Origin of the sequence: Pelotomaculum isophthalicicum JI, assembly GCF_029478095.1 — a bacterium.
GTDB lineage: Bacteria > Bacillota > Desulfotomaculia > Desulfotomaculales > Pelotomaculaceae > Pelotomaculum_D > Pelotomaculum_D isophthalicicum.
Genome location: NZ_JAKOAV010000026.1, coordinates 1 through 49,393 on the forward strand (window position 1 = coordinate 1; position 49,393 = coordinate 49,393).

At 48.8% G+C, this 49,393-nt stretch carries 51 protein-coding genes and 1 rRNA gene; 48 read left to right on the forward strand and 4 right to left on the reverse strand.

Annotated elements, in window-relative coordinates:
- From L7E55_RS12715 to L7E55_RS12745, 7 genes are all read left to right on the forward strand, one after another.
- A partial coding sequence (locus L7E55_RS12715; protein ID WP_277444652.1) for a hypothetical protein occupies nt 1-201 on the forward strand: 201 nt, incomplete at its 5' end.
- Between the two features lie 28 nt (nt 202-229).
- Nucleotides 230-415, forward strand: coding sequence for a LytTR family transcriptional regulator DNA-binding domain-containing protein (locus tag L7E55_RS12720; RefSeq protein WP_277444706.1), 186 nt, complete (start codon nt 230-232; stop codon nt 413-415).
- A gap of 433 nt (nt 416-848) precedes the next feature.
- Nucleotides 849-1,172, forward strand: a complete 324-nt coding sequence (locus L7E55_RS12725) for a hypothetical protein (RefSeq protein WP_277444653.1) — start codon at nt 849-851, stop codon at nt 1,170-1,172.
- Complete coding sequence (locus L7E55_RS12730) at nt 1,106-1,894, forward strand: transposase (protein ID WP_277444707.1); 789 nt, start codon at nt 1,106-1,108, stop codon at nt 1,892-1,894. The genes L7E55_RS12725 and L7E55_RS12730 overlap by 67 nt, the downstream gene beginning before the upstream one ends.
- A complete protein-coding gene (locus tag L7E55_RS12735) occupies nt 1,891-2,301 on the forward strand; it encodes a transposase (RefSeq protein ID WP_277444654.1) in 411 nt (136 codons plus the stop codon). The genes L7E55_RS12730 and L7E55_RS12735 overlap by 4 nt, the downstream gene beginning before the upstream one ends.
- Before the next feature lie 341 nt (nt 2,302-2,642).
- Complete coding sequence (locus L7E55_RS12740) at nt 2,643-3,188, forward strand: hypothetical protein (RefSeq protein ID WP_277444655.1); 546 nt, start codon at nt 2,643-2,645, stop codon at nt 3,186-3,188.
- A gap of 10 nt (nt 3,189-3,198) precedes the next feature.
- Nucleotides 3,199-3,456, forward strand: coding sequence for a hypothetical protein (locus L7E55_RS12745; RefSeq protein WP_277444656.1), 258 nt, complete (start codon nt 3,199-3,201; stop codon nt 3,454-3,456).
- A gap of 518 nt (nt 3,457-3,974) precedes the next feature.
- Here the strand turns inward: L7E55_RS12745 and L7E55_RS12750 are convergent.
- The 3 genes from L7E55_RS12750 to L7E55_RS12760 all read right to left on the reverse strand — a co-directional run bounded on the left by L7E55_RS12750 (nt 3,975) and on the right by L7E55_RS12760 (nt 7,505).
- Nucleotides 3,975-4,895, reverse strand: a complete 921-nt coding sequence (locus L7E55_RS12750; RefSeq protein ID WP_277444657.1) for a radical SAM protein — start codon at nt 4,893-4,895, stop codon at nt 3,975-3,977.
- A gap of 22 nt (nt 4,896-4,917) precedes the next feature.
- A complete protein-coding gene (locus L7E55_RS12755; protein ID WP_277444658.1) occupies nt 4,918-6,093 on the reverse strand; it encodes a THUMP domain-containing class I SAM-dependent RNA methyltransferase in 1,176 nt (391 codons plus the stop codon).
- Between the two features lie 101 nt (nt 6,094-6,194).
- Nucleotides 6,195-7,505 carry a BaiN/RdsA family NAD(P)/FAD-dependent oxidoreductase gene (locus L7E55_RS12760; protein WP_277444659.1) on the reverse strand — a complete coding sequence of 437 codons (1,311 nt, stop codon included), beginning with the start codon at nt 7,503-7,505 and terminating at the stop codon, nt 6,195-6,197.
- A 324-nt stretch (nt 7,506-7,829) separates the two neighbouring features.
- Between L7E55_RS12760 and L7E55_RS12765 the strand changes: the two genes are divergently transcribed.
- The 9 genes from L7E55_RS12765 to yabQ all read left to right on the forward strand — a co-directional run bounded on the left by L7E55_RS12765 (nt 7,830) and on the right by yabQ (nt 15,890).
- A complete protein-coding gene (locus tag L7E55_RS12765) occupies nt 7,830-8,012 on the forward strand; it encodes a hypothetical protein (protein WP_277444660.1) in 183 nt (60 codons plus the stop codon).
- A gap of 101 nt (nt 8,013-8,113) precedes the next feature.
- Nucleotides 8,114-9,100 carry a UDP-glucose 4-epimerase GalE gene (galE, locus tag L7E55_RS12770; RefSeq protein ID WP_277444661.1) on the forward strand — a complete coding sequence of 329 codons (987 nt, stop codon included), beginning with the start codon at nt 8,114-8,116 and terminating at the stop codon, nt 9,098-9,100.
- 214 nt (nt 9,101-9,314) lie between these two features.
- Nucleotides 9,315-10,691, forward strand: coding sequence for a phosphomannomutase/phosphoglucomutase (locus L7E55_RS12775; protein ID WP_277444662.1), 1,377 nt, complete (start codon nt 9,315-9,317; stop codon nt 10,689-10,691).
- Nucleotides 10,692-10,904: 213 nt separating this feature from the next.
- On the forward strand, nt 10,905-11,348 hold the full coding sequence (locus L7E55_RS12780; protein WP_277444664.1) for a MarR family winged helix-turn-helix transcriptional regulator: 444 nt from the start codon (nt 10,905-10,907) through the stop codon (nt 11,346-11,348).
- A 61-nt stretch (nt 11,349-11,409) separates the two neighbouring features.
- Nucleotides 11,410-12,072 carry an HlyD family secretion protein gene (locus L7E55_RS12785; protein ID WP_420852047.1) on the forward strand — a complete coding sequence of 221 codons (663 nt, stop codon included), beginning with the start codon at nt 11,410-11,412 and terminating at the stop codon, nt 12,070-12,072.
- A gap of 23 nt (nt 12,073-12,095) precedes the next feature.
- Nucleotides 12,096-13,745: a DHA2 family efflux MFS transporter permease subunit gene (locus L7E55_RS12790; RefSeq protein ID WP_277444708.1), complete on the forward strand. Its 1,650-nt coding sequence runs from the start codon at nt 12,096-12,098 to the stop codon at nt 13,743-13,745.
- 48 nt (nt 13,746-13,793) lie between these two features.
- A complete protein-coding gene (locus L7E55_RS12795; RefSeq protein WP_277444666.1) occupies nt 13,794-14,756 on the forward strand; it encodes a SpoIID/LytB domain-containing protein in 963 nt (320 codons plus the stop codon).
- 160 nt (nt 14,757-14,916) lie between these two features.
- Complete coding sequence (gene yabP / locus L7E55_RS12800; protein ID WP_277444667.1) at nt 14,917-15,189, forward strand: sporulation protein YabP; 273 nt, start codon at nt 14,917-14,919, stop codon at nt 15,187-15,189.
- 143 nt (nt 15,190-15,332) lie between these two features.
- The gene (gene yabQ / locus L7E55_RS12805) at nt 15,333-15,890 is read left to right on the forward strand and encodes a spore cortex biosynthesis protein YabQ (RefSeq protein WP_277444668.1); all 558 of its coding nucleotides are present in this window, start codon (nt 15,333-15,335) and stop codon (nt 15,888-15,890) included.
- Between the two features lie 69 nt (nt 15,891-15,959).
- Here yabQ and spoIIR read toward each other — a convergent pair whose 3' ends face one another.
- Nucleotides 15,960-16,661 carry a stage II sporulation protein R gene (spoIIR, locus tag L7E55_RS12810; protein ID WP_277444669.1) on the reverse strand — a complete coding sequence of 234 codons (702 nt, stop codon included), beginning with the start codon at nt 16,659-16,661 and terminating at the stop codon, nt 15,960-15,962.
- Nucleotides 16,662-16,929: 268 nt separating this feature from the next.
- Between spoIIR and L7E55_RS12815 the strand changes: the two genes are divergently transcribed.
- From L7E55_RS12815 to L7E55_RS12970, 32 genes are all read left to right on the forward strand, one after another.
- Nucleotides 16,930-17,178 carry a helix-turn-helix transcriptional regulator gene (locus L7E55_RS12815; protein ID WP_277444671.1) on the forward strand — a complete coding sequence of 83 codons (249 nt, stop codon included), beginning with the start codon at nt 16,930-16,932 and terminating at the stop codon, nt 17,176-17,178.
- Nucleotides 17,175-17,588: an FtsB family cell division protein gene (locus tag L7E55_RS12820; RefSeq protein WP_277444672.1), complete on the forward strand. Its 414-nt coding sequence runs from the start codon at nt 17,175-17,177 to the stop codon at nt 17,586-17,588. Before L7E55_RS12815 ends, L7E55_RS12820 begins: the two co-directional genes overlap by 4 nt.
- A 226-nt stretch (nt 17,589-17,814) precedes the next feature.
- Complete coding sequence (locus tag L7E55_RS12825; protein ID WP_277444673.1) at nt 17,815-18,201, forward strand: S1 RNA-binding domain-containing protein; 387 nt, start codon at nt 17,815-17,817, stop codon at nt 18,199-18,201.
- Nucleotides 18,202-18,353: 152 nt separating this feature from the next.
- Nucleotides 18,354-19,229, forward strand: a complete 876-nt coding sequence (locus L7E55_RS12830) for a Ppx/GppA phosphatase family protein (RefSeq protein ID WP_277444674.1) — start codon at nt 18,354-18,356, stop codon at nt 19,227-19,229.
- Nucleotides 19,230-19,321: 92 nt separating this feature from the next.
- The gene (spoIIE, locus tag L7E55_RS12835; protein WP_277444675.1) at nt 19,322-21,784 is read left to right on the forward strand and encodes a stage II sporulation protein E; all 2,463 of its coding nucleotides are present in this window, start codon (nt 19,322-19,324) and stop codon (nt 21,782-21,784) included.
- A gap of 367 nt (nt 21,785-22,151) precedes the next feature.
- Entirely contained in the window at nt 22,152-23,573 is a 1,422-nt protein-coding gene (gene tilS / locus L7E55_RS12840) for a tRNA lysidine(34) synthetase TilS (protein WP_277444677.1), read from the forward strand.
- A gap of 85 nt (nt 23,574-23,658) precedes the next feature.
- Entirely contained in the window at nt 23,659-25,488 is a 1,830-nt protein-coding gene (gene ftsH / locus L7E55_RS12845; RefSeq protein ID WP_277444679.1) for an ATP-dependent zinc metalloprotease FtsH, read from the forward strand.
- 30 nt (nt 25,489-25,518) lie between these two features.
- Nucleotides 25,519-25,968 carry a nucleoside-diphosphate kinase gene (ndk, locus tag L7E55_RS12850; RefSeq protein WP_277444709.1) on the forward strand — a complete coding sequence of 150 codons (450 nt, stop codon included), beginning with the start codon at nt 25,519-25,521 and terminating at the stop codon, nt 25,966-25,968.
- A 28-nt stretch (nt 25,969-25,996) separates the two neighbouring features.
- Nucleotides 25,997-27,757, forward strand: coding sequence for a formate--tetrahydrofolate ligase (locus tag L7E55_RS12855; RefSeq protein ID WP_277444681.1), 1,761 nt, complete (start codon nt 25,997-25,999; stop codon nt 27,755-27,757).
- A gap of 95 nt (nt 27,758-27,852) precedes the next feature.
- On the forward strand, nt 27,853-28,272 hold the full coding sequence (locus L7E55_RS12860) for a universal stress protein (protein ID WP_277444683.1): 420 nt from the start codon (nt 27,853-27,855) through the stop codon (nt 28,270-28,272).
- Nucleotides 28,273-28,593: 321 nt separating this feature from the next.
- Nucleotides 28,594-29,799: a dihydropteroate synthase gene (folP, locus tag L7E55_RS12865; protein WP_277444684.1), complete on the forward strand. Its 1,206-nt coding sequence runs from the start codon at nt 28,594-28,596 to the stop codon at nt 29,797-29,799.
- Nucleotides 29,792-30,151 (forward strand): dihydroneopterin aldolase, encoded by a 360-nt coding sequence (gene folB / locus L7E55_RS12870; protein ID WP_277444685.1) that lies wholly within the window; start codon nt 29,792-29,794, stop codon nt 30,149-30,151. Before folP ends, folB begins: the two co-directional genes overlap by 8 nt.
- Entirely contained in the window at nt 30,144-30,650 is a 507-nt protein-coding gene (folK, locus tag L7E55_RS12875) for a 2-amino-4-hydroxy-6-hydroxymethyldihydropteridine diphosphokinase (protein WP_277444686.1), read from the forward strand. The genes folB and folK overlap by 8 nt, the downstream gene beginning before the upstream one ends.
- Before the next feature lie 200 nt (nt 30,651-30,850).
- The gene (locus L7E55_RS12880) at nt 30,851-31,810 is read left to right on the forward strand and encodes a Rossmann-like and DUF2520 domain-containing protein (protein ID WP_277444687.1); all 960 of its coding nucleotides are present in this window, start codon (nt 30,851-30,853) and stop codon (nt 31,808-31,810) included.
- Nucleotides 31,807-32,643: a 3-methyl-2-oxobutanoate hydroxymethyltransferase gene (gene panB / locus L7E55_RS12885; RefSeq protein ID WP_277444688.1), complete on the forward strand. Its 837-nt coding sequence runs from the start codon at nt 31,807-31,809 to the stop codon at nt 32,641-32,643. The genes L7E55_RS12880 and panB overlap by 4 nt, the downstream gene beginning before the upstream one ends.
- A 117-nt stretch (nt 32,644-32,760) precedes the next feature.
- A complete protein-coding gene (gene panC / locus L7E55_RS12890) occupies nt 32,761-33,630 on the forward strand; it encodes a pantoate--beta-alanine ligase (protein ID WP_277444689.1) in 870 nt (289 codons plus the stop codon).
- Nucleotides 33,611-33,994, forward strand: a complete 384-nt coding sequence (panD, locus tag L7E55_RS12895) for an aspartate 1-decarboxylase (RefSeq protein ID WP_277444690.1) — start codon at nt 33,611-33,613, stop codon at nt 33,992-33,994. Before panC ends, panD begins: the two co-directional genes overlap by 20 nt.
- 142 nt (nt 33,995-34,136) lie before the next feature.
- Nucleotides 34,137-35,057 carry a quinolinate synthase NadA gene (gene nadA / locus L7E55_RS12900; protein WP_277444691.1) on the forward strand — a complete coding sequence of 307 codons (921 nt, stop codon included), beginning with the start codon at nt 34,137-34,139 and terminating at the stop codon, nt 35,055-35,057.
- A gap of 28 nt (nt 35,058-35,085) precedes the next feature.
- Nucleotides 35,086-36,666 carry an L-aspartate oxidase gene (gene nadB, locus L7E55_RS12905; RefSeq protein WP_277444692.1) on the forward strand — a complete coding sequence of 527 codons (1,581 nt, stop codon included), beginning with the start codon at nt 35,086-35,088 and terminating at the stop codon, nt 36,664-36,666.
- Nucleotides 36,667-36,797: 131 nt separating this feature from the next.
- Complete coding sequence (locus L7E55_RS12910; RefSeq protein WP_277444693.1) at nt 36,798-38,567, forward strand: methyl-accepting chemotaxis protein; 1,770 nt, start codon at nt 36,798-36,800, stop codon at nt 38,565-38,567.
- 74 nt (nt 38,568-38,641) lie between these two features.
- Nucleotides 38,642-39,709 (forward strand): hypothetical protein, encoded by a 1,068-nt coding sequence (locus L7E55_RS12915; protein ID WP_277444694.1) that lies wholly within the window; start codon nt 38,642-38,644, stop codon nt 39,707-39,709.
- A 23-nt stretch (nt 39,710-39,732) separates the two neighbouring features.
- Nucleotides 39,733-40,590, forward strand: a complete 858-nt coding sequence (gene nadC, locus L7E55_RS12920) for a carboxylating nicotinate-nucleotide diphosphorylase (protein WP_277444696.1) — start codon at nt 39,733-39,735, stop codon at nt 40,588-40,590.
- Between the two features lie 58 nt (nt 40,591-40,648).
- Complete coding sequence (locus tag L7E55_RS12925; protein ID WP_277444710.1) at nt 40,649-41,629, forward strand: biotin--[acetyl-CoA-carboxylase] ligase; 981 nt, start codon at nt 40,649-40,651, stop codon at nt 41,627-41,629.
- Between the two features lie 229 nt (nt 41,630-41,858).
- Nucleotides 41,859-42,431 carry a biotin transporter BioY gene (locus L7E55_RS12930; RefSeq protein WP_277444697.1) on the forward strand — a complete coding sequence of 191 codons (573 nt, stop codon included), beginning with the start codon at nt 41,859-41,861 and terminating at the stop codon, nt 42,429-42,431.
- Between the two features lie 120 nt (nt 42,432-42,551).
- Nucleotides 42,552-42,833 carry a late competence development ComFB family protein gene (locus tag L7E55_RS12935; protein ID WP_277444698.1) on the forward strand — a complete coding sequence of 94 codons (282 nt, stop codon included), beginning with the start codon at nt 42,552-42,554 and terminating at the stop codon, nt 42,831-42,833.
- A 102-nt stretch (nt 42,834-42,935) separates the two neighbouring features.
- Nucleotides 42,936-43,706, forward strand: coding sequence for a type III pantothenate kinase (locus L7E55_RS12940; protein ID WP_277444699.1), 771 nt, complete (start codon nt 42,936-42,938; stop codon nt 43,704-43,706).
- Complete coding sequence (gene dusB, locus L7E55_RS12945; protein WP_277444700.1) at nt 43,703-44,677, forward strand: tRNA dihydrouridine synthase DusB; 975 nt, start codon at nt 43,703-43,705, stop codon at nt 44,675-44,677. The genes L7E55_RS12940 and dusB overlap by 4 nt, the downstream gene beginning before the upstream one ends.
- A 197-nt stretch (nt 44,678-44,874) precedes the next feature.
- Nucleotides 44,875-45,408 carry a transcriptional regulator gene (locus L7E55_RS12950; protein ID WP_277444701.1) on the forward strand — a complete coding sequence of 178 codons (534 nt, stop codon included), beginning with the start codon at nt 44,875-44,877 and terminating at the stop codon, nt 45,406-45,408.
- Between the two features lie 11 nt (nt 45,409-45,419).
- Nucleotides 45,420-46,538: a shikimate dehydrogenase gene (locus L7E55_RS12955; RefSeq protein ID WP_277444702.1), complete on the forward strand. Its 1,119-nt coding sequence runs from the start codon at nt 45,420-45,422 to the stop codon at nt 46,536-46,538.
- Between the two features lie 212 nt (nt 46,539-46,750).
- Entirely contained in the window at nt 46,751-47,227 is a 477-nt protein-coding gene (gene greA, locus L7E55_RS12960) for a transcription elongation factor GreA (RefSeq protein ID WP_277444703.1), read from the forward strand.
- Nucleotides 47,228-47,253: 26 nt separating this feature from the next.
- The gene (lysS, locus tag L7E55_RS12965; RefSeq protein WP_277444704.1) at nt 47,254-48,774 is read left to right on the forward strand and encodes a lysine--tRNA ligase; all 1,521 of its coding nucleotides are present in this window, start codon (nt 47,254-47,256) and stop codon (nt 48,772-48,774) included.
- A 495-nt stretch (nt 48,775-49,269) separates the two neighbouring features.
- Nucleotides 49,270-49,393: ribosomal RNA gene (locus tag L7E55_RS12970) — 16S ribosomal RNA — on the forward strand; the annotation flags it as partial.

Genomic DNA, 49,393 nt, shown 5'->3' on the forward strand with positions numbered 1-49,393 from the left:
ATTCCTAAAAAACGTTGTATCCGTCGAGGGGAGACGACGGCCCCCGGCCGCGCGCCGCGCGGTGTAGGCGGGATTTCAGTCGCCCTACGGGCTCCTTACATCCCGCCTACACCGGCAAGTCCCCATCACGAAATGTTAGTGTGGATGAAAGGTGGGGATGCCGAAAAATCAAGATATTCTGTAATACCAAGAGTTTTTTAGCCGGACAAATGTCCTAAATGTAAAACAACTGGGAGGGTACCCTTTTTTCAGGAGTCGCAAAGGGTTTATAGTAAACTTAAAGATGGTTAAAAAAATCATACCTTGTGGTAGAAGTAGCTTTGAACTTGTTATGGCTAATACAGATAAAAGACCGCTTCTGACTTGGGAAAATGCTAAAATATTAGAAAACATGACAAATTCCAAAGTCTTATAAACATTTTCAAGGGTTTTTAAACGAACCCTTTTTTTGAATCGGTATCAAGTCTTATGCAATTTTAGACAACGAATATACGAAGATAGACATGAAAATGCGGTTTATAGACATAATCCATAGACAAGTTCTTTTATAAATGCTAAATTATTATCACCAAAATATGGGTGGCGAAAATCTATACGCGGGGGTGATTCCAGTGGGCCAATATTAGTTAAATCTTTGTAAAGCAAATCATGAAAGCTGCAACTATCATACACATTTACTCTTACATCATATATTTTAATTAATTACAGTAGTTATGCACTTGCAGTAAATTAGTGCCAAAAAAATTTTTAGAAAATCTCTAAAATCTCTTGACATTTTCAAAATCGCCCAATAATCGAAATGGATGGTATTTTTTGCCATTACATTATCGATACGGGTGATACAAAAGATGAACTTGCAAAAACCGGCCTTTGAAAACAAACAACATGGTCCTGGTGGCGGTATTCCACTTCTGAAGAGTCTTTGGGAGAAATTTGACCTCTCGCTGCTCTTTTTGCAGACGGGTATTGTCAAGCATTCCGGTATTTCCGGTTGGTTGATGTCTTTTGCCTATATTTGTGGCTTGATTGCTCAAAAGCCTTCGGTAAACCAGAATGCAGATTTTACCTCGGATTCTCCCATTCTGAAGGTTTTGTTAAAAGGTGAATCCATCAGCCAGTCTGCTTTCAGCCGTTTTTTCCGAAACCCTTTGAGTGGCTCCAGTTTGCGGTAGGCCGTGTCCAAAGGCTTCAGGAACGCCCGGAATCCCGGTTATCCGAAGGGGATGTGATTGCTTTGGATGACACCAAAGTGGCCCACCCGTTTGGGAAAAAACTTCCCTTCCTATGCTGGCTATTTGATAGTTCTACCCGGAATCATGTCTGGTGTATGAACTTGATTTCCACCTATGCCGTTTTGAAAAACGGTTTGGAATACCCTCTCTTCTGGCGATTTTGGCGTAAAACCGAAAGCCGGAATGACAAACAAACCAAGCTGGAATTGGCACGGAAAATGCTCCTGGATCTCCGCAGTACCTGGCGTGAACGGCTATGGGTAGCTATGGACCGCTGGTTTATATGCAAGAATTTCTTCAACTGGCTGGCCGAACACAACTTCGACTGGGTGACCAAGGCCGGGAAAAACACCGTTTTGTATTGCAAATACTTCGATCCGGTATCCCGGAAAGAGCAATATAAGAAGGTCAACCCGAAAGAACTGCTCCGCAGCATTTATGCAAAGCTCTGCAAACTCGAAAAGGGTGGAATAATCAGCATTCCTGATGTCTACATCAAGCTTTCCTATGAAACCACCAACCGTAAAGGCGAGCCGGTGAGACGGTGGCGGTATGTCCCGATTGCAGCGGTTGCGTCTACGTACCGGAAAGAGCCGGTCACCGTGGACGGGATTCTTCAAGAGGATGATGAAAGTGCTGCCTGCCGGATGCCTACCTGTTGATCAGCAACCGGCATGACGCGCCGGAAGAAGTGGCAGCGGCTTACGTTAAACGCTGGCGGATTGAAGTGTTTTACCGCACTGCCAAACAGGAACCGGGACTCACAAATTGCCATTCGCGGTCGGAAGCTTCGCATTTTGCTCACATGGAACTGCTTTTTACCGCAGAAACCCTTCTATGCTACGCAAAATGGGAATGCAATAAAGAAGGCGCCGAAGAAGCCCTTTCCCACTGCGAAATGGTTAGATGCTTATTCAACGCCAGTCATCGGATTTGCTCTCATGAGCAACAAATCCAAGTCTATTTTGACACAACTGGCGATCGGTTTTCAAGGTTCATCGAAAAATTTTGGCCCCCACATCCATTTTTCTGGTTGTGGAATTGGTGCTATTTACCTGCAACTGCATAACTCATGTTAATTAGATTAATAACTTTATAAATTTAGGAGGAATAAATCTGAAAAGATTTCTTGCAACTCTAACTACCCTCTGTTTACTAATTATACTAGCAGCAACAATAGCTTATGCTAACCCGTCTAGTGAAAGTAATCTTAGTACCTGGGATGTCGAGCTTCAGCAGCAGAAAGCGGCTGAACAGCCATTAGCTTCGGACGAAGCAATTAAAAAGTTTAACGAAAACAAAGCAATCGCTGAACAACAAAAAGCAGAAGCGGATCAAAAAGCTATAGAAAAAATAATCCAAGGGGCGAAAACGTCAGAAGATAGCAATAAAATTTCCCCAGGCTTTGAATTGAATAAGGACAAAAGTTTAGCAACACCTGCTTCAGGATTAGTATGGTGGTATTATTTACCTAATAATGACAAATCAAAAGGTGGTTCCGGTGTAGGTTGGAGTGGTTCTTCTTGGGCGGCCTCCGATGATATCAGAAATGGTTCGAGAGCGGAACTATATGGTGCCTATTGGGCAAAAGCTTGGGGATGGAATTACTACACACCCTCTACGACAGGGAACTATTCTGTATTAACTAAGTTTTATGTTACAGGACGTATTATTAGCGGTAGTTCATTAGCGGTAAGAGTTAAAGTTACTGACACCACTACTGGTCAAACCGTAACAAGAACTATTTTTAACCCCGGTGCCGGGTATTACAATAATCAATGCGTTGAAGAAGCGGAACAATTTTACTTACAAGGTGGGCATAGATACGCGTTCACATTTGAGACGGAAACTAATTCAAGTGCTCTAGCCTCCGCAACATTTAGCGATTTCTACGAAAAGGAAATAGGAGGGGTACAGCGAAAAATCTATTTCTATAGTATGAGTTTGTCCAATTAAGAGGTGACTGATGGATTTTAGCATTATTATAGGATTGTTGCTATTTATAGCGTTAGTTTACTATTTTTATCAAGCATATACTTCACAGAAAAACAAAAAGAGGATTGTGGATTTGTTAGCAGTAGGCGTTATTCTTTGGGTAGCCCCAAAATTAAGTACTTACATTAACAAAGAACCATTCGAGGTAAGTGGAATATTGATATTCGCTTATGGATGGGGAATATTTATCATTGAGAAATTCTGGGAAGGGTTTGATGGAAAGAAGTAAAAATCACCTAAAGAAAAGGGCTGAATCAAGTGCCGCCATTCGCGCTATTTGACTTTGCCAGTGTAAATCCTCTATGTCCATCAGTATTTCGCTAAGACTCTATTTGATAGGAATCTAGGTCTCCGTGCCGAAAATGTCCAAAACTTGTATGCCACAAAATGCACCGACATAATATGAGTGCGAATCTAAACAAAAGTAACAATTCGGAATTTTTTCGCGTAAAAAGGCTCAATAATCAGCTAATACCTGACTATTGAGCCTTAACAATAGCTTGAGTAAAAACCAATAAATTTTAAAAGGTAAATTACAAATATGATTTATAACTTTTTATATCATTCTTACTTAACGGCTTTTTTTTCTCAATAGAATGCGGTGGTATCTCCTCATATTCCTTTGTATTAGAAATTTCGTCTTTGAGTGCATCTCCTTCAATGAAGTAATCAATAATAAGGCTACTTTATGCATTACACAAAGCTATGCGGCATGTCTTGGGCCTTGTGGCCGCATTCATTATCTAATCAATACCTGCTAAGGCCACTGAGGTCGAAACGAGGGACATATTCCTCCGTTGCCGCTGCTAAATCTTGCATGTAGCCGTTTTGCAGTCCGGCTTTATCGAAATATTCCAGTACGGCTTGATACTCTACCGGAGAAAGACGGCGGTTGATTTCCGGATGCCGGCGGGCTTGCCAGAGCGGCACGTATTGGCTCATGATACTGACAAAAGTTTCGGCAGGCAAATTGGAGTGTATCCATTCCAGTATGCGGCAAGCAGCGTCGCGCTGGCCGGGCAGGACCAGATGGCGGATCAGTAGACCTCGTACGGCTAAGCCTTCTTCGCTGAAAGTCAGGTTTCCCACCTGACGGTGCATCTCCAAAACGACGGCTGCGGCGACTGCGAAGTAGTTTTTTACCCCGCTGTAGCGGGAGGCTGCTTCCTCCGTGAAGTATTTCAGGTCGGGCAGGTAGATGTCCACCAGCCCATCCAGCAGTCGCAGTGCCGCCACGTTTTCGTAGGCGTTGGAGTTATACACGACAGGTATTTTCAGACCCTGGTTTTTCGCCTGGCGCAGGGCGGCGGCAATAACCGGTATGTACGGGGTGGGGGAGACCAGGTTCAGATTGTGCGCCCCGGCGGTTTGGCGCTGCAAAAATACTTCAGCCAATTCGGTTGCCGACAGGTCTTTTCCGGTGTCTCCCCAACTGATCTCGTGGTTCTGGCAGTAGACACAGCGCAGGTTGCAGCGGGAAAAAAAGACTGTGCCTGAGCCGCGGCTGCCGCTGATGCACGGTTCTTCCCCGTGGTGCTGCGCGGCTAGGGCGACTGTGGCGGCAGCCCCCGCGCCGCAAAAGCCGGTTTCGCCGCGCAGCCGGTCCGCCATGCACCGGCGCGGGCAAAGTTCGCACCGGCGTAATGCCGCCATGGCTGTTTCGGCCATCTCTTATAGTGCTCCTTTCCTATTAATCCGGTTCCGCGACTGGTTCCGGAGCAGTTATGGAATCCCGGCGCGGCGGCCGGGGGCCGAAAAACTGGTAGTAGTCGCACTGGATCCGTCCGTTGTACAGCTTGCGCTTTTTATCGGCCCGTCTGCCGAATAGCTTCTCGAATTCGTGGTGAGCGGTCAATACATAGAATGACCAGGTATCCAAGGCTTTGAAAACCTGTCCCATTTCCCGGTAGAGGCGGCTGACGGCCGGCAGGTCTTCCAAACGCTGCCCGTAAGGAGGGTTGCAGATAATGTACCCGTATTTCTGCCGTGCTCTCAATTCGGCCACCGGGGACTGCTGCCAATGGATCTGGTCTTCCACTCCCGCGAGGCGGGCATGATACCGGGCTAGACTTAAAACATCTTTGTCGATGTCTGTTCCCCGGATAATTAATTGCCGTCGGCGGTGGATTACATCTTCCGCTTCCTGACGCGCTTCCCGCCATAGCTGGGCAGGCACAACCGGCCATTTTTCAGCGTCAAACTCCCGTTTCAAGCCCGGCGCCCGGTTCAGGCCGATTAGCGCCGCTTCTATGGGGATAGTGCCCGAGCCGCACATGGGGTCAATCAGGACGCGCTCAGGTTTCCAGCGGCTTAAGCTAATCATGGCGGCGGCCAGAGTCTCCTTGAGTGGGGCGGCTCCCGTCAATTTACGGTAGCCGCGCTTGTGCAGGCCCGCGCCGCTGGTGTCAATCGTCAGGGTGGCCACGTCTTTCAATAGAGCTACTTCGATGGTATACCGGGGGCCGGTTTCTTCAAACCACTGCCTGCGGTACCGCTGCTTCATTTTTTCAACCACCGCTTTCTTGACGATGGCCTGGCAGTCGGGAACGCTGAACAGCTTGGAATTTATCGACTTGCCCTGCACGGGAAAGACGGCGTTTTCAGGAATCCAGTCCGGCCAGGGCAAGGCCTTGGTTTTTTCAAAGAGTTCATCAAACGAAAAAACCTGGAACTCGCCTATTTTGACAAGTACCCGGTCCGCGCTGCGCAGCCACAGGTTAGCCCGGCAGATAGCGCTCTCATCGGCCTTGAAGGTCACTCTGCCGTTTTCCACAACGGTCCGCTCATAGCCCAACGCACGGATTTCCCGCGCCACCACCGCTTCCAGGCCAAAAGCGGTGGTGGCGATTAATTCAACTTCGGCCATACTCGATAATCACCTGCTTGTCATCTTGATTATAAAGTTGTCGCCGTATGAAGGTAAGTGCTACGCCATACTGAGCTAACTTATATAAGTATGTTTTATATTTACTCTTGTTTATATGTTGCTGCCGGAAAGCCTGCTTTTTCCGCTGCCGACAGCCCGGCTACCCAACCGGTGGAGAAAGCTATTTGCATGTTAAACCCGCCGGTGTACGCGTCCACGTCGATCACTTCGCCGGCGAAATACAGGCCGTCAACCAGGCGCGAAGCCATGGTGCGGGGGTCAAGCTCCCGCACGCTAACCCCGCCGGCGGTGACCATCGCTTCGGCAAGCGGCCGTGTTCCCGTTATGGTGAAGGGCAGATTTTTAAACAGCCGGGCGGCTTCACGCCAGGCTCCTTTGCTTGTTTCACCGGACTTTTGGTGTTCGCTCACCTGGAGCATTCTGGCGCATATGGCCGCGAGACGGCCGGGCAGCAATTGTTTAATAATGTTGATTATAGCTTTTTGCGGCTGTTCAGAAGCCATGGAAAGCAGCAAGTCGGCCAAGCTTTCCTCGCTCATTTCCGGTAAAACATCCATCAGCAGGCATAGATCACAGACACCGGCGGCAGTTTTTTGTTTGGAAACCACCCGGCTTAACCTGAGCGCGGCCGGTCCGGAAATGCCAAAGTGGGTAAAAACAACATCACCCCGCTCAATGGCGATTGTTTTGCCTTCAGCAGTAGTTAGAGTAAGCAAGGGGTTTGTTATGGACAATCCCTGCAGCTGTCTGCATAGATGCTGTTCGGCAAGGCATAGCGGCACCAGGCCGGGATGACGCGGGGTAACCTGGTGGCCGGCTTGTCTCGCGAGCGCGTAACCGTCTCCCGTTGAGCCGGTTTGCGGATAAGAAGCCCCGCCGGTGGCGATAACAGCCGTTTTACCGGCAAATATGCGCCGCCCGGCGGCAATTACTCCCTGACAGCGGCGGTTTGCCAGTAATAATTCAGCTGCCCTGACCAGATAGATTAACCGCACGCCTGAGACCGTCAAATATTCCTCCAGGGCGTCGACCACTTTACCGGCTTGTTCGTTAACCGGAAAAACCCGGCCGCATTCCTCTTCTTTTGTAGGCACGCCCAGTTCTTTTAAAAATTTTCTGCAGTCCGCGCTGGAGAAGCGGGATAAAGCGCTGAACAGATATCTCCCGTTTCCCGGAACATTATTAATAAAATCATTCAGTGAAGCAGTATTGGTCAAATTGCCCCGCCCGCCTCCGGTGATGCTCATTTTGCGTCCCAGACGCTCATTTTTTTCCAGTAAAGTCACTTTCGCTCCCGATATTACGGCGGCCGCGGCTGCAAACATGCCTGCCGGGCCACCGCCGACCACCAGAACGTCTGACGTGTCCGGGTTGTTTTCTTGTCTGCCCATTTACTGCTCCTCATTATAATCAGATTCGTATGAATGTTTGCAAAGATAATGCATTTACAGGTAAGAGGCCGGGAATTACGATAGCAAAACTGAGCATTCTTTTAACGGGATTTTAATCTATAAAACAAAAAAACACAAGCAAAATTGCCTAATGGCTAAGGATGCTCCAAGCTTAGTAAAATTTATTGCCCATTTGATAATAATAGTGAGGAACAATAGTGAGGAACAAAAAGTTGCTGTATGTGGAAAGGAGATTGTTTCAGCCATGCCGAACTATACCTGTTGCCGACAGCTATCAATAAAACGAGGAAGGTGGTAAGACATATGTCTGAATGGTATATTATTCTCGTCATAACATCTGACGGTCAGCAGCGCGTTGCCATTTCCACGGAGCAGGACGGTCCGGTGATGGCTACTGCCGCCACGAGGGAGGAAGCGGTTGAAAGCGCAAAAAGTTTGTCCACTATGACCGGTTTACCGTTATACAACCAGGAAACCGACGAATGATTTGCTCCTTGCCGGACATGCTCCGGAAACAAATTTAAGATATAATCTGTTTAAGAAACGCGGTTGCCAGCTCAGTTGACAATCGTGAGAGAGGTGGAGCAATGAATATTCTGGTAACGGGTGGCGCCGGTTATATCGGCAGCCACACCGTCCGTGCGCTTGTCAATAAAAAACACCGGGTGGTGGTGCTGGATAACCTATCCAAAGGGCATCCGGCAGCCGTCAAAGAGATAGAGTTAGTGCGGGGGGATACATCCGACAGACAATTGTTGAAACGTCTTCTTACCGGGTGTAATATTGAAGCGGTAATGCACTTTGCCGCCAGCAGCCTGGTTGGCGAGTCTGTTCGCCTGCCGTCTGATTACTACCGTAACAACGTGGTGAACGGTTTGACGCTGCTGGATGCCGCTGTTGAAGCCGGAGTGCGCTACTTTGTGTTTTCTTCAACCGCGGCGGTCTACGGTGAGCCTATTGAAGTGCCTATAACGGAAAACCACCCGGCGACCCCTTTAAATCCTTACGGGGCGACCAAGCTGGCTTTGGAAGGCGCGATGCGCTGGTACGGGGAGGCCTACGGCTTGCGCTACACTTCCCTGCGTTATTTTAACGCAGCGGGAGCCGACCCGGCCGGAGATATCGGAGAGGATCACGAACCCGAAACCCATTTGATTCCCCTGGTGATGAAGGCGGCTCTTGGGTTGATACCGCAGCTTGAAATATTTGGGGACGATTATCCCACTCCGGACGGCACCTGTGTCAGGGACTATATTCACGTCAACGATCTGGCGGATGCTCATATTCTGGCCTTGGAGGCAATGGCGGGGGGGGCTGGTTCAAATATTTACAATCTGGGCAATGGCAACGGTTACTCTGTCCTGGAGGTAATCGAAACTGCTAAAGCTGTAACAGGCAGCTCTATTCCTGTAAAATACGCGGCGCGGCGGGCGGGTGACCCGGCGGTGCTGGTGGCGGGTTCGGAAAGAATCAAGGATGAATTGGGCTGGAGGCCAGCTTTCCCCGGCTTGCGTGAAATTATCGAGACAGCCTGGCGTTGGCACAGCAATCATCCCGGGGGATATGAAAAATAAGCTATTAACCCTACAGTGTACTTGACAGTTGGTAAAATATTTATTGGCTGTTATTTTTACTGCTTCCGGCTGGTTATTTTAGAATAGATATGAATGGTTCTAATGGAACTAGCATATATAAAGTAAGTAATGTGCAAAAGTTAAAAAATGGATAAGAAAGAGCATGCGTGTTATAATTATTACTAACTATGATTAGAGGGGGTTAGTGGAGGCTATGATCAACCCGCAGATTTTTCGTCAATATGATGTCCGGGGAGTAGCCGGGCGTGATCTTACAGACGATACTGTTGAGTTGCTGGGAAAAGCCTTCGGCACATATGTCAGGAGATCCGGCACCAACAAGGTTTTAGTGGGCAGGGACAACCGTCTCAGCTCCGAGCGGTTGCGCAACGCTATAATTAACGGGCTGCTATCTACCGGCTGTGATGTAATCGACATTGGCCTGGTAGTCACACCGATGCTATACTACGCCAGGGTTCATTACGAGATTGATGGCGGGGTAATGATTACCGGGAGTCATAATCCGCCCGATGAAAACGGGTTCAAACTTGCTCTAGGCAGTGGTACCATATATGGCGCGGATATCCAAAAGCTGCAAAGTCTGATGGACGAAAAGGATTTTATTACAGGTTCGGGCAAACTGGAGAAGCGGGACGGGGTGCTGCCTTATCTGGCCATGCTGAAGGAAAAAATACATCTTGGACCGCGCAAGCTAAAAGTAGCGGTGGATTGCGGCAACGGAACGGCCGCTTTGTTTGCCGAACAGGTTTTGCACAACTGGGGCTGTGAGGTGGTCCCTTTGTATTGCACGTCTGACGGAGCTTTTCCGAACCACCAGCCCGACCCTGTCAAGACGGCGAATTTGGCTGATCTAAGAAAAGCTGTGACAGAGCAGGGGGCGGACCTGGGAGTTGCCTTTGACGGTGACGCGGACAGGATCGGGGTTGTGGACGGGTCCGGGGGGATTATCTGGGGAGACATGCTAATGTGTCTTTACTGGCGGGAAATAATGGCTAAACATCCCGGGGCGCAAGCAATCATCGAGGTAAAATGCTCCCAGGCTCTGGTGGACGAGGTTATCCGGTTGGGCGGAAAACCTTTCTTCTATAAAACGGGACACTCTTTGATTAAGGCGAAAATGAAAGAAGTCGGGTCTGTTTTTACCGGTGAGATGTCCGGGCATATGTTTTTTGCCGATGAGTATTATGGTTTCGACGACGCTTTTTATGCCGCCGGGCGGTTATTAAGAATTTTATCCCATTCAGATGAAAAGCTTTCGCAAATGCTGGCGGGCTTGCCAAAATATTATTCCACGGCGGAAACCAGGGTTCCCTGCCCTGATCAAGATAAGTTCGAGGTGGTGCGGGGGTTGGTGGAGCAGTTCAGAAAGGAATATGAAGTGATTGACGTCGACGGCGTACGGGTGTTGTTCGGCGACGGATGGGGATTGGTGCGCGCATCCAATACTCAGCCGGTTTTAGTGGCCCGTTGCGAGGCGAAATCGAAAGAAGGCCTGCAGCGGATCTGTTCGATTATGCAGGCGGCGCTGGAGAAATTTCCGCAAGTTGAGCACTTTGAGTGGGATTATTAGAAACATTTATTTTATTAAATGACAAGAAAGAAAAGCCGATCTGTGAAAGACGGCTTTTTTTTGTGTTTAGCCGCATTGCATACCAAAGGCCGGCCAATGACGAATTTGTTCTTGTTATATTTGAAGTTAATCCTTGACAACGGTAAAAAATGAGAGATATACTTTAATTCATGAATCATTCAAAATATTAACTATTTAAACGAGGGAGTGAATATGGATTCTGAAAAACTAAACCTTTATCTGGAGCGCCTGGATGAAGTCTTTCAACACATAGCCCGGCGTTTGCATGCGGAACTGGCTCAAAATATGGTTAACGGCATAACAATGAGCCAGTTTGTCGTGTTAAAAAAGCTCAATGAAAAGGGAAGGGTCACTGTTTCTGAAGTTGCCGAGGGACTGAATGTTTCATTGAGCGCCATTACCGCCCTGGCTGACCGGCTGCATAAAGCAGGCCTGGTGGACAGGTGCCGTGATGAACAAGACCGTCGTCTGGTGTTGCTTACGTTAACCGCAGAAGGGGAAAATACTGTTTCGACCTGCCGGAAGGCCCGCTCAAAGGTGGTCGAGAAATACTTGAGCAAGTTGCCGGAAGAAGATGTTAAACATCTCGTTCAGATATACGAAAAAGTCTTGGCCTTAATGAGGGCGGAAGGCTAATAGCAAGTCTGGTATCAGTGCCGTTTGCGCGGAGCAATTATGTATTCTGTTTTTAGGGGAGATGAAGGTGAAGAAGAAGGGCCTATTTATTGGTGTGCTGGTGGCTATGGTAGTTACACTCGCGGCAGTATCGGGCTATTACTGGTACAAGAACGCGCATTATGTGGATACTGAAGACGCGAGTGTGACGGGAACGATAGTGAAAGTCAGTCCCCAAGTTACGTCAAGGTTGATTGAGATAAACGTTGGTGAAGGTGATACGGTGCGGGCGGGGGACATTATTGCCAGACAGGACGATATTTCTCTGCCGACAGCCACTAGTGTGGATTTAACTGTAATCAAGGCGCCGATAAAAGGGACTATTTTGAAGAAGGTCGGCAATGTCGGCGAGGTGGGAACGCCGGGCTCGGCAGTGGTGATGATGGCGGACCTGAGTGATCTTTACATCACTGCGAACGTGGAAGAAACCGACTTATATAAAGTAAAATTGGGCCAAAAGGTGGACTTTACCGTCGACAGTATCCCGGGCATAAATTTTTACGGAGAGGTTTACTCACTGGGGGAGGCCACTGCTTCTACTTTTTCCCTGCTGCCCGCCCAGAACACCAGCGGCAGTTTTACTAAGGTAGTGCAAAGGGTGCCGGTTAAAATAAGCATTAAGAACAACCAAGGCCAAAGATTGCTGCCGGGCATGAACGCCATAGTCAGAATCCACGTTAAATGAGGTGAGCGGCAGTGGAAAGTGATATGAACCCACCGTCTCAGATGCAAACTGCCGCTGCCGGGAAAAACGGACCGGGCGGCGGACCACCGGGGACAGGAGAAACGGTTTCAGGGAAATTCCCTTTGGCTGCCTTGCTTACTCTGGTTGTTGGCGGGTTTATGGCCATTCTTGACGGCAGTATTGTCAATGTGGCCCTGCCGAAAATGATGTCCATTTTCGGGGTGACGGCGGACGAGGTGCAGTGGGTGATGACCGCCTACCTGCTGGCATCGGGTGTCGTTGTGCCGGTAACAGGGTATCTGGGCGACCGCTTCGGAATGAAAAGCATGTACATATTTTCCCTGGTCTCATTTACGGCCGGTTCCTTAATTTGCGGATTGGCCTGGAGCAACAATTCTTTGGTCGCGGCAAGGGTGATCCAGGCGGTCGGTGGCGGCATGATTATGCCGGTGAGCATGTCCATGATTTACCTGATCGTGCCGAGGGAAAAAATAGGCATGGCCCTGGGGATCTGGGGCATCGCCGCCATGGCGGCGCCGTCCATCGGGCCGACTCTCGGCGGCTATCTGGTCGACCACTTTAGCTGGCAGTGGATATTTACAATTAATATACCGGTTGGTCTGGGGGCTACTTTCCTGGCTGTGGCGTTATTACATGAGACCCCCAGGAGAACAGACCTGAAGCCGGATATTCCAGGCATTGTTTTAAGCGCGGCTGCTTGTTTCGCCTTGCTGCTGGCGCTCAGCGAAGGACAGGACAAAGGGTGGACTTCGCTTTATATTGTCGACTTGTTTATCTTTTCCGGGTTTACGGCAATACTATTTATTATATGGGAACTGAACACGCCGGAGCCATTGGTAGATATCAGACTCTTAAAAAATACGACATTTGCGATCAGCTTGGTTTGCTTGAGCATCGTTACTGTAGGCATGTTTTCCGCGATTTTTATGATACCGCTTTTTGCCCAGAGTATTCAGGGGTATACACCGATGCAAACCGGATTGATGATGATGCCCATGGCCTTGGTTATGGGAGTGATGATGCCTATCAGCGGGCGGTTATTCGACAAACTCGGGGCTACCCCGTTATGCCTGATAGGCTTGACCATCGCCGCGATCACAACATATCACCTGCACACGATAACCTATGATATCAGTTTCCGGCAGATGCAATGGCTTTTGGTGGAAAGGTCGTTAGGATTGGGATTGTGTATGATGCCGTTGACTACGGCAGGTATGAACACTATTCCGCATTTTTTGATTGCCAGGGCTTCCGCGCTTAGTAATTTGATCAGACAGGTATCTGCTTCTTTCGGCATTGCTTTTCTCACATACGTTATGCTGCAACGCCAGCAATACCACGTTGCCTGGTTGGGGGACGCATTGAACTGGTTTTCCCCGGCAGCCGTGGGGGCGCTCCGGCAGATTCAGAATTTGCTGGCGCAGACTGGGTCGGGTGAAGCGGGCGCTATTGCCGTCTTGTATTCCATAGTGCGCCGGGAGGCTTATATATCCGGAATTGCCGACGCTTTTATCGTCAGCTCATTAATTATCTGCCTGGGAATACCACTAGTTTTTTCACTTAGCAAAAAACGTGTCGAAGCCACCAGATTAACGGAATACAAGAGATACGCCCACATGGCGCCGCAAGGTCCCCCGCCTTCCGGTACATAAATTGCTTCCCCTTCGCTCAAAATAAAAGAAAAAAGCGGAGGGGTTAATATGTTCCGGCAACCTGTAACCAGAATGTCCCTGCTTCTGCTTATTACTGCTGTACTAGCCGCGGGTTGTGCTGCCGGGCCGGCGCCCAAACCGGCGCCCAATCAGGTTTCACAAGTACCGCAGGGTGACGAGCCGACTATTTCTCTTTTTGACAACAAGACCGGCGAGCGAAAAAACATTAAGCTGGAAGATTATGTCCAAGGAGTGGTTGCGGCGGAGATGGACACCAAGTGGCCGGTTAACGCCCTCGCCGCCCAAGCGATACTGGCCCGCACTTTTACCATGGAAAATATTAAAGAAGGCCGGGTTAAGCAGATGCATGGCACAGACGCCTCCACCAGTGTGGAAGAGTTTCAGGCTTACGACCCGTCTAAGATTAACGATAATGTCCGCCAGGCGGTAGAGCGCACCAGGGGCGAAGTGGTAACTTCCGGCGGCAACTTTATCCATGCTTGGTTTTCTGCTTGTGACGGCGGAATCTCGTCCACCGCGGAAGAAGGGCTGGCTTACACAAAGGAACCTACTCCTTACGTGAAGGGAGGGTTCCAGGACGGTTGCCTGTCCATCACGGAACCTAAAAACAAGTCCTGGGAGGTCAGAATCCCCGTCAGTCAAGTCGCGGCGGCGGTGAAGAAGACAACCGGCAAGGACCCCGGACCTGTAACCTCGGCTTCGATAGCGCAAAAGGGACCTTCCGGACGGGCGGAGCGGCTCAAAATAGGCAGCGAGACAGTTGGCGGGCCCGCTCTGAGACTGGCCTTGGGCAGCGAAAAAGTACGGTCGATGCTGCTCTCGGACATCCGGGTGGAAGGCGGTGAACTGGTTCTCGCGGGGAAGGGCTTCGGACATGGAGTCGGCATGTGCCAGTGGGGGGCCAGGTTGATGGCGGAACAGGGCAAGTCCCCTGAAGATATTGTAAAATCTTATTTTAAAGACATAGATATTCAAAAACAGTGGAAGTAAGAAGAAGGCAAAACGCCTTCTTTTTTTGGTATAAATGAATTGACACAGCATATGATTGAATTAGGTTTCTCCGTCACTTTGCAAGCTGCCTGGCCGAAAGAGGGCGGCTTTAAAGGAAATGAGACCTATAAGCACGATGATTAATTAAGGAATGATGGAAATGAGCGAACAGGCTGGCCACAGTGTGGCAATAAATGGACGCAAACAATTGACCATGGAAGGCGTCCAGCACGTTGACAGCTTCAACGAGTCGGAGATAATCTTGGAAACCAACATGGGCATGGTGATTTTGAAGGGTGACGGGATGCATATTACCCAACTCAATCTGGAAACCGGCTCCATTGAAGCGGAAGGGTTTTTTGCTTCACTTCAGTATGTGGAAGGCAAGGGAAAAGGCAAAGGGAAAAGATTTCTGGGTAGAATATTAAAATAAATTCTGTGCCAAAATAGTCTCTCTTAACCCGCTAGAAAAAAGCGCCTGGGGCGCTTTTCTTCGTTGCTTGGGAAATTACGCTTTTTTTATTTTGCTTTATCGAGGAGTGGGTGAGTCCTAAGATAAGTGGGGGGAGTTTTGTCATGGAACCGCTAGTCAACCAGATATATGCTTTTGCGGCAACTTTGGTTATCGGGGCGATAGCCGGTTTTTGTTACGATTATTATCTGGTGGTCAGGGGAGTATTTAAGCTGAAAAAAGTAGGCACCTGCCTGGGAGATATTATTTTTTGGCTTTTTACTACCACCTTGGTTTTTACCTTGCTCATTTTGGGAAATTGGGGGGTTGTTCGTTTATATGTTTTTATTGGTTTGGGTCTGGGGGCCTTGCTTTATTTTCAATCCCTTAGCGTAGTTATGCGCCGGTTGGTCAGGTTTAAATTTTACCTGCTTTACGAAATCTGGAAATTAATAGTCAGAATAGCATTGTTTTTTTGGAAAATTATTATTTTCCCTGTCCGCTTGCTGTTTCTTATATTGTCTTACCCGTTAAATCTTTTGCGGGTGATTTTTAACAAAACCGGCAGCCGGCTCAAAGGGATATTCTATAACCTTCTGGGGAAACGCGTGGAGAGAGGAATTATCAGATTAAAAGCGAAACTATCCGCCCTGGCTTTTTGGAAAAAAAGAAAAGATGACTAGTCCCCTCGACATTGCCATCCTCAAAATCGGCAATTAATATTATGTTCATGAGAAAATTTTATTACCTGACTAGGAATTAATAAACTTATTAAACAAATCCAATATCCTGAAGCGAAATTCCACCTTCGTATGAATTTCGTCGGTTAACGCATTACTGCCGGGTTCTTGCGTCGCAAAATTTTCCGATACGGCGCCGGCGTTTGTAAATTCTTCCGTGAGAGAGCTGTTTGGCGCCGTTAATGATGAAGCTGAATTATAGCTTTCCGGCAGATCCACTGTCGTTCCTTTGGGCATATCCACAAAACAAAGGGGTGGAAAGAGAACGCACCACCAATTGGCTCCGCCGCCTGAACCGATAACAACCTGTACCGACTCATAGTCACCGGCCGGGAGCACAAAAGGACCGTAGTGTTTTGTCGGGAAAGTAAAGTTGTCAAGTTTTACATCTACAGAATAATCTTTCCCTTCAGCATTGATTTCCCTGGCAGCGATTTCTTTGATTTTGCCAAGGTTGGCCGCGGCGATTTCCCTGGCTGTAAAGATATTGCCAGCTTCAAGGAATTCCGGTGAAATATACCGGATTATTTCGTCGCGCACTTTTCTTTTGAGTTCCTGGTCAACAACACAGTCACTGTTTGCCACAATATGCAAACGGATTAATTGATCGGACGGATATGTTGTATCCTGAGTTTTATTATTCCAGGTGCATGCGAAGAGTAATACTGTCAGAGTTGTAAGGACTAACGGTATGAATTTATACTTGCTGTTCAAAGAGATTTACCCCATTTCGTGTCCGTAATTGTTGCAATTGAGATTAGTTCACGCCGATATTTATTGTTAGTTGGTTGCTTGTCAGACATAGGTCTAACAATATGATTGCCATTTTATGGTTATTTAATCGTGTAACGGTTGATAATTCAGCAAACTATGAAAATTTTTCATTGACTTGCAGGAGTATCATTATTAGTGTAGAAAATATGTAGTTAGTTTGTACATAATATGTGGACAATCAGGTTGAAAAGTTGCTGGGGCGGTAGTTATGAAAATTGAAATCAGGGGGGTGGAGAGACTCAGTTTCCGGGAGCGTCAGGTAGTCGCGCTAAAGGAAATGGGTTACTCTACAAACCGGATTGCCAAACAACTGGGCTTAAGCGCCAGTACAGTGAATACTCTATTTAATCGTGCGAGAACCAAGGGCTACGAGGTAGTAATAATAATTCCCGGCAGTAATCTGGGTTTATTCGGAGTTGACGATGAAAACGAGGCTGAAGGGGGGAAAGAAGTTTGAATCAATTAGCTAGAAAAGAACAGGATATGTATGTTTCAGTTCCAGAAAGACAGGCTGAACGTGTCAAAAAACAGATAACTTTCAAATTATCCCGGAGTAAGCTTCCTACTCTGGTAGTTATGTTGCTGTTAGTGTACTTGGCGTTTACCTTTGGCAGCCAGTTTAGCTCCCTTGCCTCCATGCAGAGGGATGTGGGCAATATTGAACAGCAAGTGCAGGAACTGAAACAAAAAAATGAAGATCTGCGCAATGAATTGCAACATGTTCAAAGTGATTCCTTTATTGAAAAAACAGCCCGTGAGAAACTCGGGTTGATTAAGGCAGGTGAAACCAGAGTGGTTCCTGTTCCCGAGGGAACCGAGCTAAAAAAGATTCAGTCTCCTGTTAATAATGGGGCCTTGGCTGATTAGGTGCAGCCGGTAGTGCTATGTTTGTTATTGCATAACAACTATTTTCGCAAATGTCGATTGGTTTGCGTTTAGTTGTTAAGGTGTTTTTGGCAGTTTAATTCTTGAAAAACACAGAACAAACACAGAAAAACACAGGTGCTTCTTGACACTCTTTATTTAGTTCGCATATAATTACAATAGGTTTTTGGGATCGTTTTTGGTGATTTAAGGAGGAATTTTGTTTATTATGCCGATTGAACTGGGGAGCGTCGTAGAAGGCGTTGTAACCGGAATAACCAATTTCGGCGCGTTCATCGAATTGCCCGGGGGTGAAACAGGACTGGTGCATATCTCGGAAATAGCCGAGGTTTATGTGAAGGATGTAAATGATTTTTTAAAAACAAGCGATAAAGTAATGGTAAAAGTAATTTCAGTGGATCCAAAAGGCAAAGTAGGTCTTTCAATAAAAAAAGCAAACCCTTCAGCGAATCGTATGCAAAAGAAGAAGATACAGGCTTCTTTTGAAGATAAATTGGCTAAGTTCCTTAAAGAAAGTGAAGAGCGGCAACAGGTTTTGAAACGGAGCAACGAGTCCAAAAGAGGAGGGCGCGGCTCCTCCCGGAAGATGGAATAAGGGTTTTATAAATTAACAAATAACAATTAAAATAGTGATATTATTTGGCCGTAAAGCGGCTTTTTTTATTGTTATGGTAAAACAGGGCCGAACATGTGCCGCGATATGCAGAGGTCACTAAAGGCGAATTGTTCTTATTAAGGAGGGTGCAGATGATCCGGATTGCGGCTATTGACATAGGAACCAACTCAACCAGACTGCTTGTCGCTGACGTATCTGGCGAGAGAGTGCAGACGGTAGATACAAAACTCATGACAACGCGGTTAGGTGAAGGAATCAACGAAGGGATACTGTTGCCCGCTGCAATGGAAAGAACGCTTGAGGCGATTGGCGTCTGTTATGATACATCTTTACGGTTGGGAGCGGAACGGGTAGTTGCCGCCGCCACCAGCGCGGTTCGTGACGCGGCCAACCGGCCGACGTTTTTGGAGCTTGTCAAACAACGTTTTGGCCTTGAAGTGTGGGTGCTTAGCGGAGAGGAAGAGGCAGCTTTGAGTTACCGGGGAGTTCTTTCCGGGTTGCCCGTCGATCCGCTATCGACATTAGTTGTGGATGTGGGAGGCGGCAGTACCGAACTGATTTGGAACGGAAACAGCCGGCCGAACTGTGTCAGTGTCAATGCGGGAGCAGTGAGAATGACCGGTTCCGGGTGGAATGAACAGGATATGGCGATTGTTTTAAAACCGGCGTTGAATATGCTTCGGGGATACCGGATAAGCTGTTTAGCCGGGGTCGGAGGAACTGTTACCACTTTGGCTGCGATTGATCTGGGGTTAACGGTTTATGAACCGTCGCTCGTCCACGGGCACCGCTTAACTGCCGGTACCATTCAACGTATTTATGAAATGCTGAAGTCCTTGAGCGTTGAGGAGCGTAAACGGCTGCCCGGCCTTCAGCCTGAAAGAGCGGATATCATTGTCGCCGGTGTTGCCATCGTGAAAACTCTGCTGGATATTATCGGGTTGGATAGTATAGTTGTTAGCGAGTGTGATATTCTTCACGGATTGGTTCTGGAAAAGTCGAAATAAAGTATTCTCTTACCTACTCCAAATGACAAAAATTTCCTGACCGTTGTACTATAATTAATCTATTGGTTAATTTAGTGCAAGGGGTGGTCCTGGTGCTCGAAAATGTCAAGATCTATCCTTACCAGAGGACCGGAAAAGGCGAGCATAAACGACGGGTGTTGTTTCGCTTAAAGAAGAATACAGTAAAACGTCACCTTTTCCCTGGCGTTAAACTGGGTAAATTAGCGTTAGCCGGCGAACTGTGTTTCTGTTTCGCGGGCTTTTTTCTGGGCCGGGCGGTGTTGCTAGGTGATCTGATGCCCTTTGGGATTGCCTTTGCAGTTGCCGCCATCCAGGTTTTTGGGCGGTTCGGACTAATGAGCGTGCCGGCTGTGATTGCCGGCTTAATCACTATCAGCAAGGGCATACCCCTGACCGGTTCTATTCTTGTAGTGATTTGCGCTTTACTGTTAATGAGGGTAATATCCCTCGAACCGAAAAAGCAATGGTTAATTCTGCCCGGCTTGGTTCTAGCCGTGACGATAATTGTGAAAACCTCACTCCTGGTTTTTACCAACCCGTTAGCGGCTTCTTACAGTTATTTTTGTGTGTTGTTCGAAGCGGTATTTGCGGCGTTGTTTACGCTTGTGACATTAAACGGCCTCACGGCGTTAGGGAAAAGGATCAAAAAAGGCCAAGCCTTAGCTAGTGACGAGATTTTTTGCGTATTGATCATATTTGGAGGGCTGATTGCCGGGACCGGCGATCTAGGAGGCGGATTGGCTAGTGTAAAAGGTACGTTGAGCCGATTGGCTATTTTATTGGCGTCTCTGGTGGGGGGGGCCGGGGTCGGCGCTGCGGCCGGCGCGGTTTTGGGAGTTATCCCGGGTCTTGCTTACACTGTGGTCCCGGCGCTGGCGCCTGCTTATTCTTTTGCCGGTTTTATCGCCGGCCTTTGCAGGGGTTTAGGCAAAGCCGGAGTGGCTACCGGGTTTCTTCTGGCCAATATCATCTTAACGGTCTATGTTACCGGTTATGGAAATTTAGTTTCAACCTTGGTCGAGTCCGGCCTATCTACAATGTTTTTTTTATTAGTCCCGCAGTTCATTATTAAAGAAGCAATTTCGTCAATGGGTCTGGAGGTCGCCGACGATAAGGAGCACCCGGCGGGGAAGGCACTATTAAAAGAAGCCTTTAAAGAAAAGATAAAAAATTGGGCGCTGGTTTTCCGGGAACTGTCTCAGACTTTTGAACAACTGTCAACTACCGCCGGGTCAAACGAGGAACAAAAAATACAAGGTTTGATCAATCAGGTCGGGCAGAAAGTATGCGACGGCTGCGCTTTTTACCGTACTTGCTGGGAGAGGGAGTTTTATAGAACCTACCAGTCTTTGATTGACCTCTTTGCCCAGGTGGAGGTGTATGGCAATATCACCCGGGACAATCTGCCGGATGAGATCAAGAAGCGCTGCGCAAGGACAAAGGAACTTGCCGTCGCAGTTTGCTGTCTTTATGAAACTTACCAGATTAACCGGTACTGGTCCGGCCGGCTGCTGGAAAGCAGGGAAATTGTATCGGAACAACTCAGGGGAATTGGGGAAGTAATTGCCGGACTGCCCGGTGAATTGGAATTCAATGTGGAAGTGGGAGATTCAGGTTTACACCTGCGCAAGAAGTTAAAAGACGCAGGTGTGAGAGCAGAGAGTTTATCTATCAGTTCTCAGGGGGGAGATAGGATTGAAGTTTCGCTAACCCATCCTGCTTGTGGCGGCAGGATGCGGTGCAGGAGTGTAATCGCCCCCTTCTTGTCTGCGGCGCTGGAGCGCAACTTTTCTCCGCCGGCAGTTGGCTGCGCTGTTAATGGGGAAGGTCCGGTTTGCCGGCTGAGATTCTCTAGCGACTTAAATTACCGGCTTATATTGGGCGTTTCCGGAATGGGCAAGGGTGGTAGTCTGGTTTCAGGAGATAACTATGCCTTTTTTTGCTTGAAGGGAGGGCGTTTTGGTCTGGCTTTGAGTGACGGCATGGGGGTCGGGCCAAGAGCGGCCCTGGAAAGCGGCACCACGCTCTCGCTCCTGCGCCATTTGCTGGATTTGGGATTCGGCCAGGAACTGGCGATCAAGACAGTTAACTCAATCCTGGTATTACGCTCCCCCGGAGAAAGCTTTGCCACAGTAGATCTGGTCATGGTCGACCTTTACAACGGTCAAGCGGATTTTATAAAAATCGGGGCTGTGCCCACGTATCTGCTGCGCGACGGGCAGGTAAGCCAAATCAAGGCCAGTTCCCTGCCGGTGGGGATCATTGAGGATTTTGAGATAGTATCTCAAGCCAGGTTGCTGGAGCCGGGGGACATGCTGGTGATGCTGACGGACGGCATGTTTGAAGCTTGTGACAACGGGGATGAACATGGTGAATGGATCATCAAAGTGCTGGAAGATGCGGCCGGCTTGCCGCCTCAGGAAATGGCGGAATTGCTGCTTAAGCTAGCCCAAACAGGGTCTGGCGGTGTCGCAAGAGTGCCGGACGATATGACAGTCGTTGTGGCAAGGCTGGAAAAACAAAAAAGTAAGTAAAGCAACGAACCGGGTCAAGATTGTGAGAGACTTTTGGGCGTGCGAAAGCGGTGATTTGAGGCCTAATTCAAAGAGCGAATGAACCCGAGGATCAGTGAGGGAACTGTTTGAGCGAGTGAAGCGAGTGAAGCGAGAGAGTTTGACGTAAGCCCGAGGGTGAAGGAGTTCGCGGCTGAGGAAAGGGGACACACCTCCCTAACGGGCCTATATTTATGGTCGGAGGAATGTCCCCGATTATATAGGCCGAATATGAGCCGCGTTGTGCGCCCAAAGGTCTTATTTCCTATTTTTGCAGGAAAAACTTTTATCATTGTTGAATATCAATGAACTGCTATATTAAGTAATTTTGTAGCGAGGTTGGATCCTGATGGAACTGCTCCGCAAGGTTAAAGCGAATATTCAGCGCTACCGGATGGTGGAGCGGGGTGATCGGGTGGTGGTGGCGGTTTCCGGTGGCCCCGACTCAGTTGTATTGTTGCATTTGTTGCACCGCTTAGTGCAAGATCTGGGAATCTCTCTGCATGTGGCTCACCTTAATCACATGTTCCGCGGGGCTGAATCTGAGGCTGACGCTTTGTTCGTGGCCGGGATAGCTGAGCGTTATCATTTGCCTGCCACGGTTGAAGCTGTTGATGTCCCGGCATACCGGAGCGAAAGAGGAATTCCCGCTCAAGTGGCTGCGCGGGAAGTGCGTTATCATTTTCTCGAAGAGGTAGCCAGAAAAAACGGAGCAAGTAAAATAGCGCTGGCCCACCAGGCCGATGACCAGGCTGAAACTATTTTGCTTAATTTTTTGCGGGGCGCGGGCACAGCGGGGCTGAAGGGCATCATGCCGGTGCGGGATAATTATTATATCAGGCCGCTATTGACGGTGAGGCGATCTGAGATTGAGCGCTACTGCGTGGAAATGAACCTGTCTTTTAGAAATGATTCTTCAAACTTGAAACCTGTATATTTGCGGAACAGGGTCAGAATGGAACTAATTCCTTTATTAAAAAATGAATATAACCCGGGTCTGACAGCCTCGTTGCTCAGACTGGGCGAGATTTGCCGCGAGGAGGACGGTTATCTGGAGGAGCAGGCGGTGAAAGCATACCGTTCAGCCGGGCAAAATGACGGCAACGGGGTTATTAAATTATCACTGGCACGCTTATATGAGATGCCCAAGGCAGTTCTGCGCAGAGTGGTCAGGTTGGCTTGGCGTGACTTGACCGGTTCGGAGAGGGATTTGTCTTTTACGCACACAAAAGCCGTGTTGGATTTATTGGACAATGAAATTACCGGCTTAAGAGCATCCCTACCGGCAGGAATCGTGGCAATCAGATCCTACACGACTCTTGATTTATATGTGGAGCGAAAAAAACAGGAGCTCAGCCCTTACATTTACCCGCTAAGAGTGCCCGGTTTAACCTGGATTCCTGAGCTGGGTCTTGCTGTGCGCGCTTCGTTGACAACCATCGAGGATGCTCCGGAACCTAGTTTTTTGCCGGTAACTGAAGCCTTGTTGGATTTTGATAAACTGCCGCCGCAAATATTTGTGCGGCGGCGTTTGGAAGGGGATTTTTTTTGTCCGTACGGACGGAAGTCAACAGAAAAGTTAAAAGATTTTTTGATCAAACAGAAGGTGCCCCGGGCCGAAAGAGATTATCTTCCACTGATATGCACACCGGAAGAAATAATCTGGATTGGAGGTATACGTGTGGGGGAAAAGTGGAAAATTGAAAGTGACACTGCAAAAATACTTCATTTAGAACTGGTGCGGGGCGCCCCTGGGTATCAGGAGTCATAAAATAAATCTTTAATATTTTGTGCTGCATGGTATAATTATAATTATGGGTTTTTGTGCCCTGACTTTTAGAGAGGAAGTGGCATATTTGAATAAGGTTGTAAAAAACCTTAGTATATATTTGTTAATTGTTCTTGTTATTATCGCTTTGATCAGATATACGGCGCCCAGTAAAAATGCTGCTGAGCAATTGAGTTACAGCAAGTTTTATGAGGATTTAGAAAGCGGTCAGATCAGCAATATCGTAATTCAACCGGAGAATTATACCAACATAATCACCGGAGAGAAAAAAGACGGAAGCAAGTTTGAAACCAAGGGACTCGCCGCGGATACTGATCTGTACACGCTTCTCAAAGAAAAGAAGGTGACTTGGAAGAACGAGCCGCCGGCTCAACCCGGCTGGTGGACCGGCCTGCTGTCAACGCTGCTGCCTATACTCTTGTTCGTGGTGTTGTTCTTCTTCTTGATGCAGCAGACCCAGGGGGGCGGCAACCGGGTTATGTCTTTCGGCAAGAGCCGCGCCAGGCTGCAAAGTGATGAAAAGAAAAAAGTCACTTTTACTGATGTGGCAGGCGCAGATGAAGTAAAGGAAGAACTGGAGGAAATTGTCGAATTTTTGAAAAGCCCGAGGAAGTTTCAGGAGCTTGGCGCCAAAATACCTAAAGGAGTGCTTCTTTTCGGACCCCCCGGGACCGGCAAAACCCTTCTGGCCCGGGCCGTGGCAGGTGAAGCTGGGGTTCCCTTCTTCAGTATCAGCGGGTCGGATTTTGTGGAAATGTTTGTGGGAGTGGGGGCGTCGCGGGTCCGTGATCTCTTTGAACAGGCCAAGAAAAACGCGCCATGTATCGTTTTTGTGGATGAAATTGACGCCGTGGGCCGGCAGCGGGGCGCGGGCCTTGGGGGCGGCCATGACGAGCGCGAGCAGACTCTGAACCAGCTTCTGGTGGAAATGGACGGATTTTCGCCTAATGAGGGTATCATCATTTTGGCGGCCACCAACCGTCCGGATATTCTTGACCCGGCGCTCTTAAGGCCGGGGCGTTTCGACCGTCAGGTGGTGGTCGACGCGCCGGACGTTAACGGGCGAAAAGAAATTCTCAAAGTGCATGTGCGCGGTAAGCCTTTGGATACAGCGGTAAACCTGGAAATTATCGCGCGCCGGACCCCGGGGTTCACCGGCGCCGACCTGGCCAACCTGACTAACGAAGCGGCGCTTCTGGCGGCGCGGCAAAACCGCAAAAAGGTGACGATGGCTGACCTGGAAAATTCTATTGAGAGAGTGATTGCCGGTCCCGAGAAAAAATCCAAGGTAATCAGCGAAAAAGAAAAGTGGCTGGTTTGCTACCACGAGGCCGGCCATGCCGTGATGGGCTATCTGCTGCCTAATACCGATCCGGTGCATAAGGTATCAATTATACCGAGGGGCCGTGCCGGCGGTTACACCTTGCTCCTTCCCAAAGAGGACCGTTATTATGCCACCAAATCACAACTTATAGATCAGGTTACCATGCTGCTGGGCGGGCGTGTGGCCGAGGCCGTGGTGCTGAAAGAAATCAGCACCGGCGCGCAAAACGATCTGGAGCGTTCCACCGCTATAGTTAGAAAAATGGTAATGGAATACGGGATGAGCGACCTGGGTTCGATGACCTTCGGGCATAAGCAGGATACCCCGTTCCTCGGGCGGGATTTATCCAGGGACCGCAACTACAGTGAAGAGGTGGCAAACGCCATTGACGTGCAGGTAAGGGAAATGATTGACAGTTCATATAACAAAGCGAAGCAGCTCCTGGAAGAACACCTGGAAACCCTGCATTTGGTGGCGAAAACACTTTTTGATAAGGAAACCGTCGAAGCTGAAGAATTTGCCGAGTTGATGAAACAAGCCGGCGAGGCGGAGCGTCTGGACAGAGTTAATTAAGTAAAATTACGGAGGTTATCAAAAATGGAAATGGAACGCACATATCTTATGGTTAAGCCTGATGGCGTGCAGCGTAATCTGGCGGGAGAAATCATCTCCAGGTTTGAGAAAAGAGGATTTAAAATTATCGGCCTGAAGATGTTTAAGATAACCAGGGATTTGGCGGAAAAGCACTATGGCGAACATGTCGGCAAACCCTTTTTCGAGCCACTGGTGGACTTTATCACTTCCGGGCCGGTTGTGGCCATGGTAATTGAGGGAAAAAACGCTATCAGCGCCGCCAGAGAGATGATGGGGGCGACCGACCCTTTGAAAGCCGCGCCGGGTACGATCAGAAACAGCTTCGGGATTGATATGGGGAGGAACGTAATCCACGGATCAGACTCGCCTGCCAGCGCCGCCAGGGAAATCGGCCTGTTCTTCAAAGAAGAAGAATTAGTTGTATACAACCGGGATCTTGACCGGTGGATCTACGAATAATTCGCAAATACAAGCAGGGGAACAATCTATGCCGTATGACGCGACAATGATGGCTGATTGGCAAATTGCCGAAGAAGCGGAAAAATATATGCCTACACCCGAGCAATGGCGGGACAAGCTTTATTTGGAAAAAGATGAGGTAATACCTTATGGAAGAGTCTGTAAGCTTGATTTCCTGAAGATTATAGACCGTCTGAAAAACAGGCGGGACGGCAAGTATATTGAAGTAACCGCGATCACCCCTACCCCGCTGGGTGAGGGAAAGACAACTACAACCGTGGGGCTGCTGGAAGGTTTGGGCAAAAGGCGCAAGAATGTAGGCGGCTGTGTCAGGCAACCATCGGGCGGACCCACCATGAATATCAAAGGTACGGCCGCCGGTGGCGGCAATGCCCTGCTGATTCCCATGACTGAGTTTTCCATGGGGCTTACCGGTGACATAAACGACCTCATGAATGCCCATAACCTGGCCATGGTGGCCCTTAACGCCCGGATGCAGCATGAGGCGAACTATAGTGACGCGGAACTGTCAAGCCGGAATCTAAGGCGTTTGGACATAGATCCCAAACGGGTGGAAATGAGCTGGGTCATTGATTTTTGCGCTCAGGGCCTGCGTAATATTATTATGGGTATCGGCGGCAAGATGGATGGCTTTATGATGTCGTCCAAATTCAATATCGCCGGAAGTTCCGAAATAATGGCCATTCTCGCTATTGTCCGGGATTTGCGGGATTTGAGAGAAAGACTGGGCAATATCATTGTGGCTTATGACCGGCGGGGTAATGCGGTAACCACTACTGACCTGGAAGTTGCCGGCGCCATGTGCGCCTGGATGAGCAACAGCATTAACCCGACTTTAATGTCAACGGTGGAACACCAGCCTTGCATGGTGCATGCCGGTCCTTTTGCCAATATTGCCGTGGGGCAGTCTTCCATTATCGCCGATCGCATCGGCTTGAAGATGTTCGATTATCATGTGACCGAAAGTGGTTTTGGGGCGGACATCGGTTTCGAGAAATTCTGGAACGTGAAATGCAGGTTGAGCGGGCTTATTCCCAGCGTTTCTGTTGTTACGGCTACCATCAGGGCCTTGAAGATGCACGGCGGCGGACCCCAGGTTGTCCCGGGCCGGCCGCTGGCTGAAGAATACCGGAAAGAGAACCTGAGTCTTCTGGAGAAGGGTATTCCGAACCTGCTGCATCATATAGCCACTGTTAATAAAGCGGGAATCAAGCCGGTTGTCTGCATTAACGCCTTCGACACAGATACAAAAGAGGAGATAGACATGGTGCGCCGGTACGCGGAACAGGCCGGCGCCCGTTGCGCGCTTTCCAGACAATGGCTGGCAGGCGGGGAAGGCGCTCTTGAGTTGGCTGACGCGGTTATTGACGCTTGTAATGAAGAAGTTGACTTTAAATTTCTCTATCCGCAGGAAATGCCGCTGCGGCAGAGGGTTGAAATAATAGCCAGAGAAGTATATGGGGCTGAAGGTGTCGACTGGGCTGCTGAAGCTGAAATAAAAGCCAAATTGCTGGAAGCCGATCCCGCGTTAAATGATTACGCGACTATGATGGTAAAAACACATCTGAGCTTGACTCATGACCCGGAACTTAAGGGAGTGCCCAAAGGTTGGGTTCTGCCGGTACATGATATCTTGGTTTTTGCCGGTGCAAGATTTCTTTGTCCAGTTACCGGCTCAATCAGCCTGATGCCCGGCACCAGCTCTAATCCGGCGTTTAGAAGAATTGACGTGGATGTAAATACCGGTAAAGTGACAGGTCTTTTTTAGTTGCTTTTGAAAATTTAAGGTATCTATGGATATCTGCCTCAGATAACGCTGTCAAGAACCAAAGCTACCGACAAATATTGCGGGAGGCATGTAAAATGTATAATAAGATCCTGGTACCTTTCGATAATTCCGGTCAGGCGCTTTCAGCCGCGCAGCACGCTGTTAAACTTGCCATGGTTTCCAAGGCAAATATTACGCTCTTTCATGTCGTGCAAGATATCGCTAATTATACTGAAGAACAAATTATAGCACTCAGGACAAAAGCACAGGATATGCTTGAACAGTTGAAGGAAAGCCTTAGCGGGAATGATGTGAAAATTGATACTGCCGTGGCGCTTGGCAATCCTGCCAGAGAGATACTGAAAAAAGCAAAAATAGAGAGTTATGACGTAATTATCATGGGCAGCAGGGGCTTGGGGAAAATCCCCGGCTTGCTGATGGGCAGTGTCAGCAATAAAGTATGTTCCGGGGCTTCCTGTCCGGTTATTGTTATTCACGTGACACCAAAAAGCTAAGTACGAAGTTCTTCCCAGTCAAAAGCCTTGGACTTAAGATAATAATTTCACTATTGTCGACCCGCTCAAGATGCGGGTTAAAACCATTCCACTAATTCCTTCAGCGCTCTTTTCACAATTCCCCGTCAGTAATACATGAATTGTTGAGCTCATTTAGTATTATCCTTTCATGACATTACATTTGTGATTTTTTAACAGGTTTGTGACAGCAGTCATGTTGTGTTGATTTTCTAGTTTATCAGTCTTATACTATTAATTATTCATTCACAATCTTTTGATATGAACATGCGGTCTGGCTTTAAGAAAACGGGGGTAGTGGGATTGGCGATCAGGGTTTATGGCATTGAGGTTAATAATCAGAAGCAGGCAGTGCGAATCCTGGAATCAGTCGGCGCCGATCAAGCCGGCTGCAGGTGGATGGCCCCCAAAATGGTGCACCGGTTGGTGATGCTGGAAGGGGTGCGGCCGGAACAGGCTAATATCATTAAACAGGAAATGCTCGGCAAGGGTGGGGAAGCTGCTGTCGCCCGGGGTGTTGTCAGCTGTTCGGTGGATGAAACCAAAGTGCTTCTAATGGGTACATTGAAACAATATAGCGCCTTTATGGCCAAGCTTCGCCTGCAGCCTTACGGCCTGCCCGATCTGGCCGACCGGATCGGGCAGGTTATAACCGGTCAGGCGGGGAATCTGCCAGGTAGTCTGGATTGCCGCGGCATAACTGTCCGCTTGGGTGAGAAAACGCTGATCATGGGTATCCTGAATGTTACGCCAGATTCTTTTTCGGACGGGGGAAGCTATCTTGACAGCGGTGCGGCAGTTGCCCGGGCAAAACGAATGGTAGCGGACGGGGCTGACATCATTGATCTGGGCGGCGAGTCTACCCGGCCGGGACACATGCCGGTAGACGCGGAGGAAGAACTGGCGCGGGTGATCCCAGTACTAAAAGAATTGGTTAAAGAGTTGCCGGTGCCAATTTCAATCGATACTTCGAAGTCTGCCGTAGCCCGGCTGGCTTTAGAATCAGGCGCCCATATGCTAAACGACCAATGGGCTTTGCGTGCCGATCCGGCCATGGCCGGGCTGGCTGCGGAATACGGCGTGCCGGTAGTGCTTATGCACAATCAGGAAGGAACCGGATATAGCGATTTGACCGGCGATATGATTGCGTATTTTCAAGAAAGTATTAATTTTGCTCTGGAAGCAGGAATGGACAGGGAAAAAATCATTATTGATCCGGGCTTTGGGTTTGGCAAAACAGCCGAACAAAACCTGGAAGCGCTGCGGCGGCTTAGGGAACTGCGCTGTTTGGGACTCCCGGTATTGATTGGCACTTCCCGCAAGTCTACTATCGGCAAAGTGCTCGGTCTGCCCGTGGAACAGCGGGTAGAAGGCACTGCGGCGACTGTGGCGGTGGGTATTGTCAACGGCGCGGATATTGTCCGTGTGCATGACGTGAAGGAAATGGCACGGGTGGCCAGGATGACGGATGCTATTGTACGGGAGCAAGGAGCGTTTGCCGGTGGATAAAATCATCATGAAAGGCATGGAATTTTACGGTTACCACGGGTTATACCCTCAAGAGCAGACCCTGGGGCAGAGGTTTATTGTCGATGTGGAGCTTTTTTTAGACCTCAGTCAAGCAGGCCGTGCTGACGAACCGGAACATACGGTGGACTATGCCGGTGTTTCGGAATTTGTCAGGGCAATCGTGGAAGGCCGTCCCCGCAAGTTGATCGAGTCAGTGGCGGAAAGCGTTGCGTCAGGTATACTTGTAAATTTTCCGGTGCGGGAAGTGCTGGTCCGGGTAAAAAAACCCCAGGCGCCTCTGTCCCTCAAATTCGCCTGGATGGCAGTGGAGATTAGGCGAAAAAATGAATAACCCCGCGCTTGTTGTTGCCTATGTGGGCCTAGGGAGTAATATGGGGGATAAATCAGCAAATATCAGTAAAGCATTAGTTTTATTGGATGCCGCGCCTGGTGTGCGGGTTGTCCGGGCAGCGCCCCGCTATCGAACCGCTCCTATCGGCTATACCGGACAGGACTGGTTTATCAACACCGTAGCGGAAGTCGAAACAAGTTTGCAGCCGCTGGATTTGCTTAAATTAATGCTTAACTTGGAAAACAGTCTTGGACGGGTGCGCGGCAGACGCTGGGGGCCGCGCACGATAGATCTTGATTTGCTTATTTACGGCAGAGAGATAATTAATACGCCGGAATTGGTGATTCCGCACCCGCGTATGCACGAGCGTGCTTTTGTCATGGTGCCCCTGGCCGACCTGGCGCCTGAATTGGAACTGCCGGGGTGGGGAAATACAGCGGAATTAGCTTTGTCGCTGGCAAAGGTCCAGTTAATCGAGCCAATGGAAAATAATATATAAGTAGTCGCAAATTACTAAATATTTTGTTAAAAATAGATTGCCTGTTTGCTAAGGCTGTGTTAAAATGGTAGCGGATAAGGGTGTCATCCATTTTGGAGACATACCTGGCGCAGTTAACGTATTATAAACAATTTATGATCAAATATCTTGCTAATAAATGACAACTTATCGCTTGGAGCCGGATGGACCGAGACGGGAGGTTGAGTTTTTACGAAGTCTTTCGGGGTCCCCGGAAGGCTTTTATTATTTTAAGGTCGCCTAAGGGGATGATACCCTTTACTAAACCGTCGATAGCAGTGGTGGGAGCGGGTAAAGTAGGGTCTGCGCTGGCGTTGCTCTTGAGCCGGCGGGGTTATATAGTGACGGGAGTAGCCGATCAGAGCATCTCATCGGCCAAGCGTCTGGCTGGAGAGTTAAAGGTGCCTGCCACCGGCAACCCGGAGGAAATTACCGGCAGCGCGGATATAGTTTTTATTGCGACTCCCGACCGCGTAATAACCCGGGTTGCTGAGGAAATAAGCGAGAAGAGAGGGTTTGTCGCCGGACAGGCTGTGTTTCACACCAGTGGGGCTCATCCAGCGGAAGCGGTGGGGGCAGCCCGGCGTTCAGGAGCGTTGGCCGCGTCACTGCACCCGCTCCAGTCCTTCGCCGATGTGAAAATGGCCATGGAAAACCTGGAAGGCTCATATTTTGCGCTGGAAGGGGACGCGGGCGCGCTGCCCGTGGCTGAACAAATCGTCAGAGACCTTGGGGGCAGGAGTTTTACCATAGCTGCTAAAGATAAGCCGTTGTATCACGCCGCGGCGTGTATCGCGTCCAACTATCTTGTTTCTTTGATGCACTTGGCCACAGGATTATTCAGTAGTTTCGGACTATCCCGGAAGGAGGCTTTTCAAGCGTTATTTCCCTTGGTTCAAGGGACGATAAGTAATATTGCCCGGGTGGGTCCTGCCCCGGCGTTGACCGGTCCCATCGCGCGGGGTGACGGTACGACTGTGGAGGGTCACCTGGCGGCGTTTGGAGAAGTGGGGAGGCAGGAGACGGATCTCTACCGCGTATTCGGTCTTTATACTATAAAAGTGGCGTTAGAAAAAGGAAGCATTGATTCGGACCAGGAGGAAAGGCTGAAAGAGATCTTCGAGGAGGCATATATAAAATGAAACAAGAAAAGATCACCACCGCGACCATTAAACAAAAGAAGGCTGAGGGCAGGCCGATCACCATGCTTACCGCCTATGACTTCCCCATGGCGAAAATTGTGGACGAAGCCGGGATCGATATGATTCTGGTAGGCGACTCGCTGGGCAACGTGGTTCTGGGTTATGACTCCACGATACCGGTAACCATGGATGAAATGGTCCATCATGTCAAGGCGGTGCGCCGCGGCGCAAGCAGGGCAATGATCGTGGCGGACATGCCTTTTCTTTCATATCAGGCTTCCGAGAAGGAGGCGGTTCGGAACGCCGGACGTTTTTTGAAAGAAGCGGGGGCGCAAGCGGTCAAACTGGAAGGCGGCGCGGAAGTTGCCGGGGTGGTCAGGAAAATCGTTAACGCAGGCATTCCGGTGGTGGGTCACTTGGGACTGACGCCGCAATCCATACACCAGTTGGGCGGCTTTAAGGTACAGGGGAAGGATGTACAGGTGGCTAAAAAAATGATTGCCGATGCCAAAGCCCTAGAAGAAGCGGGTGTCTTCTCAATTGTGCTGGAGTGTGTGCCTACTCCCCTGGCAAAATTAATTACCGAATCAATTGGCGTGGCTACCATCGGGATAGGCGCCGGCCCGCACTGTGACGGGCAAGTGCTGGTGATTCACGATATCCTGGGCCTTTACCCGCGCTTTACGCCGAAATTTGTCAAGCAGTACGCCGACCTGCATGATCAGATGGCCACTGCCGTCAAGCAATATAAAGAAGAAGTGGAAGCTCGCGACTTCCCGGCTCCCGAGCACTGTTTCGGCATGTCGGAGGAAGTGCTGGAGAAGCTGTATTAAGCAAAAATAGTGGTGGGTGGTAGGTGGTTGGGGATAGAAGGAATTCGCCGGAGGCGAATTCCAACAACTAACCTAACGACCAACAACCAACGACCAACGACCAATTGGAGGTTGGACATGTATATTTGCCACACCGTTGCTGAGATACGCAAGTTTGTCCGCGAAGCCAGGACCAGAGGCCAAACTGTCGGCTTCGTGCCGACCATGGGCTATCTGCACGAAGGACATTTGGAACTGATGCGCCAGGCTAAAGAACGCTGTGACGTTGTTGTGATCAGCATTTTTGTCAACCCGACTCAATTTGGCCCTCAAGAAGATTTTGCCAGATACCCCAGAGATCTGGAGCGGGATGTCCAAATGGCCGGAGAAGTCGGAGTGGACGCTGTATTTAATCCTTCTGTCGAGGAGATTTACCCGGCGGGCTACTGCACTTATGTTGAAGTAGAACGGATCACAGAAAGGCTTTGCGGGCTTTCCCGGCCCGGCCACTTTCGCGGAGTGACTACGGTGGTAGCCAAGCTTTTTAATATTGTTGCTCCCGACCAGGCCTTTTTCGGGCAAAAAGACGCCCAGCAGGTACTGGTGATTAAGAGAATGGCTGCCGACCTGAATATGGATCTGGAGGTAGTGACGGTGCCGACTGTACGTGAAGCGGACGGCCTGGCAATGAGTTCCCGTAATGTATATTTGGACGCGGTCCAGCGGCAGGCCGCCCTGGTCCTGTCCAGGAGTTTGCAAGCCGCGGCGGAAGCGGTGGCGGCAGGCCAGCGGGACGTGTCAACCATTCGCCAACTGGTTGTTGACATGATCAAAGCGGAGCCGCTGGCAGAGATTGATTATGTTGAAATATACAGCCACCCGGACCTGGAGCCTGTCGTCACGTTAAACGGGCCCGCTCTCCTGGCGCTGGCTGTGAAAATCGGGCGGACACGGCTGATTGACAACATTATTTTGGGGGTACGGGATCATGTTTCTAACAATGTTTAAGTCAAAAATTCACCGGGCTACAGTTACAGATGCCAACCTGAACTACATGGGCAGTATCACTATTGACGAAGACCTGATGGAAGCGGCTGACATCCTGGTTAATGAAAAAGTGCAAATTGTTAATAATAATAACGGCGCCCGGTTTGAAACATATGTGATCAAAGGTGCCCGCGGGTCAGGGGTGATCTGCCTGAACGGCGCGGCGGCCCGGTTGGTGCAGCCGGGCGATACTGTCATCATCATTTCATATGTCATGTTAGACCGTGCCGAAGCGAAAGTTTTTAAACCTGTCATCGTCAATGTTGATGGAAAAAATAAGGTTGTCGGGGTAAGACACGGAGAGGCCGCCGGTGAAATCGGCTGATTTAATACTTATTTAACCTCCTGACCGAAGGAGCGGGAGGGATGTTGATGATTAAAGCGTTGTTAAAACAATGGAGGTTTTGCAGCGTTTTTTTGTAATTTTTGTTTTACGGTATATTCTATTTGGAAAGGATTGAAACTTTGTGCCGGGGAAGGAACTTTTACATGAATTGACCGGTGAAATTATCAGGCTAAAAAAAGAGCGCAACGCGGTTATATTAAGCCATCTCTACCAGCGGCCGGAGGTCCAGGATATAGCTGATTTTGTCGGTGATTCGCTGGGTCTGTCTCAGCAAGCGGCCGCTACGGACGCTGACGTGATTGTCTTCTGCGGTGTGCATTTTATGGCGGAAAGCGCATCCATTCTTTCGCCTGAAAAGATAGTGGTCTTGCCGGACGAACATGCCGGCTGCCCGATGGCGGACATGGTCGACGAAGTGGCGCTGGCGCGGAAAAAGCAAGAAATGCCGGACGCTATTGTGGTTTGTTATGTGAATACTTCCGCGGAAGTGAAAGCCGAATGCGATATCGCCTGTACTTCCGCCAATGCTGAAAAGGTGATCAAGTCCCTGCCGGAGGACAAGCCGATCCTGTTTGTTCCGGATAAAAACCTGGGGAGTTATGTGGCTGCAAAAACCGGGCGTGAGATGGTTGTCTGGGAGGGCTGCTGCAACACCCATGACCGGCTTACCGCCGATGATCTTTTGGCTGCCAGGGCGGCTCACCCCACCGCTTTGATTCTAGTTCACCCCGAGTGCCGCCCGGAAGTGGTCGCCCTGGCTGACGTGGTAGCCAGTACTACCGGCATGATTAATTTTGCCCGGGAAAGCAGTGCCCGCGAATTTATTGTCGGCACTGAGATGGGCATCCTGCACCCGCTGCATAAACATTGCCCGGACAAGCAGTTTTATCTGGCTTCCGACAAGTTGGTTTGCCCAAATATGAAGAAAACTACCCTGGAAAAGGTCCACCGGGCGCTAATCAACCTGGAACCAAGGGTGGATGTTCCCAAGCAAATTAGGGAGCGGGCCGTCCGTTGCCTGGACAAGATGTTGGCGGTATGATGCGCCGCCTGATTGAGGAGGTTTCCTTTTGCCGGATAAATACATGATAAATTTCGACTCCCGGGAGCTAAAACAGGAGGACGATGAATATATCATCCTGGGAAGCGGTATAGCCGGGTTGTATACTGCTTTAGCCGCTTCCGAAGCAGGTGGCTCGGTTACTGTGCTGACCAAGTACAACATGATGGATACCAGCACGGACAAAGCCCAGGGTGGAATTGCCGCCGCTCTCGGTGACAGCGACTCGCCGTCTTTACATAGGGAGGATACTATTGTGGCCGGCGCCGGCCTGTGCGATGATGAGGCTGTGTCGGCGCTGGTCAACGAGGGGCCGCAACGGGTCAAAGAATTGATCGAAATGGGCGCTATTTTTGACTCTGACAGTCAAGGGCTGGCTCTGACGAGAGAGGGTGCCCACAGTCAGAGGCGGATTCTGCATGCCAGTGGTGACGCCACGGGCGCTGAAATCCAAAGGGTGTTGACTGAGCGCGTCAGGGAAAAGAAAATACGTGTTAAGGAAAACCACTATGTGGTGGACTTGCTTGTATGGAATAATACTTGTTATGGCGTGGTGGCGTTTGACCGGGATAATGACAGCTTAAAGATTTATCGCGGTAAGGTGGTAGTACTGGCCACGGGCGGGCTGGGCCGCTTGTTTGAGTTCAATACCAATCCCGAAATAGCGACCGGCGACGGCATAGCGATAGCCTTTCGTGCCGGGGCTGAAGTAATGGACATGGAGTTTATCCAATTTCACCCCACTGTGTTAAAACTGCCGGGCGCGCCGCCGTTTTTAATTTCTGAAGCGGTGCGCGGCGAAGGCGCCTACCTGCGCAACGTCGATGGCCTGCGTTTTATGCCCCGCTATCATGACTTGCAGGAACTGGCGCCGCGGGATATCGTCGTGCGGGCGATGTTGAAGGAAATGGCCACGACCGGCGCTAATAAAGTATACCTTGATTTAGCTCATCTCGATCCTGAAGTGATAAAAAAACGTTTTCCAAATATTACTAAAACTTGTGCGACATACGGTTTGGATATATCTGTCGACCCAATCCCGGTGGCTCCTGCCGCCCACTACATGATGGGCGGGGTGAAAACCAACCTTGTGGGTGAAACCAGTATCAAGGGTCTTTATGCTTGCGGTGAGGTTGCCTGTCAGGGGGTACACGGAGCCAATCGCCTGGCAAGCAACTCTTTGCTGGACGGGCTTGTTTTCGGAGGCCGGATCGTGGATGAAACCAGGCAGTTCCTAAAAACCTATCACCCCCGCCGTCCGGAGTTTGCCTGCGACTGGCTGCTGGAGCCGGTGAAAATAGATTTTGGAGAGTTGCGCAAAAAACTTGAGGTCCTGATGGGCAGCAAGGTTGGTCCGGTGAGGAGCGGGCAGGGGTTAAAGGAGTCGCTGAACTTTTTTGATTCCTGGGGATACCTGGGACGACACAGTGCGGAAAACGTCGAACAGATGGAAGTGAAGAACATGCTGCAGGTTGGCGAACTGGTGGCCGAAGCGGCCCTGGCGCGGCGCGAAAGCCGTGGCGGTCACTACCGGGTGGATTATCCCGACAATTCCCGGCGCTGGCAGAAGCATATTATCTTTAGACGATAAAATAAAGTTAAAAGGGGCTGACTTTTCGGTCAGCCTTTTTTCAATTATTTACTGTTTACCGGAGGATAAGCGGCTTTTAAGTCGAAATATATAATTGTTCAGTCTTTAGCATTTGACGGGAGGGATACATCTTGTTCAAAAGCATCAAGTCAAAAATTCTCGCTTTGCTGTTACTGGCAGTAATGGTGTTAATAGCCACCAATCTAATCGCTGTTGTTGCCGCCAGGCGGGACCAGGCTGAGCAGTTGCGTATCGCTCTTCAGGATAGTGCTTTAGCCAACAGTAAGATGGTTGATGAAAGAATCCGGAGGCATATTGACAGGTTAAGCGTACTGGCAAATACCGCTACGGTTAAAGGTGACGACAAGAATGCGGCGCAGGCTTACTTGCTTGCTGAACTCAATCGTGATTTAAACCAGGAAGGATATTATTTTGATTTGATATCTCTGGCGGATTTAGACGGAACAGCGTTTGCCGTTGACGGCAGCAGGGTGGATGCGTCCGACCGGGCATACTTTCAGGCAGTCTTGAACGGACAGGACATTGTTGTGTCCGAGCCCATTATTTCCAGAAGTGGCGGTAAAATATCGGTAGCCATCGGGATGGCGGTGAAAAGGGACGGCCGGTTGTTTCGCGTGTTGATCGGCCTGATGAGCCTGGAAAGGCTTTCTGACGAGGTGGCTGCCATGAGACACGGGGAAAATGGGCGTGCTTATATTATTGACGCCAATGGCACGTGTATCGCCCACCCGGACAAAGAATTGCTCGGTGTGGATTTTTCGAAAACCGGTGGACCAGTAACACAGCAAATGGCGGATATGATTAAAACAATGATAATAGATAAAGCTGGTGTGGCAGAATACGGCTTTATGGGAGTCAACTCCATTCTAAATTACCAGCCAATTCCGTCGACCGGCTGGATCCTGGCGGTGGTAGCCGACCGCAATGAGGTTTTTGCCGCAGTTGACAACCTGACCCGGCAACTCACCGCAATAATCGTAATTACCACGTTGCTGTTACTGATTTTGGGCTGGTATTTTACCAGTAAAACAGTTCAGCCGATCAGTGACCTGATTACCGCAACCAGCCGGGTGGCCCAGGGTGACCTGGATACGGAAATAGTTGTAGATACCGGTGATGAGATCGGTTACTTGGCCCGGTCTTTTGACCAGATGCGACAGGACACTAAGGAGTTGGTTAACAATATTGCCGTAGCCGGCAACCGGGTGTCCGATATAGCTAAAGCGCTGGCTGTCAAGGCTGACCAAACCGCGGCGGCGGTTCAAAACGCGGGAATACCGGTATCCGGCGCGGGCAAAGCCGGAACAGGCCCTGGAGGCGGAGAAGCCGGCGCAGTCTCTTTCCGCACGGAGCATGATCGTCAAGGTATCGATAATGTTGTAAATACGATGCGGGAAATAGAACGTTCAGCCAACCAGGTGACAGCGTCACTGAACACTTTAAACCAAGCTATTGATGATGTGGGGCAGTTCGTGGAAGCGATCAACGCTATAGCCGGTCAGACCAATAAGCTGGCTTTGGACGCCGCTGTTGAAGCCACCCGGGCCGGCGAGGCGGGTAAAGGGTTTACTGTGGTTGCCGATGAAGTGCGCAATCTGGCTGAAAGTTCTGCTGAGTCGGCTGCGGAAATCAGCCGGTTGATCAGCAGGATTGTCAGTGAAGTAAAGCAGCAATCAGCTGCTGTGGTTGTCTCGGAAGACGGTAAGAAAAAGATGCCGCGAAATGAACGGATGATGCAGCATGTTAACCAGTCGTTGGCCGCCATCATTGGACTGGTGCAGGATTTAAGCGAGAAGGCCAAGGATGTGGCCGTTGCTGCTGAACAAGTGGGAAGAGCAGGACAGGATGTTGATGATGCCGGGAATAACTCAAGAAGTTGACAATCTTAAATTGTTAGCGGTATACTTTCGTAACAGTTCATATAAGATAGCATTTGTTGGGAGTGGGAAGGCAGTTGAAAAATAAATCGTTGAAGATTATTTCGTTATATATATGTTTATTTGCGGTGATAACAGTTATATTTACAGGCTGTTCATGGTGGCCTGTCGGGGTTGGTAGAACAGGCAGCCCGCTGGTGATAAAAGTTGAAGATTTTAGTATTTTTCTTTTTGAATCTTCAGAGGAAATTTACCGGGCGAACGTAAAGGATCAGGCAATGTGGGCCGGGCTAAAGGAGAAAGCCATCGGCGACGCGGAATATGCCGGACATTATAGCTGGCTGTATGACACCTATAGTGGTTGGGACGAACACCGCCGCACCCAGTTAAAAACAATCCTGGCCAATTACGACCCGCAGTATATGATTGAATGTTTGATCCAGGACGGAAAACAAACAGCGAGTTTTGATGAGATCATTAAATTTATCCGTGAGGAACGGTGTTTTAGGAATCAAAGAGATTTGCTGGTGGATTTTTATTCATGGTACGGCGCTAATTGCGCCTTGCCGCATTATGAGCAAATTAAACCGCTTTTGCAGCGGAAGGTCGATAAAACAATGGCTATGGTTGATAAAAACTTCGATATCGTCAACTTTATAGAAAAGGAAACCGGTATTCGCCAGAAGAAAAAGCTGCAAAACGTTGAGCTTCAATTAAATATGAGAATTATCGGGATGTCGGTTTTTTCGCGGAAAAAGGACACCATAACAACTGTCCAGTGGAACAGGACTCCTGAAAAGATCTGGACTGCGGTATTTAATGAATTTAGCGCGCCATTTTTCGAAACATTTACAGATACCTGGTCGTTTAAGTATATGGCCCGAAAGCTGAAAAAAGATGAAAAGCTAGCAGGCAAGTATAAGGATGATATTCCTTATACTTGGGAAGGGTGGATAGAAGAAAATTTGACCGAAGGCTTTGCCAGATATCTGGTTGTCCGCAAAGGGATTACCAGGGATTTGGGCGAAGGGTCTTATGTTTTTGACAAGGAATATGCCCAGACGCTGACTAGCAGTTTTGATCCGCAGAAGACCTCATTGAAAGAGTTTACTGTAAATTATATAAAGAAAACTTATGATATTTAATCTGGTGGAACGGGGGGCGTTCATTGGAGTTTAACGTGATTGAATTGCGTAAACTGATCGTAGATTGCTTAAATGAAGATATCGGTACCGGAGATTTGACCACCAACAGTATCGTTCCCGCAGATGCCGTTTCAACCGGTTATATTAAGGCCAAGGGAAACGGTACGTTAGCGGGGATGCAGGTGGTGGATGAGGTCTTCCGTTGTCTTGACCCGGCATTGCAATTTCAAGCACGGGCTGGTGACGGTGAGCTTGTAGAGCGTGGCCGGGTGTTGGCTGAGGTTAGCGGCAACGCGCGGGCAATCCTGACCGGTGAGCGGCTGGCGCTGAATTTTCTCCAGCGCCTTTCGGGAATTGCCACTAAGACAGCTCATTTAGTAAAATTAGTGGCTGGTACAAGGTCGCGTATTATAGATACCAGGAAAACCACACCTGGTTTGAGAATGCTGGAAAAATACGCTGTCAGGGTGGGTGGTGGACACAATCATCGCTTTGGCTTGTATGACGCCGTACTGATTAAGGACAATCATATTAAAATAGCGGGTGGTATCACCAATGCAGTAAAAGCGGCCAGACGGGCCAGCCCCCATACCGCGAAAATTGAAGTTGAAGTAGAGAGCCTGGCACAGTTGAGAGAGGCGCTGGAAGTCAAGTCTGACATTATTATGCTGGACAACATGACTGTGGAGATGATGCGTGAGGCCGTGGCGATTGTGGCAGGCCGGGCGCTGGTGGAAGCGTCAGGTGGTGTCACCGAGGAAAATATCCAGGCGGTAGCGTCGGCCGGCGTTGACCTGATCTCAGTTGGGGCGTTAACTCATTCGGTTAAATCTCTTGATATCAGCCTGGATTTAGTAGAAATAAAGCTCGATAAACGTTAACTTTATCAGTAATAAATGTTGACGTTTTATGGGCAAAAGATTAGAATATCTTACGGGAGTGGTTATTTTGAAAAGGGCTATTCTCCGGCTTCTAAAAGAGTTCCGGCCCGAATATGTTTCCGGTGAAGACATATGTAAAAAATTCAATGTAACCAGGACCGCGGTCTGGAAGCATATACAGGCCTTACGGGAGGATGGGTATGAAATTGAAGCCCGTCCGCGCGCGGGCTATTCACTAGTTAGTGTTCCGGACAGGCTTTATGCCGAGGAGATTCTGGACGGGCTGAACAGTAAGTTTTTCGGTCATGAGGTTTATTATTATGACAGTGTTTCTTCTACGAATGATGTGGCTAAGGAATTAGCCTTACAAGGTGCGCGTGACGGCTCGCTTGTTGTTGCCGAGGAGCAGACCGGGGGTAAAGGCCGGTTGGGTAGGGAATGGTATTCGCCTAAGTATAAGGATATTAAATTTTCCTTGCTCCTCTATCCGCCCGTCAATCCTTCCGAGGCATCTCAAGTGACCATGGTGACGGCGGTAGCCATGGCTCTGGCGGTTAGAAAAAAGACAGGGGTGCCTGCGGGCATCAAGTGGCCGAACGATCTGCTGGTGGAGGGCAGGAAGATCTGTGGCATCCTCACTGAAATGAGCGCTGAATTGGATAAAATTAATTATCTGGTGGTAGGCGCCGGCCTGAATGTCAACCAGGAGCTTGCTGATTTTCCTGAAGAAGTGCGTGATATTGCTACCTCTCTGAAGGTGGAAAAGGGGGTTGAGCTAGCCCGGGTCAGTTTGCTGCAGGCAATACTGGAGGAGTATGAACAATGGTATATGCTTTGGCTGGAACAGGGCTTTTCAGTAATTCTAGCCAAATGGAAAGAGTTGTCTGTTTCATTGCATTGTCCGGTACGTATCCATACCTTGAATAAATCCTGGGAGGGTTGGGCGGAAGATGTGGACGCTGACGGAGCGCTGTTGTTGCGTCTCCCGGACGGCGGGCTGCAGCGGCTGATAGCAGGCGACGTCTCATTGCGGGTGTAAAAATTTTAATTTAAATGTCAACTTTATTGTGGGTGATGGTTTACGCATTGTGGCGGGCGGGATAGTGTTTAAGAAGTCAGGAGTCAGTAGTCAGGAGTCAGGAGTCAGAAGACAAGAGACAAGGAGTTAGGAATCAAGGAATTAGAATAAAAGGATGGTTAGTTTGTTGTTTTATATTATTCTGAATTCTGACTCCTGAATACTTATTTTACAGGGGGAGGTTGATTTTATGTCCAGGTTTTCAGCGCGTGATATTACTATGACCGCGGTTTTTGCCGCAATGGCGGTAGTTGCCGCCATGCTGGTGCGCTACGCCGGTTCTGTTGTGCCTTTTAGTCTTATGCCTTTTGTGGTTATGCTTGCGGGTGGCTTGTTAGGACCACGCCTGGGGGCGCTGAGTATTGTTGTATATATTTTGCTGGGTTTGGTAGGTTTACCGGTATTTGCCACCGCTCCCTTTGGCGGGCCGTCATATGTTTTTCAACCGACTTTTGGCTTCCTGCTTGGTTTTATCGGAAGCGCATATGTTATCGGCGCTCTGCTAAAAAATCCGGAAAAGAGAAGTTACGCGCGCTATTTTATTGCTATGCTTGCCGGAATAATAGTTTATAATGTGGTTGGATTGCCTTATCTTTATGCTATTTTGACTTTTTATCTGGGTAAAACTTATTCTGTGATGCAAGTTTTGAAAATCGGTTTCATCCCATTCATTACCCTTGACCTGGTTAAAGCGGCAGTGGCCACGGTACTGGCCAGGGCGGTCTACCGGAGGTTGGACGCATACGGTGTCGACCGGACATGAACCGCGTCGTATGCCAAAAGGTCTTGATAGACTGATTCATTGTTTTTTTTCTTAATAAAAGGAGTATTTTAATATATGAAGAATTAATTTACCAGATTGCAATGAGGAGTTGGTTACATAATGCTCCGTCTGGTTAATGTCATGGAAATTCTAGTACGGGAGACTATTGACGACATCCTGAGAAATTATCAGGAAATATGCAAGTGTGAACGCTGCAAGTTAGACATGGCGGCGATTGCGCTGAACAAGCTGTCTCCTTCCTACGTGGTTACGGCGGAAGGTGAGGTTTTGTTGAGGGTGGGTTCCTTGAAACAACAAAACAAAGTGGATATTATCAGGGTTGTAACTGAAGCCATTGATATTGTGAGCAAAAAACCGCACCATTTAAGGGAAGAAAACTGAAACTTGATGAATCTGAGCCACAGGTTGCACCTTGCCGGGCTCTTTGGTAAAATTGTATGGTGACATTCTACAGTAGCATTTTACATGAAAGCGGGGACGGAAATGATCCTGGTTTTTGATGTCGGCAATACAAATATAGTTCTGGGAGTCTACAGAGGCAGCGAATTAGTGGCGGACTGGCGAATATCCACAAGACGTGAACGCACAGCCGACGAATATGGGATCATGCTTAAAGAATTGTTCGCTATCTCAAAACTTGAGATGAGTTCAATTAAAGCCACAGTAATTTCCACGGTGGTTCCGCCACTGACGTTCACATTGGAGAGAACATGTCAAAAGTATTTTGAGCTTACACCACTGATCGTAGGCCCGGGCATTAAGACAGGGCTTCCGGTTCATTATGAAAATCCCAGAGAGGTAGGAGCGGACCGTATCGTCAATGCAGTTGCCGGTATTGAACTGTACGGCTGCCCGCTGATCATAATAGATTTTGGAACAGCCACGACCTATTGCGCTATTAACTCAAGGGGCGAATATCTGGGCGGGGCGATCGCACCTGGTATCGGCATATCTACGGAAGCGCTTTTCGCGCGGGCGGCTAAGCTGCCCAGGGTCGAATTGGTTAAACCGCCCTCTGTTATCGGGAAAAACACTGTCACAAGCATGCAGTCCGGTATTTTCTACGGGTTTGTCGGGCAAGTCGATGAAATTATCAGGCGGATGAAAAAAGAATTAGGTGAAAATGCCAAAGCCATTGCCACTGGCGGTCTTGCCAGGCTGATTGCCCAGGAAAGCTCGGAAATTGACCGGGTGGACTCTTTCCTGACCCTGACCGGGTTGCGTTTAATTTACGAGAGGAATTTACCGAAATGAGGATCGGACAAGTTATGCTGGCCAATCCGGTGATATCCGCCCCGATGGCGGGCATTACCGACAAGGCCTTCCGGATATTAGCCCGAGAGGTGGGATGCGGCCTGGTCTGCACCGAAATGGTGAGCGACCAGGCTCTTTTATATGGTAATCCGAAGACCTGTGAAATGCTAAACCTGGCTGGTGAGCGCGGCCCGTTAAGTGTTCAAATCTTCGGCTCGAACCCCGTTTATATGTCCATGGCGGCGCAAATTGCGGAAAGCCGCGGCGCTGCTATTATTGACATCAATATGGGATGTCCGACACCCAAAATTGTCAAGAACGGTGAAGGGGCGGCGCTGATGAGGAATCCTCAATTAGCGGCTGAAATTGTCAGGGCAGTGGTCGAGCGGGTGCAGATCCCGGTAACGGTTAAGATGCGTAAAGGCTGGGATGAAGAGTCGGTAAACGCTGTAGAAATGGCAAAACTGTTAACCTGTGAGGGTGCCGCGGCATTAACCGTACATGGCCGCACGCGGTCACAGTTTTATACCGGGAAGGCGGACTGGGAAATAATCGCCGCGGTGAAAAAGGCTGTGGACGTGCCGGTAATCGGCAACGGCGACATCCGACGTCCGGAAGATGCTTTGTTAATGATGGAGCAGACAGGCTGTGACGGGATTATGATTGGCCGGGCTGCCTTAGGTAACCCATGGATATTTGCCAGGACGTTGCATTTTTTGGAAACCGGCATGATTTTACCTGAGCCCGGGCCGGGAGAACGGGTGACGATAGCCCTGCGGCACTTGAACTTACTTATAGAAAACAAGGGTGAGAAAGTGGCTGTGCGGGAGATGCGCAAGCATGCCGCCTGGTACACCAGAGGACAGCGGGGCGCGGCGAAGGTGAGGGAAAAGATTAATAGAGCCGGATCTAAAGAGGAACTGGAAAAGATATTAAATTTGAGTTTATGTGGTACTTGCGAAGAGTGGTAAGCTTTGTTAATATTTTAGTGTACACAAATATGTGCACATAATTATCTGACTCATGAAGAATAATATACTTACAGGTTAGCGCCAAGCCATATGAACAAAAACTTTATTAGTACTCAGGAGTCAGAATGGGAGAATGGTTTATTGTCTTGAAATATTCTGACTCCTGACTCCTGAATTCTGAATACCTAAAATAAAGGGTGTGTGTTTTGGATTTAATTCGTCTTGGGGAGAAGATAATAAGCAGAAGAAAAATTAATCATATTGTTAGCAGTATGCTGAATCTGAGGGGTAAAGGTCTTTCCCAAACTGAAGTTGCTTCAAAGCTGGGAGTTGACCGGACTCTGGTCTGTCGTCTGGAAAATTTAGGTGAAATTAGGAAGGGACGCAGGCTGGCTGTCTTCGGTTTCCCTGTTTTGAATAAAGTAGAGATTCGGGAGGTTCTGGAGCGGGAAGGCGTGGATTTTATTTTTCTGATGTCCGAGGAGGAGCGTTGGGAATTTGTTAAACAAAAAAGCGGTGTTGATTTATTTGATGCAATCATGGATTTGATTGTCAAAGCCCACTCTTTTGATCAGGTGCTTGTGATCGGTTCAAATCAGCGGATCAAAATTTTTGAGGCGGTTTTAGACAAAGAAGTGGTGGGGTTTGAGATTGGCGAGTCGCCTATTCGAGAAGATAAGTATGTCGACCCGGATGAATTAGTGGATTTGGTCAGGGCAATCAAGGAATAGGAGGTTAAAGTTTGCAAAGATTTGCCTTCATGCTCCACCCCCTGTCAACGGGGGATGTGGTCAGGAAATTCAGGATTGCAAAACTTATGCCTGACAAAGTGCTGGAGCGGGCGTTTGCCCTGCTGCCACCGTTAAAAACGTCTCAAATCACCGGGATCCACTCTCAGCACGGAGAGACGGAAGGGTGGTTTATCGCGTGCCCGCTGACGCCCAGGCTGATCATGAGTATGCCGCAGGCATATGTTATCAATAAAATAATTCAAGGCGGCCGCCTGGCTGAGAAACTGGGCGCCAAGATACTTGGCCTGGGCGCTTTTACAAAAGTAGTGGGCGACGCCGGTGTTACGGTTGCCAGGAATTTAAAAATACCTGTTACCACGGGAAATAGTTATACAGTGGCCACGGCTATACAGTCGGTCAGGGAGGCCGCACTGGTGATGGGTCATGACTTAAAAAAGGCATCGGTGGTGATTCTCGGCGCCACTGGTTCCATCGGGCGGGTTTGCGCGTTGATCTTGGCTGGAGAAGTACGCAGCATGACCCTGGTGGCCAGGGAAGAACGCAAATTGGAGGAACTGGCCGCGAAAGTGCTTTATGATACCGGACTGGCTGTTAAAATCACATCCGACAGTAAAAAAGCGCTTCGCTCCGGCGATATCGTGATCACAGTGACCAGCGCTATAGATACGCTTATTGAACCGGAAGATTTGAAGCCCGGCGCGGTTGTTTGTGACGTCGCCCGGCCGCGTGACGTGTCAAAGAGAGTTGCTGAGGTGCGTGACGATGTTCTTGTTATTGAGGGAGGGGTCGTGGAAGTACCCGGCGATGTCGAATTCAACCTGAACTTCGGTTTCCCTCCTAAGACGGCTTATGCTTGTATGGCTGAAACAATGGTATTGGCACTGGAAAAACGCTTTGAAAGCTTTACGCTCGGCCGGGAGCTGCGCATAGAGAAAGTTGAAGAAATCGCCGCGCTGGCAAAAAAACACGGCTTTAAACTGGCCGGCTTCCGTAGTTTCGGCAGGGCAATATCCTTGCAGGAAATCGAAATGATCAAACGTCACGCCAGGGGTGCCGCAATTCTGCCGGCAATGAATAATAACTTTGAATTGATTCCGGAGTCAAGATAGCAAGATAGCCTTGACAAATCTGAGGCATCTCCTTATAATGTCACTAAAGTCCTGACTGTATAATAAATTAACAGCACCATCAAGCACTGCGGAGGGGTCGCTTTTTGCAGTGCTTTAAGTGTAGTATGGGGCTTTTTCTACCCACATGAATATATAAAGACACGTTACATATATTTTTAAAAGGTCATTCCAGAGATAAGGAGACTGTGTTAATGAAAGAAAAAGAAGTAATTTTAACTGTTGACGGGCTAAAGAACTTAGAAGACGAGCTTGAACAGCTGAAATCGGTAAAACGGCGGGAAGTGGCTGAGAGAATCAGACAGGCCATTGCTTTTGGCGACATTAGCGAGAATTCTGAGTATGAAGACGCGAAAAACGAGCAGGCCTTTATTGAAGGCCGCATTTTGACTTTAGAAAAGATGCTGCGAAACGCAAGAATAATAGATGATGAGAACTTAGGCACTGAAGTTGTTTCCATCGGTTCGGTAGTTTTGTTAAAGGATCTGGAAATTGACGACGAGTTTAAGTATACTATAGTAGGTTCCGCGGAGGCCGACCCCGGGGCGAACAAGATTTCAAATGAATCACCGGTGGGCAAGGCTATACTTGGCATGCCCAAGGGCAGTGTGGTTGAGGTTCAAGTGCCGGCGGGATTACTAAAATACCAAATCATGGATATATTGAGGTAAGTACGTACCGGAGGTAGTTAACATTTATGTCTGAAAAGAAAAAAGACGCCGTTACGAAGGATGATGCGCAGGTTTCATCCGAAGAGGAACTTAACGAGTTAATGCTTGTGCGCAGGGAAAAGCTTGCCGAACTGCGGGACAAGTGTGTGGAACCTTATGGCGGACGTTATGAGCGCACTCACATGGCAAAAGATATTTTAACCAATTTTGCGGAATTAGAAAATAGTACTGTTGTAGTGGCAGGTAGAATAATGTCCAAGCGGGGGATGGGTAAAGCGTCATTCGCTCATATTCAGGACGCTACAGGCCAGATTCAAATTTACGCCCGTTTAAACGATATTGGTCAGCAAGCGTATGAATTATTTGGTAAATTAGATATAGGCGATATTATTGGTGTGTCCGGTAAGGTTTTTAAAACCCGCATGGGTGAAATTACTGTCGCAACGGAAGACTTAAAACTGTTGTCAAAATCGTTGCGCCCCCTGCCGGAAAAATGGCATGGGCTAAAGGATGTGGAACTTCGTTACCGGCAGCGCTATGTGGATCTCATCGTAAATCCGGAAGTAAAAGAAGTTTTTGAAGCTAGAAGTAAAATTGTACGCGCTGTGCGCAGTTACCTGGACAACCGCGGTTTCCTGGAGGTGGAAACGCCGATGATGCACAGTATTGCCGGCGGCGCCGCGGCTAGGCCATTTATCACATACCATAACACCTTGGATATGAACCTGTTTTTAAGAATTGCCCCGGAGCTTTACTTGAAAAGGCTAATCGTAGGGGGTTTTGAAAAGGTTTACGAGATAAACCGTAATTTCCGCAATGAGGGAATTTCCACTAAGCACAACCCTGAGTTTACCATGCTGGAATTATACCAGGCTTACGCCGATTATAACGATATGATGAATTTAACCGAGGAACTGGTTTCCAGCATTGCATTAGATGTGTTCGGAACCGCAAAGATAGAATATCAGGATACCCAGATCGATCTGTCGCCAAAGTGGACAAGGATTCCCATGCTCGAGGCGGTCAAGTTACACTCCGGTATTGATTTTAGTATAATAAAAACCGCTGAAGAAGCTAAAAACGCCGTAAAACAGGCGAAGATCGGTCTGGAAATTGAACCGGGCGAATCATGGGGTTCCATTTTAAATAAAGTTTTTGAAGAAGTAGTGGAGCCCAGGTTGATTCAACCCACTTTTATAATGGATTACCCGGTGGAAATATCGCCGCTGGCCAAGCGCAAAGCTGAAAATCCTGAATTAACATACCGGTTCGAATTATATATTTACGGCCGTGAAATGGCCAACGCTTTCTCTGAGCTGAATGATCCCATTGATCAAAAGGGGCGCTTCCTAAAACAAGTTGAAAAAAGAAGCGCCGGGGATGAAGAAGCGCACATGATGGACGAAGATTATATTACCGCTTTAGAATACGGTATGCCTCCGGCAGGCGGGTTAGGCATCGGGATTGACCGGCTGGTAATGCTGTTGACGAACTCACCTTCAATCAGGGATGTCATTTTGTTCCCGTTAATGAGGCCGCGTGATTGATAGAATCGGGGACATTCCTCCGGCCCCAAAGATAGGCCCGTTAGGGAGGTGTGTCCCCTTTCCTAAGCCATGAACTCTTCACCCTCGGGCGAAGGAGTTTGCTAGCTAAAAATGATGGCGAGATGTTGACATGGTTATCTCTTTATGATAATATAATCACCCGGGTATTTTTCCAAATGATTAATTTCCCGGCAATAAAAAAGTCTTGACAAGAGAAATTGAAAGTGGTAAAGTAGCAAATGTGTTGCGGAAAATTTCGCAACCATAAGCGACAAGAGGTCTTTGAAAACTAAACAGTGGATGGATGGAAATCACAGTAGTCAGTAGTCAGTAGTCAGAATAAATTGAGGTACGAATTTATTCGCGCATCAATAAGACTACCGGCAACAGACAACCGACAACTGAAAACACATGACTCTCGTCGAAGCGAAAGCTAGAAGCGAGCAGTACATTCCGAAAGAAGAAAAAGAGCCAAGAAAACAAACTATTCATATATAAATGGAGAGTTTGATCCTGGCTCAGGACGAACGCTGGCGGCGTGCTTAACACATGCAAGTCGAACGGAGGTTACGAGGAAGCTTGCGAATTGTAACCTTAGTGGCGGACGGGTGAGTAACGC

Coding starts and splice junctions, on each gene's coding strand:
- galE (WP_277444661.1), top strand. CDS start 8,114: ATGAATATTCTGGTAACGGGTGGCGCCGGTTATATCGGCAGCCACACC.
- L7E55_RS12775 (WP_277444662.1), top strand. CDS start 9,315: ATGATCAACCCGCAGATTTTTCGTCAATATGATGTCCGGGGAGTAGCC.
- L7E55_RS12855 (WP_277444681.1), top strand. CDS start 25,997: ATGCCGTATGACGCGACAATGATGGCTGATTGGCAAATTGCCGAAGAA.
- L7E55_RS12795 (WP_277444666.1), top strand. CDS start 13,794: ATGTTCCGGCAACCTGTAACCAGAATGTCCCTGCTTCTGCTTATTACT.
- L7E55_RS12750 (WP_277444657.1), bottom strand. CDS start 4,895: ATGGCCGAAACAGCCATGGCGGCATTACGCCGGTGCGAACTTTGCCCG.
- L7E55_RS12935 (WP_277444698.1), top strand. CDS start 42,552: ATGCTCCGTCTGGTTAATGTCATGGAAATTCTAGTACGGGAGACTATT.
- L7E55_RS12760 (WP_277444659.1), bottom strand. CDS start 7,505: ATGGGCAGACAAGAAAACAACCCGGACACGTCAGACGTTCTGGTGGTC.
- L7E55_RS12930 (WP_277444697.1), top strand. CDS start 41,859: ATGTCCAGGTTTTCAGCGCGTGATATTACTATGACCGCGGTTTTTGCC.
- L7E55_RS12785 (WP_420852047.1), top strand. CDS start 11,410: ATGAAGGTGAAGAAGAAGGGCCTATTTATTGGTGTGCTGGTGGCTATG.
- L7E55_RS12725 (WP_277444653.1), top strand. CDS start 849: ATGAACTTGCAAAAACCGGCCTTTGAAAACAAACAACATGGTCCTGGT.
- L7E55_RS12825 (WP_277444673.1), top strand. CDS start 17,815: ATGCCGATTGAACTGGGGAGCGTCGTAGAAGGCGTTGTAACCGGAATA.
- L7E55_RS12830 (WP_277444674.1), top strand. CDS start 18,354: ATGATCCGGATTGCGGCTATTGACATAGGAACCAACTCAACCAGACTG.
- panB (WP_277444688.1), top strand. CDS start 31,807: ATGAAACAAGAAAAGATCACCACCGCGACCATTAAACAAAAGAAGGCT.
- L7E55_RS12790 (WP_277444708.1), top strand. CDS start 12,096: ATGAACCCACCGTCTCAGATGCAAACTGCCGCTGCCGGGAAAAACGGA.
- L7E55_RS12815 (WP_277444671.1), top strand. CDS start 16,930: ATGAAAATTGAAATCAGGGGGGTGGAGAGACTCAGTTTCCGGGAGCGT.
- L7E55_RS12780 (WP_277444664.1), top strand. CDS start 10,905: ATGGATTCTGAAAAACTAAACCTTTATCTGGAGCGCCTGGATGAAGTC.
- yabQ (WP_277444668.1), top strand. CDS start 15,333: ATGGAACCGCTAGTCAACCAGATATATGCTTTTGCGGCAACTTTGGTT.
- L7E55_RS12940 (WP_277444699.1), top strand. CDS start 42,936: ATGATCCTGGTTTTTGATGTCGGCAATACAAATATAGTTCTGGGAGTC.
- folK (WP_277444686.1), top strand. CDS start 30,144: ATGAATAACCCCGCGCTTGTTGTTGCCTATGTGGGCCTAGGGAGTAAT.
- yabP (WP_277444667.1), top strand. CDS start 14,917: ATGAGCGAACAGGCTGGCCACAGTGTGGCAATAAATGGACGCAAACAA.
- greA (WP_277444703.1), top strand. CDS start 46,751: ATGAAAGAAAAAGAAGTAATTTTAACTGTTGACGGGCTAAAGAACTTA.
- dusB (WP_277444700.1), top strand. CDS start 43,703: ATGAGGATCGGACAAGTTATGCTGGCCAATCCGGTGATATCCGCCCCG.
- L7E55_RS12860 (WP_277444683.1), top strand. CDS start 27,853: ATGTATAATAAGATCCTGGTACCTTTCGATAATTCCGGTCAGGCGCTT.
- tilS (WP_277444677.1), top strand. CDS start 22,152: ATGGAACTGCTCCGCAAGGTTAAAGCGAATATTCAGCGCTACCGGATG.
- L7E55_RS12765 (WP_277444660.1), top strand. CDS start 7,830: ATGTCTGAATGGTATATTATTCTCGTCATAACATCTGACGGTCAGCAG.
- L7E55_RS12755 (WP_277444658.1), bottom strand. CDS start 6,093: ATGGCCGAAGTTGAATTAATCGCCACCACCGCTTTTGGCCTGGAAGCG.
- L7E55_RS12745 (WP_277444656.1), top strand. CDS start 3,199: ATGGATTTTAGCATTATTATAGGATTGTTGCTATTTATAGCGTTAGTT.
- panD (WP_277444690.1), top strand. CDS start 33,611: ATGTTTCTAACAATGTTTAAGTCAAAAATTCACCGGGCTACAGTTACA.
- panC (WP_277444689.1), top strand. CDS start 32,761: ATGTATATTTGCCACACCGTTGCTGAGATACGCAAGTTTGTCCGCGAA.
- lysS (WP_277444704.1), top strand. CDS start 47,254: ATGTCTGAAAAGAAAAAAGACGCCGTTACGAAGGATGATGCGCAGGTT.
- ndk (WP_277444709.1), top strand. CDS start 25,519: ATGGAACGCACATATCTTATGGTTAAGCCTGATGGCGTGCAGCGTAAT.